Source organism: Mesorhizobium sp. WSM4844 (assembly GCF_055811775.1).
Window position 1 is genome coordinate 1 of sequence record NZ_JBVVQB010000021.1, and the last position, 53600, is coordinate 53600.

General features: G+C 62.0%; 52 protein-coding genes, 1 tRNA gene and 3 pseudogenes. 26 read left to right on the top strand and 30 right to left on the bottom strand.

Annotation, left to right across the window (positions count from 1 at the left end; translation table 11 throughout):
* Positions 1-384: hypothetical protein (locus tag AC0L2A_RS17900; protein WP_473609893.1), on the top strand; the 384-nt coding region annotated here is incomplete at its 5' end.
* 272 nt (positions 385-656) lie between these two features.
* Positions 657-1184: a transglutaminase-like cysteine peptidase gene (locus AC0L2A_RS17905; RefSeq protein ID WP_473609952.1), complete on the top strand. Its 528-nt coding sequence runs from the start codon at positions 657-659 to the stop codon at positions 1182-1184.
* Positions 1185-1388: 204 nt separating this feature from the next.
* Here AC0L2A_RS17905 and AC0L2A_RS17910 read toward each other — a convergent pair whose 3' ends face one another.
* Positions 1389-1871 carry a hypothetical protein gene (locus AC0L2A_RS17910; RefSeq protein WP_027156248.1) on the bottom strand — a complete coding sequence of 161 codons (483 nt, stop codon included), beginning with the start codon at positions 1869-1871 and terminating at the stop codon, positions 1389-1391.
* 8 nt (positions 1872-1879) lie between these two features.
* Positions 1880-2590: a helix-turn-helix transcriptional regulator gene (locus tag AC0L2A_RS17915; RefSeq protein ID WP_473609894.1), complete on the bottom strand. Its 711-nt coding sequence runs from the start codon at positions 2588-2590 to the stop codon at positions 1880-1882.
* A gap of 661 nt (positions 2591-3251) precedes the next feature.
* Between AC0L2A_RS17915 and AC0L2A_RS17920 the strand changes: the two genes are divergently transcribed.
* The gene (locus AC0L2A_RS17920; protein ID WP_473609896.1) at positions 3252-5336 is read left to right on the top strand and encodes a hypothetical protein; all 2085 of its coding nucleotides are present in this window, start codon (positions 3252-3254) and stop codon (positions 5334-5336) included.
* A 147-nt stretch (positions 5337-5483) separates the two neighbouring features.
* Positions 5484-7487: a type I secretion protein gene (locus AC0L2A_RS17925; protein ID WP_236388776.1), complete on the top strand. Its 2004-nt coding sequence runs from the start codon at positions 5484-5486 to the stop codon at positions 7485-7487.
* A gap of 585 nt (positions 7488-8072) precedes the next feature.
* Here AC0L2A_RS17925 and AC0L2A_RS17930 read toward each other — a convergent pair.
* Positions 8073-8663, bottom strand: a complete 591-nt coding sequence (locus tag AC0L2A_RS17930; RefSeq protein WP_473515833.1) for a hypothetical protein — start codon at positions 8661-8663, stop codon at positions 8073-8075.
* On the opposite strand from AC0L2A_RS17930, the gene AC0L2A_RS17935 reads away from it, so the two are divergent.
* Genes AC0L2A_RS17935 through AC0L2A_RS17945 form a run of 3 tightly spaced genes read left to right on the top strand, consistent with a single transcriptional unit; the run spans position 8653 to position 13598 of the window.
* Positions 8653-10536, top strand: coding sequence for a type I secretion system permease/ATPase (locus AC0L2A_RS17935; protein WP_473515827.1), 1884 nt, complete (start codon positions 8653-8655; stop codon positions 10534-10536). The genes AC0L2A_RS17930 and AC0L2A_RS17935 overlap by 11 nt on opposite strands.
* 14 nt (positions 10537-10550) lie before the next feature.
* The gene (locus AC0L2A_RS17940; protein ID WP_236388766.1) at positions 10551-11888 is read left to right on the top strand and encodes an HlyD family type I secretion periplasmic adaptor subunit; all 1338 of its coding nucleotides are present in this window, start codon (positions 10551-10553) and stop codon (positions 11886-11888) included.
* Positions 11889-11909: 21 nt separating this feature from the next.
* The gene (locus AC0L2A_RS17945; RefSeq protein WP_473609897.1) at positions 11910-13598 is read left to right on the top strand and encodes a GNAT family N-acetyltransferase; all 1689 of its coding nucleotides are present in this window, start codon (positions 11910-11912) and stop codon (positions 13596-13598) included.
* 36 nt (positions 13599-13634) lie between these two features.
* On the opposite strand, the gene AC0L2A_RS17950 is transcribed toward AC0L2A_RS17945, so the two are convergent.
* Positions 13635-14315 carry a DUF2161 domain-containing phosphodiesterase gene (locus AC0L2A_RS17950; protein WP_023802536.1) on the bottom strand — a complete coding sequence of 227 codons (681 nt, stop codon included), beginning with the start codon at positions 14313-14315 and terminating at the stop codon, positions 13635-13637.
* A 134-nt stretch (positions 14316-14449) separates the two neighbouring features.
* The gene (locus AC0L2A_RS17955) at positions 14450-14746 is read right to left on the bottom strand and encodes a DUF982 domain-containing protein (protein WP_236377189.1); all 297 of its coding nucleotides are present in this window, start codon (positions 14744-14746) and stop codon (positions 14450-14452) included.
* A 301-nt stretch (positions 14747-15047) separates the two neighbouring features.
* Here AC0L2A_RS17955 and map point away from each other — a divergent pair, with 301 nt between their 5' ends.
* On the top strand, positions 15048-15875 hold the full coding sequence (gene map / locus AC0L2A_RS17960; RefSeq protein WP_473609898.1) for a type I methionyl aminopeptidase: 828 nt from the start codon (positions 15048-15050) through the stop codon (positions 15873-15875).
* A gap of 49 nt (positions 15876-15924) precedes the next feature.
* The gene (gene radC / locus AC0L2A_RS17965) at positions 15925-16689 is read left to right on the top strand and encodes a RadC family protein (protein WP_023802539.1); all 765 of its coding nucleotides are present in this window, start codon (positions 15925-15927) and stop codon (positions 16687-16689) included.
* A 45-nt stretch (positions 16690-16734) separates the two neighbouring features.
* Here radC and AC0L2A_RS17970 read toward each other — a convergent pair whose 3' ends face one another.
* Positions 16735-18183, bottom strand: a complete 1449-nt coding sequence (locus AC0L2A_RS17970) for an MFS transporter (protein WP_473609953.1) — start codon at positions 18181-18183, stop codon at positions 16735-16737.
* 147 nt (positions 18184-18330) lie between these two features.
* Between AC0L2A_RS17970 and AC0L2A_RS17975 the strand changes: the two genes are divergently transcribed.
* The 7 genes from AC0L2A_RS17975 (at position 18331) to AC0L2A_RS18005 (ending at position 24884) form a co-directional block, all read left to right on the top strand.
* Positions 18331-19239 (top strand): LysR family transcriptional regulator, encoded by a 909-nt coding sequence (locus AC0L2A_RS17975; protein WP_473609900.1) that lies wholly within the window; start codon positions 18331-18333, stop codon positions 19237-19239.
* Between the two features lie 444 nt (positions 19240-19683).
* On the top strand, positions 19684-20499 hold the full coding sequence (gene coxB / locus AC0L2A_RS17980) for a cytochrome c oxidase subunit II (RefSeq protein WP_473512692.1): 816 nt from the start codon (positions 19684-19686) through the stop codon (positions 20497-20499).
* A gap of 89 nt (positions 20500-20588) precedes the next feature.
* Complete coding sequence (gene ctaD, locus AC0L2A_RS17985) at positions 20589-22358, top strand: cytochrome c oxidase subunit I (RefSeq protein WP_023802544.1); 1770 nt, start codon at positions 20589-20591, stop codon at positions 22356-22358.
* Positions 22355-23059 (top strand): cytochrome c oxidase subunit 3, encoded by a 705-nt coding sequence (locus tag AC0L2A_RS17990; protein ID WP_473609901.1) that lies wholly within the window; start codon positions 22355-22357, stop codon positions 23057-23059. Before ctaD ends, AC0L2A_RS17990 begins: the two co-directional genes overlap by 4 nt.
* Before the next feature lie 13 nt (positions 23060-23072).
* Complete coding sequence (locus tag AC0L2A_RS17995; RefSeq protein WP_128169954.1) at positions 23073-23795, top strand: heme-copper oxidase subunit III family protein; 723 nt, start codon at positions 23073-23075, stop codon at positions 23793-23795.
* A gap of 31 nt (positions 23796-23826) precedes the next feature.
* Entirely contained in the window at positions 23827-24231 is a 405-nt protein-coding gene (locus AC0L2A_RS18000; RefSeq protein WP_473515760.1) for a cytochrome C oxidase subunit IV family protein, read from the top strand.
* Between the two features lie 179 nt (positions 24232-24410).
* Positions 24411-24884, top strand: coding sequence for an aminoacyl-tRNA deacylase (locus AC0L2A_RS18005; protein ID WP_023802548.1), 474 nt, complete (start codon positions 24411-24413; stop codon positions 24882-24884).
* Positions 24885-24942: 58 nt separating this feature from the next.
* Here AC0L2A_RS18005 and AC0L2A_RS18010 read toward each other — a convergent pair whose 3' ends face one another.
* The 3 genes from AC0L2A_RS18010 to AC0L2A_RS18020 all read right to left on the bottom strand — a co-directional run bounded on the left by AC0L2A_RS18010 (position 24943) and on the right by AC0L2A_RS18020 (position 27623).
* Positions 24943-25761 carry a DUF2189 domain-containing protein gene (locus AC0L2A_RS18010; RefSeq protein ID WP_473490353.1) on the bottom strand — a complete coding sequence of 273 codons (819 nt, stop codon included), beginning with the start codon at positions 25759-25761 and terminating at the stop codon, positions 24943-24945.
* A 398-nt stretch (positions 25762-26159) separates the two neighbouring features.
* Positions 26160-27107 (bottom strand): heme o synthase, encoded by a 948-nt coding sequence (locus tag AC0L2A_RS18015; RefSeq protein WP_473609902.1) that lies wholly within the window; start codon positions 27105-27107, stop codon positions 26160-26162.
* Between the two features lie 135 nt (positions 27108-27242).
* Complete coding sequence (locus AC0L2A_RS18020) at positions 27243-27623, bottom strand: c-type cytochrome (RefSeq protein ID WP_023802551.1); 381 nt, start codon at positions 27621-27623, stop codon at positions 27243-27245.
* Between the two features lie 286 nt (positions 27624-27909).
* Here AC0L2A_RS18020 and AC0L2A_RS18025 point away from each other — a divergent pair, with 286 nt between their 5' ends.
* Positions 27910-28791 (top strand): alpha/beta fold hydrolase, encoded by an 882-nt coding sequence (locus tag AC0L2A_RS18025; RefSeq protein ID WP_473609904.1) that lies wholly within the window; start codon positions 27910-27912, stop codon positions 28789-28791.
* A gap of 64 nt (positions 28792-28855) precedes the next feature.
* The gene (locus AC0L2A_RS18030) at positions 28856-29182 is read left to right on the top strand and encodes an antibiotic biosynthesis monooxygenase family protein (RefSeq protein ID WP_473609905.1); all 327 of its coding nucleotides are present in this window, start codon (positions 28856-28858) and stop codon (positions 29180-29182) included.
* 62 nt (positions 29183-29244) lie between these two features.
* On the opposite strand, the gene tig is transcribed toward AC0L2A_RS18030, so the two are convergent.
* Entirely contained in the window at positions 29245-30717 is a 1473-nt protein-coding gene (gene tig / locus AC0L2A_RS18035) for a trigger factor (RefSeq protein WP_473609955.1), read from the bottom strand.
* Here tig and AC0L2A_RS18040 point away from each other — a divergent pair.
* The gene (locus AC0L2A_RS18040) at positions 30695-31129 is read left to right on the top strand and encodes a hypothetical protein (RefSeq protein ID WP_473609906.1); all 435 of its coding nucleotides are present in this window, start codon (positions 30695-30697) and stop codon (positions 31127-31129) included. The genes tig and AC0L2A_RS18040 overlap by 23 nt on opposite strands.
* A 216-nt stretch (positions 31130-31345) precedes the next feature.
* Here AC0L2A_RS18040 and AC0L2A_RS18045 read toward each other — a convergent pair whose 3' ends face one another.
* Positions 31346-32146 carry a hypothetical protein gene (locus tag AC0L2A_RS18045; protein WP_473609908.1) on the bottom strand — a complete coding sequence of 267 codons (801 nt, stop codon included), beginning with the start codon at positions 32144-32146 and terminating at the stop codon, positions 31346-31348.
* A 340-nt stretch (positions 32147-32486) separates the two neighbouring features.
* Here AC0L2A_RS18045 and AC0L2A_RS18050 point away from each other — a divergent pair.
* Positions 32487-32569, top strand: a tRNA-Leu gene (locus tag AC0L2A_RS18050).
* Positions 32570-32659: 90 nt separating this feature from the next.
* Here AC0L2A_RS18050 and AC0L2A_RS18055 read toward each other — a convergent pair.
* Together AC0L2A_RS18055 and AC0L2A_RS18060 are read right to left on the bottom strand one after the other, a co-directional pair.
* Positions 32660-33241 (bottom strand): GDYXXLXY domain-containing protein, encoded by a 582-nt coding sequence (locus AC0L2A_RS18055; RefSeq protein ID WP_091596950.1) that lies wholly within the window; start codon positions 33239-33241, stop codon positions 32660-32662.
* Positions 33238-34353, bottom strand: coding sequence for a DUF2157 domain-containing protein (locus AC0L2A_RS18060; RefSeq protein WP_473609909.1), 1116 nt, complete (start codon positions 34351-34353; stop codon positions 33238-33240). Before AC0L2A_RS18060 ends, AC0L2A_RS18055 begins: the two co-directional genes overlap by 4 nt.
* 236 nt (positions 34354-34589) lie before the next feature.
* On the opposite strand from AC0L2A_RS18060, the gene AC0L2A_RS18065 reads away from it, so the two are divergent.
* Both AC0L2A_RS18065 and AC0L2A_RS18070 read left to right on the top strand, forming a co-directional pair.
* The gene (locus AC0L2A_RS18065; RefSeq protein WP_091596947.1) at positions 34590-34730 is read left to right on the top strand and encodes a DUF1127 domain-containing protein; all 141 of its coding nucleotides are present in this window, start codon (positions 34590-34592) and stop codon (positions 34728-34730) included.
* A gap of 54 nt (positions 34731-34784) precedes the next feature.
* On the top strand, positions 34785-34925 hold the full coding sequence (locus AC0L2A_RS18070; protein ID WP_023802557.1) for a DUF1127 domain-containing protein: 141 nt from the start codon (positions 34785-34787) through the stop codon (positions 34923-34925).
* A gap of 369 nt (positions 34926-35294) precedes the next feature.
* Here AC0L2A_RS18070 and AC0L2A_RS18075 read toward each other — a convergent pair whose 3' ends face one another.
* Complete coding sequence (locus AC0L2A_RS18075; protein ID WP_236473774.1) at positions 35295-35894, bottom strand: hypothetical protein; 600 nt, start codon at positions 35892-35894, stop codon at positions 35295-35297.
* Between the two features lie 102 nt (positions 35895-35996).
* Here AC0L2A_RS18075 and trmFO point away from each other — a divergent pair, with 102 nt between their 5' ends.
* The 3 genes and pseudogenes from trmFO (at position 35997) to AC0L2A_RS18090 (ending at position 38067) form a co-directional block, all read left to right on the top strand.
* Positions 35997-37406 carry a methylenetetrahydrofolate--tRNA-(uracil(54)-C(5))-methyltransferase (FADH(2)-oxidizing) TrmFO gene (gene trmFO / locus AC0L2A_RS18080; protein WP_473609911.1) on the top strand — a complete coding sequence of 470 codons (1410 nt, stop codon included), beginning with the start codon at positions 35997-35999 and terminating at the stop codon, positions 37404-37406.
* A gap of 71 nt (positions 37407-37477) precedes the next feature.
* Positions 37478-37636 carry a type II toxin-antitoxin system ParD family antitoxin gene (locus tag AC0L2A_RS18085; protein WP_473609912.1) on the top strand — a complete coding sequence of 53 codons (159 nt, stop codon included), beginning with the start codon at positions 37478-37480 and terminating at the stop codon, positions 37634-37636.
* Between the two features lie 93 nt (positions 37637-37729).
* Positions 37730-38067: pseudogene (locus AC0L2A_RS18090) on the top strand (type II toxin-antitoxin system RelE/ParE family toxin).
* A 61-nt stretch (positions 38068-38128) separates the two neighbouring features.
* Here the strand turns inward: AC0L2A_RS18090 and AC0L2A_RS18095 are convergent.
* The 4 genes from AC0L2A_RS18095 to yajC all read right to left on the bottom strand — a co-directional run bounded on the left by AC0L2A_RS18095 (position 38129) and on the right by yajC (position 42604).
* Positions 38129-38980 carry a phytoene/squalene synthase family protein gene (locus AC0L2A_RS18095; protein ID WP_473609913.1) on the bottom strand — a complete coding sequence of 284 codons (852 nt, stop codon included), beginning with the start codon at positions 38978-38980 and terminating at the stop codon, positions 38129-38131.
* Between the two features lies 1 nt (position 38981).
* Entirely contained in the window at positions 38982-39371 is a 390-nt protein-coding gene (locus AC0L2A_RS18100; protein WP_287058086.1) for an Mth938-like domain-containing protein, read from the bottom strand.
* Positions 39372-39386: 15 nt separating this feature from the next.
* A complete protein-coding gene (secDF, locus tag AC0L2A_RS18105; protein WP_473609915.1) occupies positions 39387-41939 on the bottom strand; it encodes a protein translocase subunit SecDF in 2553 nt (850 codons plus the stop codon).
* Positions 41940-42265: 326 nt separating this feature from the next.
* Positions 42266-42604, bottom strand: coding sequence for a preprotein translocase subunit YajC (gene yajC, locus AC0L2A_RS18110; RefSeq protein WP_023802565.1), 339 nt, complete (start codon positions 42602-42604; stop codon positions 42266-42268).
* 277 nt (positions 42605-42881) lie between these two features.
* Between yajC and AC0L2A_RS18115 the strand changes: the two genes are divergently transcribed.
* Entirely contained in the window at positions 42882-43757 is an 876-nt protein-coding gene (locus AC0L2A_RS18115; RefSeq protein WP_287207575.1) for an ATP-binding protein, read from the top strand.
* A gap of 194 nt (positions 43758-43951) precedes the next feature.
* On the opposite strand, the gene AC0L2A_RS18120 is transcribed toward AC0L2A_RS18115, so the two are convergent.
* The 12 genes and pseudogenes from AC0L2A_RS18120 to AC0L2A_RS18175 all read right to left on the bottom strand — a co-directional run.
* The gene (locus AC0L2A_RS18120; protein ID WP_473609916.1) at positions 43952-45457 is read right to left on the bottom strand and encodes a peptidoglycan DD-metalloendopeptidase family protein; all 1506 of its coding nucleotides are present in this window, start codon (positions 45455-45457) and stop codon (positions 43952-43954) included.
* A gap of 199 nt (positions 45458-45656) precedes the next feature.
* Positions 45657-46322 carry a protein-L-isoaspartate(D-aspartate) O-methyltransferase gene (locus AC0L2A_RS18125; protein WP_027156219.1) on the bottom strand — a complete coding sequence of 222 codons (666 nt, stop codon included), beginning with the start codon at positions 46320-46322 and terminating at the stop codon, positions 45657-45659.
* Positions 46319-47077 carry a 5'/3'-nucleotidase SurE gene (surE, locus tag AC0L2A_RS18130; RefSeq protein WP_473609917.1) on the bottom strand — a complete coding sequence of 253 codons (759 nt, stop codon included), beginning with the start codon at positions 47075-47077 and terminating at the stop codon, positions 46319-46321. The genes AC0L2A_RS18125 and surE overlap by 4 nt, the downstream gene beginning before the upstream one ends.
* A pseudogene (serS, locus tag AC0L2A_RS18135) lies at positions 47077-47688 on the bottom strand (serine--tRNA ligase); the annotation flags it as partial. The pseudogene serS and the gene surE, both read right to left, overlap by 1 nt.
* Before the next feature lie 126 nt (positions 47689-47814).
* A pseudogene (locus AC0L2A_RS18140) lies at positions 47815-48498 on the bottom strand (serine--tRNA ligase); the annotation flags it as partial.
* Positions 48499-48705: 207 nt separating this feature from the next.
* Positions 48706-49515, bottom strand: coding sequence for a twin-arginine translocase subunit TatC (tatC, locus tag AC0L2A_RS18145; RefSeq protein WP_473609956.1), 810 nt, complete (start codon positions 49513-49515; stop codon positions 48706-48708).
* A gap of 44 nt (positions 49516-49559) precedes the next feature.
* The gene (gene tatB, locus AC0L2A_RS18150) at positions 49560-50240 is read right to left on the bottom strand and encodes a Sec-independent protein translocase protein TatB (RefSeq protein ID WP_128169972.1); all 681 of its coding nucleotides are present in this window, start codon (positions 50238-50240) and stop codon (positions 49560-49562) included.
* 29 nt (positions 50241-50269) lie between these two features.
* Positions 50270-50491, bottom strand: coding sequence for a twin-arginine translocase TatA/TatE family subunit (locus AC0L2A_RS18155; RefSeq protein ID WP_023802572.1), 222 nt, complete (start codon positions 50489-50491; stop codon positions 50270-50272).
* Positions 50492-50668: 177 nt separating this feature from the next.
* Positions 50669-51448: an SMC-Scp complex subunit ScpB gene (gene scpB / locus AC0L2A_RS18160; RefSeq protein ID WP_091596919.1), complete on the bottom strand. Its 780-nt coding sequence runs from the start codon at positions 51446-51448 to the stop codon at positions 50669-50671.
* Positions 51445-52245, bottom strand: coding sequence for a segregation and condensation protein A (locus AC0L2A_RS18165; protein ID WP_023802574.1), 801 nt, complete (start codon positions 52243-52245; stop codon positions 51445-51447). The genes scpB and AC0L2A_RS18165 overlap by 4 nt, the downstream gene beginning before the upstream one ends.
* Before the next feature lie 126 nt (positions 52246-52371).
* Positions 52372-53391, bottom strand: a complete 1020-nt coding sequence (nagZ, locus tag AC0L2A_RS18170; protein WP_473512668.1) for a beta-N-acetylhexosaminidase — start codon at positions 53389-53391, stop codon at positions 52372-52374.
* A gap of 10 nt (positions 53392-53401) precedes the next feature.
* Positions 53402-53600 (bottom strand): hypothetical protein (locus tag AC0L2A_RS18175; RefSeq protein ID WP_473609919.1); only part of this gene is annotated, 199 nt, incomplete at its 5' end.

Here is a 53600-nt window from a genome sequence, read left to right on the forward strand (position 1 = left end):
GCCACCACCGCCGCCGCCACCGCCATTGCCGCCGTCGCCATCGCCATCGCCGTCGCCGTCGCCGTCACCATCGCCGTCGCCGTCACCATCGCCGTCGCCGTCACCATCGCCGTCGCCGCCATTGCCGCCGCCGCCGCTGCCGCCGCCATTGCCGCCGTCACCATCGCCGCCATCGTTCAAGGCGGCGGTGATGAGGGCCGTGGTAACCGGCGGGCACATGTCGATTTGCGCGGCGGAAAGAATGCTGGTGCGGTTGGCTGCAATACAGCAAAGCGCGAAATTGGCTTCAGTGAGAGGTTGGCACTGTGCAGCCGCAAGCCGAGGACGTTGACTCTGCTGTGCGGTTGCCGGTGTGATCATTGCCACCGTGAAGGCAGCGGATGAAAGGAGCAGTATTCTTAGAATCGTGCTTGAGACGTCAGGGTACAGGTGCATTTTCTTCCTCCTTGAGGGAAAAAAAGGCGCTCCCGTCCCCTTGGTTGCGCGAAAGGGTCAATATTACCGACCATCGGTAACACTTTGTTAAGTATGGCAAACAATTTGTTCCTGCGCAATCGCGATTCTCAGGGTTGATTTACCAATCCCCATAAGGATTATGCCGACCCACCAAAAGGGGACACTCAGTGATTCGTTCAGCGGCGCTTCTCGCGGCGGCCATTTTGTTGGCCGGCTGCAGCAATCAAACAACCGGAACAGCAACGAAGATGGCCACGCAAGGCTACGCCTTTGCACCGGCCGCCTTCTACAAATTCTGCGCCAGCGATCCGGCGCTCTGCAGCACCCGCGGCAAGGTCAAAGCGGTCGAACTCACGCCGAGCCTGGAAGCGGAACTTGCGAGCGTGAACAAGTCGGTCAATCGCCGCATCAAGGAGAGAGGCGACAGAGACTCCGCAGGCCGAGCCGACGTCTGGGGCTTGCCGACCGGCGAAGGCGATTGCGAGGATTTCGCCATCCTCAAGAAAGCCGAGTTGTTGAAACGCGGGTGGCCCGCATCCGCCATGTTGCTGACCGTTGCGACGCTTGGCGGCGCAGGTCATACGGTCCTGACGGTGCGGACGAACCAGGGCGATCTGGTGCTGGACAACAGGACGGGCGCGATCAGGAATTGGTCACGGACCTCGTACCGTTATTTCGCTCGGCAGTCCCAGTCCGAAAACGGCAAGTGGACGCGGATAAGAACCTGACACCGTGCCTTGATCGCCCCGCGCCGATTTCACTCGCCGATTTCCCGGGGCGCAAACCAGATCTATCTTCGATCTGGCGTCCTCAGCCCGGGGGTTGGGTGCTACCGTCACCGGCTCTGCGCGATAATGCGTGCAGGCAGAGGTCACGGCGGCCTGATCGTGGCCCACGTCAACCTCGATGCACGGCATCACAGGGCAAGCAATTCAATGCGGGAAGGAATTGCTTTCGACGACCCGCCAAATATCCTTGTTGATTGCGCTGATCGCCTGGATGGAGGCGCTGATCCGCTTCATCTCGGAATCGTCGAGCTCCTCGATCTTCCCATATTTGATTGCATCCTTGCTGTCGAAGATGCGCATGAGTTGCGTGCTCGCATGCGTTCCCGTTTCGTCGAACGAATAGATGCAGTGGCTGTATTTGTTGCGCAGCTTTCCCTGCCGGGTAAGCTGGCTGGCGATCTCCAGGACCTGGCGTCGGCATTCAACCGGTGTTCCCGCCATCTTCGCCAACCGCTCGACCAGCTCGATCCGTGCACGCGTGGTGTTCAGCGTCAGGAAAATGACGATCGCAGTCTCCTTGTCTACTTTCGCCAGACCGGCAATCAGGTAAATCAGCAAGCTTTCTGTGTTGGTCCATGTGTAGTTCAATTGACCAACAAGCAGTAAAATCTCCTGAAAGCGTGGCATCGACCTGCTCACGTGAGAGTTGAGATCACCGGGCGATCCGCACCGGGAACCATTCCAGCGGCCGCAACCCGTCGGGCATGAAAAAGGGCTGCGGCTTCCGTCCTGTTGTGGGCGCCCAGCTTGTTGATGATGTTGTGCATGTGAATTTTGACGGTGTGTTCGGAAAGGCGAAGCGCGGCGGCTATGGTTTTGTTCTGCAGTCCCTGCGACGCCATCTCCAGGATCTGACTCTCCCGACATGTCAGCTGGCCTGACTCCTCGAGTGCGGCCTGCCGTTTGATGGCGGGCTTCGCCTCCTTCGCGTCGCTATGGGGCATGCCGTTGTTCAGGTACGGCTGAAACATGGCCAAGGGAAAATACTCGCCTCCGCGCAGCATGAGCCTGATCACGGAAAGCCACACATCCAGCTTCAGGTTCATGGGAAGCACGCCGCGCACCACTCGCGACGCAAAGACCTCATCGGGGGAAAGCGGCCTCCTGCCGTCGTCCTGCATCACAGCGGTCATGGCTGCCGGGTGGAAGCGGGCCAGCTGGGCGGAACAGGAATCGATCTCGCTCAGAAACACCGCATCGATCAGAATAAGGGAAACCGAAGGATCGAACGCAGCCCAGGTGGCGGACAGGTCGCGAACGCGCTCAGCCCCGATCCACGGGAATTCCCTTTCGACGGCATGCACCAGGCTATCGGAGATCGTGTCGTCAGGGGCGATGAACAGCAAGGTTCGTCGGGCCCAGGATTCTCTATCGGCTGTATCAGCTCGACCGCGTCCGCTCGCCTCCACCCCATCCACCCCATTCATGACCCACCCGTTTACTTGCACTCGCTAAAGGCCGGGAACCCCTACCCGGACGACACACGTTAACGACTTCCTAACTCAAAAATAGGCGAAAAAATATAGTCCTGACGAGCTAGGCAATTGCTGGGACAACCCGTGCTGGCAGCGGCGCGGCGCGCAACTGTCCGCGATTCACGATTGCTGCCGACCTGGTCTTCCCCCCAGGATTTAACCCTTCATGGCGAGCAGCTCGTCCCAAACGGGCTAGCTCCAACTATCAGCTTACAATTTACGGCTGACGGTCACAAACTTCCAATGTTCCGAATTGGGAGCTTGGGGAACATCCAGAGAGTCACGAGAGCAGCGAGCGACCGCACCGTTGGGCGGCGCAGGCGGAAACTCGTGCGCAACCTGGCTGCCTCGCTCCCCCGTCAAAGGGAGGTGACGCCGTACAAACAGACGATGACCGGATCTCCGGCCTTAGTCCCCTAGGCGCAGGCGATCCAAAACCAACCACATGAAAACTTAACGGCCGCGATGAGCCCAAGACCACGTCAGAATGAATGTGGTTCGGTTGTCGCGGCCCCTAACCAAGGGAACGACAATGACTACTCGCAACAACAATACTTCCAACACCGGTTGGCAGTTCATCGGCGACGTCGCCGATGCCGATGCCGATGCAAAATCCGACGCTGACGCCAAGAGCGACGCCGACGCCGACGCCAAGAGCGACGCCAGCGCCGACGCCAAATCCGATGCCGACGCAAAATCCGACGCTGACTCCAAGAGCGACGCTGACTCCACCGGTGTCGGCGTCGGCGTAGGCGTAGGTATCGGAGCTGGCATCGGCATTGGCGACGCTGACGCTACGGCCAATTCGACCAGCAACAACAACAACAACAATAGCAATTCGAGCAGCAACAACAACAGCAACAATAGCAACAACAACAACAACAACTCCAACTCCAACACCAACCACACCGACGTTAAAGCCAGTGTTAGCGCCCACGCGTCGTCGGACGGAAAGTCGGACGACGATTTCGCTGACCTCGACCACGTGGCTGTCGGCCTCGGCGGCGTCATGATGTTCAGCCGCGATGGCGACATCAGCTTCGATCCGGGCGACGACGTCAGCTTCTCGGATGTCCTGAACGGCGCGTTTGCCGGGGCTGGCAATGGCCACAGCGCCACCATCATCAACCAGACCGGCGACATGAAGGACAACGACTATCTCGGCAGCGCGACGGTCAAGAATGATGGCTACTTCGGCAACAAGGGCGACGCCAAGGGTGGCTACGCCAAGTCCGAGGAAGGCATTGATGCCGGCGGCGACGGCGGCCATGCTGGCGATTCGGTCGCTTTTGGTGGCTTCGGCGCCAAGGGCGGCGATGCCGATAGCGGCGACGCCAAGGCTGGCGACGCCAAGGGCGGCGGTGTGGCCGTGAGCGTGCCGATTGTCGTCGGCTCCGCTGACGCCAAGTCCGACGGCGGCAACGCCAATGGCGGCGACGCCGTGCCGATCGCGGTTAGCGGCGACGCCAAGGGCGGCGACGCGAACGGCGTGGCAGTCGGTGCAGGCCTCGGCGGTGACGGCAAGGGCGGCTACGGCGACAGCGGCGAAGCCGATGGCGGCGACAGCGGCGACGCCAAGGGCGGCGACGGCGGCGACGGCGTCGGGCTCGGTCTGGGCCTCGGCCTGGGCGTCGGCGTCGGCGGCGACTCCAAGGCCGACGGCGGCAATTCCGACGCCAAGGGCGGCGACGCTGGCGCGCTTGGCTTTGCCGACGCCAAGGCTGGCGACGGCGGCAACGGCGGCAATGGCGGCAACGGCGGCAACTCGACCGCGGTGCCGGTTGCCCTGGCGCTGATGGACGATGCCGAAGCTGGCAGCGACAGCGATGCCTGGTTCTCCAAGGATGACAACGTCGCCGTAGCTATCCCGATCGCCGCGAATGGCGACACCGATGCCGGCAACACCGGCGGCGGCGGCGGCGGTGGCGGCGGCGGCGGCGGCGGCGGCGCGAATGCCGGCAACTTCGCCGATGTCGATGGCGGTGCTGCAACCTCGACTGGCGGCGCGGCAGACTCGACCGGCGGCGCTGGCTCAGGCTCCGGCTCCGGCACTGGTTCTGGCTCTGGCGTCGGCGGCGCCGGCGGCAGTGGGACCAGCGGCGCGGGTGGGGCTGGCACGAGCGGCGACGCAACCGGCGGTGCCGGCAGCGGCGGAGCCGGCAGCGGCTTGGCAAGCAACGTCAACACCGGTGGCGCAGCTGCCAGCGGTGCGGCCACGAACGGCGACGCGACTGGCGGCGATGCTACTGGCGGCGCTTCGACGGCGACCGGTGGAACGGGCGCGGTTGCTCTCAGCGGCGCTTGGGCTGACGGTGCGGACGGTGGCTATGCCTGGAGCGGCGACGCCACGGGCGGCGCTGGCGGCAACGGCGGCGCAGCGACTGCGACCGGCGGCGCGGCTGGCGCTGGCGGCGACGGCGGCAGCTGGGGGTCGAATATCGGCCACGACCAGCACATTGAAGCCATCAGCCAGGCCAACGCCAATGGCACCATCGACATGAACGGCTTCAACCAGCAGATCGTCATGGGCGCCAACCTGCAAGGCCACTCGGTCGACATGACCGTAGTGGGCGGCAACCTCACCAGCTCGCTGGTTGGCGAAGACGACGCCACATAACTGGCATGGCAGGTCTCGCAACGGCGGGACCTGCAAAAAAGGGACTGCGCGGGGGAAAACCCCGCGCAGTCTTTCGAACCAGAGAAGAGAAGCGCGACCCGGCAAGGGCGCGGATGATCTCGAAAACCGGAGGAAACTTCCGTGTATATGGACAAGATCACCGAGGCGATCAGCCACTTTGTGGGACTCTTTGAAATCACGCTGGAGCAAACCCGTCTCAGGAAAGCCTATGACGAATTCAAGGCGGCCCAGGCGGTCGAGGAAGAAACGCCGGAGCTTGCCAGTCAGACGGTCAACGTCGACGCAGGATACACTCTGAAGGATTTCGTTCCCTCCATCGAGTATTCGCCAGTTCCACCAAAACTTGTCCTGTCGACACCCTGGTCGGATTTCCAATTCGTTCCTCCAGACATCCCCGCGATCCCGCAGCCGGACGTCGCCTATCCAGGTTTCCTGCTTCCCCACGAAGCGTACCCGATGGGGAGTGCGCCCTCACGCCTGATCCTGCCCCATATCGAGCCCCCTGGCTCGGTGGCGGTCCTTATCAATCAGGAGGTTCGGCTCTCCGACAACGACTATACAGGCGCTGGCGGACATGGCCTGAAATTCTCTCCCGCAGCAGCGGACCATGCTGCCGAAATGGCAACCTTGCTGGGCGCGGCGGCGGATCTGTCGCCGATCGACGATCTGGAAATGCCGGGTTCGTCCGAGGAGATAGTGGCTGTCATCAAGACAGCCGGCGAACGGCTCAACGGCTATCCGGAGGAAACGGATGGCGAAGCCGATGTTTTCGTCGTCAAGGCCGACGTCATCGAAGGCACTTACGTCAATGGGCAATCCGTGGACGAAGCGCCCAAGCTCGACGATCACCTCCCGGAGAAGCACCGTCGAGCCGACGAGGAGGACGAGGACGAGGAAGAAGAGGCCGAGCAACCCTCCTACACGCCTGGGTCCGGAAGCATCGACATCGATGTTTCGGTCGAACTGGAAGCCGGCGGCAATCTCCTCGTCAACAGCGTGGCGATGGCCAACAACTGGCTGCAGTCGCCGGTTTGCGCAGTGATGGGCGACCATGTCGAGCTCAACGCGATCATTCAGATCAATGTCTCGTGCGACAGCGACCTCGTCAGTTCCTCCATCAACGGTTGGGGCCTGAACGCCACCGATCCGACCCAAGGCTTCAATATCGCGATGTTCAAGCGCATCGATCCGTCGGCGGAAGCTGCGGCGTCGCAGGCCAAGCAGGGTGACTTTCCCAAGCACTGGGTTGTCACCGAGGTCGAAGGCGACCTGCTCATCATGAACTGGATCCAGCAATACACCTTCATGATGGACAATGACGTTTCCGTCCTGTCGTCATCGGGAGTCAAGACGCTGGTGACGGCCGGCGCCAACACGGCGGCTAACGACATTTCGCTGGACGAACTGGGCTTCAACTACGACCTGATCGTCGTCGGCGGAAACATTTATGACGCCAACATCATCCATCAGTTGAACGTGCTCCTGGACAACGACCTGATCGGCGCGGTCGATGGTTTCCAGACAACCGGCCAAGGCGCGGCCTCCACCAGCGACAATCTGCTTTGGAACCAGGCCAACATCGTCAATTACGGCGCCGGCGATCGCTTCGAGGCGATGTCTGAAGCTTATCGCAAGGCGTGTGAAAGCCTGCAGAACGGCAAAGCTGACCTTTCCGACATACTGGGCGACGGCGCATTCGCGGGCATCGGGGCGATTCGCGTGCTCTACATCTCCGGCGACATCCTCAATCTGCAATACATCAAACAGACCACCATTCTTGGCGACAGCGATCAGGTGGCCCTGGCCATGAATGCGCTGGCGCATCCGGAGGCGGACTGGACAATTTCGACGGGAACGAATTCGCTGGTCAATTATGCCTACATCGCCGACGTGGATTCCACCGGCAAGACCTATGTCGGCGGCGGCATCTATTCGGACGAGATCCTCATCCAGGCGGAGCTGATTTCCACCGGCCCCGATCTTGGCGGCCAGAATCCCGACGTGCTGGTGAATGAGGCGGTCGCTTTCCTCGATGACGACATGCTGGCGCCGGAAGCCTCTCAAAACGTGGCGTATCCCTCGCTCGTGCCTGAGACCTATTCCGATCCGATGCAAAGCGTTCTCGCGTGATTTTCGAACCGGGGTGGCAGCAATGACCGAAGATCGCGATCAAACCGGGCGCGCTTTCGCCCAGGAACCAGAATGGGATCGGCCGGATGACGGCGGCGACGCAGTCGGGCGAAGCGCCGCCGAGCCGATCGCACAGACTTGGTTTCGTCACAGCAGGGCGGTCGATCGTTCGGTGGAAAAACTGGACGATGTCGTTGCCGAATTGTGGCGCATAGTGGACGCCCGGCCGGCCGAAACGCCGACATCGCTTCGCGACGCGACGCCAGCCAAGGTCACCGAACAAGCCAAGGTTACCGAACAAGCGCGCCCTTCAACCGCGCCTTTACCTGGTGATAGAAGCGCTCCGCAACGCGAGGTGCAGCCACCCTCCCCGCAAGCAAAAGCGCCTTCGGCTCCGCCGCCGGCCACGCCCGCTGCTCCAGTCGCAGACAGCATAAGAGGCCTCGACCCCATCCGGCCACCGAGCCCTCGGATCTCCGAGCCGGCTCAGCGTGCCGTAGCACCAAAGGAAGAGCCGGCGCGCAAGCCCGAGCCGGAAATGCTGGAACGCAAGACGCCGAACGCACCGAAGGACGCACTTGGCAATCAGGACCAGCCGAGCGCGCGAGTAGGCGAGCCGCCCACGCAGGAGATCCGGCCACCGAGCCCTCGGATTTCCGAACCGGCCCAGCGCGCCGTATCACCAAAGGAAGAGCCGGCGCGCAGGCCCGAGCCGGAAATATTGGAACGCAAGACGCCGAACGCACCGAAGGACGCGCCCGGCAAGCAGGACCAGCCGAGCGCGCGAGGAGGCGAGCCGCCCACGCAGGAGATGCGGCCACCGAGCCCTCGGATTTCCGAGCCGGCCCAGCGCGACGTATCACCAAAGGAAGAGCCGGCGCGCAAGCCCGAGCCGGAAATGCTGGAACGGAAGATGCCGAACGCGCCGAAGGACGCGCCCGGCAAGCAGGACCAGCCGAGCGCGCGAGTAGGGCCGCCCACGCAGGAGATCCGGCCACCGGGGCCTCGGATCTCCGAGCCGGCCCAGCGCGCCTTACCGCCAAAGGAAGAACCGGCGCGCAAGCCGGAGCCGGAAATATTGGAACGCAAGACGCCCAACGCACCGAAGGACGCGCCCGGCAAGCAGCACGAGCCGAGCGCGCGAGTAGAGCCGCCCACGCAGGAGATGAAGAACAAGCCGGTTCTGCCCGGCGTGACAATCGAGGGCGACCGCGGTCCCTTGCTTGCCCGGGAAGTGCCTGGCGGCGGCGGCCCGACCGGAACCGGCAAGGGGGGCGGCGGTGGCGGCGGCAATGGCGGCGGCGGCGGCGCATTCCACAAGCGTCTCGGCCCGGTCGATCTCTCGGCAAGCCTCACGGCCGGCCTTCGCGCGGTCAAGAAGAACCTCATCGCAGTGATGATCTTCACGATCGCGACCAACGTGCTGGTGCTGGCGATACCTGTCTACCTCTTCCAGATTTCGGATCGCGTGCTGACGAGCCGCTCGGTCGACACCCTGGTGATGCTGACGATCGTGATCGTCGGCGCAGTCATCCTGCAGTCGGTTTTTGACGCCATCCGGCGCTTTATCCTCATGCGCACAGCGGTCGAGGTCGCCGCCCAACTGGGCGGACCAATCCTCAGCGCAGCCGCCAGGGCTTCACTGCACAGCAATGGGCGCGAATATCAGACGCTGGGGGATCTTCAGCAGCTGCGCACGTTTCTGGTGTCCGCCACGTTGCTGTCTCTTCTCGATGCGCCGATGGCCCCGTTGTTCATGCTGGCCATATTCCTGATCCACCCCGACCTCGGGTTCATCGTCGTGGCGACGGCGCTGCTGCTGCTGGCCATCACGCTCGCCAACCAGCGCGCAACCGCCAAGCCGTTCGGCGAGGCCAACACAAGCCAAACCAAAGCCAACCTCCACGTCGATTCGATGTCGCGCAACTCGCAGATCATCAACGCGCTCGCGATGATCCCGGAAGCCGTGTGGATCTGGGGCAAGGATACCGGCAACTCGCTCAGATGGCAGGTCATAGCTCAGGACCGAAACATAGCCTTTGCTTCTCTTTCCAAGGGCGTCCGGCTGCTGACCCAGGTCATAATGCTCGGCTGGGGCGCCTATCTGGCCATCGAAGGCTCGGTCACGGGCGGCATGGTCATCGCCGCGTCAATCATTGCCGGTCGCGCACTTGGCCCGATCGAGGGTGCGATTGAAGGGTGGAACCAGGTTGTGCAGTCACGCGCCGCCTTTGGCCGCATCAGTGCGCTGCTGAAGGAATCCCCGCTGAACTTCGAACGCCTGAAGCTGCCGCGTCCGGAAGGGCGCCTCGATGTCGAGCGGCTGCTGTTCGTGCCGCAAGGAACCAAACGTGTCGTGCTCAATGGCATCGGCTTTGGGCTGGAGGCCGGAGACTCGCTGGCGATCATCGGCAATTCGGGCGCCGGTAAAACGACCTTGGGCAAAATGCTCGTCGGCTCGATCCTTCCAACTTCGGGAAGCGTGCGGCTCGACCTGATGGACCTGCGGAACTGGGATCAGCGGCAATTTGGTGAAAGCATCGGCTACCTTCCCCAGGACGTGCAGCTTTTCCCGGGGTCGATCAAGGCGAACATCGCCAGAATGCGCGAAGACGTCGACGATGGCGCAATTTACGAAGCCGCCAAGCTGGCCGACGTGCACGAACTGATCGCCTCGCTCCCGCATGGCTACGAGACCTTTGTCGCCGCCGATGGCGCGCCGCTTTCTGGCGGGCAGAAGCAGCGGATCGCTTTGGCGCGCGCCTTTTTCGGCAGCCCGAAACTGGTGGTCCTCGACGAGCCGAATTCGAACCTCGACACCGCTGGCGAGTTGGCTTTGTCGCGCGCTCTACAGCAAGCCAAAGAGCAAAAGATCACGATGGTGACGATCACGCAGCGGCCTGCTTTGCTGCAGACCGTGGATAAGATCCTGGTGCTCGTCAACGGCACCGTGGCTCTTTTCGGGTTGCGTCAGGACGTGCTCCAGGCTTTGGCGGCGCGCGGCATGAGCCTCGATGGCGGCCATTTTGCCAATATTCAGGTCAAATGAGAGAGAGAGCGGCCGTGAAGGAAATAGCCAAGATCGAAGACGCCCAATGGTATGGCGCCGTTCCGCGTTCCATTTGGAAGCAGACGACCGCCGGATTGCTGCTGATGGCCGTCACCTTCGGCGGATTTGGCACCTGGGCATTCACGGCACCGCTCGCAGCCGCGATCGTCGCGCAAGGAAGCTTCGTGGCCACTGGGCAGAACAAGATCATCCAGCACCTCGAAGGGGGTATCATCAAGCAGCTTCTGGTTAGCGAAGGCGACCATGTCGTAACCAATCAGCCTTTGGTGCTGCTCGACGAAACGGCCGCGCGGGCAAAGGAACGGCAGTTGTTCTTCCGCCAGGCGCGCCTTGAAGCGATTGTGGCGCGCTTGACCGCCGAGGTGCACGGGGCGGAGACGATTACGTTCCCGGCCACAATAACCGAAAATCGCGACGACCCGGAAATTGCTTCGATCGTGCATAGCCAGCGTCTCAACTTCGAGGGCTCGCGCACCAAAATGAGCAGCGAGATCCGATTGCTCGACCAGAACATCGGCGCCCTGAAATTCCGGGCGGGCGGTTATGAGCAGTTGCTGAAAGCGGTCACGATACAGCTCGGTCTGCTACGCGAGGAGTATACCGGCAAGAAGACCCTGCTCGACCAAGGATTGATCCGCGCGACCGAGATCAAGGCGATTCAGCGCGCCATAGCAGATGCCGAAGGGCAGATGGGGCGGCTCTCAGCCGAGATATCCGAGACCGGCGCCCAGGTCATCAAGCACGAACAGGAGATGCGGCAGACAGAAAACGCCTACCGCCAGGCGGCGCTCGACGAGCTCGAGGGCGTTGAAACCGAACTGGACAGCATCCGCGAACAGTCCCGCGAGGCGCAAAACGTGCTGCGCCGAGCGACGATCAATGCGCCGGTTTCGGGCACTGTCGTGCGGCTGTTCTACCACACGTCCGGCGGCGTCATCGAGAGCGGCAAGAGCATCATGGAGATCTTGCCGGCGAATGTGCCGCTTATCATAGAAGCGCAGGTGCCTCGCACCGAGATCGACAATGTCAAGGTCGGACAAAAGGCGACGGTACGGCTGGTCGCGCTCAACGCGCGCACGACGCCGGTTCTGAACGGCGAAGTCTACTACGTCTCGGCCGACTCGCTCCCCGACGCCTCCGGCCCGACCGCAAAGGAGGTTTATCTGGCGCGCGTCAACCTCCCAGTCAGCGAACTGGCTCGAGTGCCTGGATTTGTTCCGACGCCAGGCATGCCCGCTGAAATTCTCATCCAGACGGCGGAGCGGACCTTTTTCAGCTACCTGTCCAAGCCGATCAAGGACAGCATGGCTAGGGCATTTAATGAGCGCTGACCGTAGAGGCGGGGGGTAAGTATGCAGATCGACGTCTTGACACGCCCGGAAGAACTGAACGGGCTTCGCGACAACTGGGACGACCTCTACGCCAGGGATCCCGACGCGCATTTCTTCGTCTCGTGGGACTTTCTTTCCCACTATCTTCGACGCTTCGACGGTGAATGGTTCATTTTGGCGGCACGCAAGGGGCCGCCGGGCTCTCGCTATGTCGCGCTTCTGCCGCTCCGGCTGCGCACCAGCATGAGGAAAAAAACCGGCGAAATCTACCATGAAGTGTATATGGGGGGAAACCTTGCAGCCGATTATACCGGCATCCTCTGCGCGCCGGAATACGCCTACCGGGCAATCGCGGTTTTCGCGAAGCATCTGAAGACGATGCATTGGGCCAGCCTGCATCTGGAAAACCTGCGGATGTCGGAACGCAGGATAGGCTGGCTGATGGAGCAGCTTTCCGACAATCGGCTGACGATGCGCAGGATGAGGCGCGTCAACCAGGTTGACAATGTTGACAACTGCATATGCCCGGCGATCGACCTCCCGTCCTCATGGGAAGATTATCTTCTGCACAATCTCAGCGCTAACACCCGCCAAAAGATGCGGAGATTTCTCCGGAAGCTGGAGAACTCTGACGAGTTTCGCATAACGCATGCCGACGCCTCTACCATCGAGCGCGATATCGACATCCTGCTCGAGTTCTGGCGCATCAAGTGGACGCCGCGAAAGGGGAATCTCGTTCCCGGCCTGGTCAAGAGCAACCGACGGCTGTTCAGGCAAGCTTTCGAACAGGGCACGCTGTTTGTGCCTGTGCTTTGGCACGGCGACCGGCCCTTGAGCGCTCTCGCGATCTTCCTCGATCCGGTCAAGAAGAGCATGCTGTTCCACATGGTCGGGCGCGACGAGACGGCCGACATGCTGCCGTCGGGACTGGTCCTGCACGGTTATTGCATCCGCCGCGCGATCGAGAACGGTTTCCGGACATATGATTTCCTGCGCGGCAACGAACCTTACAAATATTCCTTCGGTACCCACGACACCGTCCTCAACTGCACATTGATACGAACCAAAACCGGCCGGAACCTTGGCGACCGGCTGGACAGGCGATCCTTGGTCGGCGCGTTGCAGCAGGCGGCCGGCCTCCACAAGAAGGGTTGGATCATCCAGGCCGAAAACATCTATCGCCAGATCCTGAACACCGAGCCGACGCATGATCAGGCTCTGTACGGACTCGGTCACGTTCTGGGCACCAAGGGCGATCACCGTCAGGCTGCCGAATGCTTCGGCGCGCTTGCAGCCATGTCGCCGCAATCTGTAAACGCCTGGCTTTGCCTGGGCATTGCGCAGCAGTCGCTAAACGACCACTCCGCAGCCATCGAGTCGTTTAGGCGAGCAACGGACCTCAACCCAGACCTCATTCTGGCGCGTTATGCCTTGGGCCGCAGCCTTCTCGCCCTGCAGCGGACGGATGAGGCGGCCCAGGCTTTCACGCTGGTCCTTGAGAATGGATCGCCCGCCCCCGCGGAAACCGCCCTGCGCGCCAAGGCCCGGCGACAATTGCAGCAGCTGAGGACAGCCAAGCCGCTCTACATTCTAAAGAAACCTGAGCGCGAGAAGCCCGTCATCCAGCCGTCGCTGCCGCTGGGGCTGACCACTCTGCTCACGGTTGCGCGGCCGGCAACCGTAAGCCGCTCCACCTCTTCTGTCACTTGACGGGGGCTTCGTTGTCTGCCTGCCGCTGCAAGTCGCTCAAACGACTCGTGCCGCCTCGTCGGAAGCCGATTGAGGCCAGCGCTGTAGCGCAGCACGGCCAACGTCGGTAAGCGCATAAACGCCGCGCTCGGCCCTGGCGAACCAGCCATAGACATTGTGAAGCAGGATATTGGCGGCGCGTGGCGAAATGGTTTTCAGATCGCGCGGGCGTTTTGGGCCGTCGACCATGGCAGCGGCGCAGGCCAGCGCGTCCTGCCGGTAAGCGGTCATGACCGGCGTACGGGAGCCGCCGCCGACTACAGGGTCGCCGCGCCGGCGCCGATGCTCGTCCACCAGGCGCGATCTTCGCCTCGGGTCTCGCCGGGGCGGCAAGGCGGCCGGACTGAGCAGCAATTCGACGTTGCCGGCGGAGCCAACCCCGAGAAGGCCGAAGCCGAGCCGCCGGCACAGCGCACGGAACCGGCGATCGTGCTCGCGGCCCTTGCCTCGACTTGACATCCTCGCCGCGAGCCAGACCTCATCGCATGACGCAGCACGGTCAACACCTTGAAGAATGAGCTCGAGGTTGAACTGCAGCTTCAATTCGCAGATGACGAGCACGGGCGGCTCGCCGTCACGCAGTCCCACGACATCGCAGCCGCCAACCTCGCCTTTGACAGTGAAGTCCAGACTCTCAAGAAACCGCTTCACCGGGATGTAGAGAGACGTTTCCTGCATGCCGCAGGCATAGCCGATTCGTGGCTGGTTGGCACAGCATCACCGACAGGCGTTGCCACCGAGGGCAGATTTGCCACTCGTCAACACACGGAGCCATGCATCAAGCAATTTGCTGGGACTTGCCCATTCAGCCGTTAAGCCCTCAGCCCCCTCGCCTCGCCTCCGCGCTTGCGCGGGACCATCATATCCCTGGCCAGCAGGCGGCTCACCCGGCAGAATGCCATGAACGCCCGGCAAGCCTCCTCGGTCTCGACCAGGTCGACGGTGGCGCCGAAGCAGGCGTTGAACGCGGCCTGATAGACTGGACCCTGGCGGCGAACCGGCCAGCCTTGCAGGAAATCCAGCGCCTGTTCGACGCTGTATATTTCCTCGACCGGCAGGCCAGGCGCGGTCGTGATGCGCACCGGCACCTCGAATTGCAATCTGTCCATTCCTGTCTCTCCAGAACGCGCAGCAACGCCGCTCGCCGCAAAAAGTTGCTTTGACCAGCTTTCCGCTCAGGCTCCGCTTCTTGCCCAGAAACTACTTGCTCACAAAATATGTCGTCAGTGCGGACGAACGGCCCGGCATGGGGCCGGACACGCACAAGATGAAGCCGCAAAGCATGAATATCGCCGGCTTGAGCCCAATCGCCGGCAGTTCGTCCTTGAACCTGGCGCCGTCCAGTGCCAAATCTGGGGGACTTTTCTCGCGGGCTCAACAGAAGCTCTTTTACCCGGCAAGACGGACACAATGGTCACCTATCTCGACGCCGCCACGGCACCGCTCAGAAACACCGGCCAGATCCGCCTCTATGGCGAAGAAGGCTTTGCCGGCATGCGCAAGGCCTGCGATCTCACCGCGCGCTGCCTCGACGAACTGGTGTCGATCGTCGCGCCGGGCGTCACCACCGAAACCATCGACCGCTTCGTCTTCGAGTTCGGCATGGATCACGGCGCATTGCCGGCGACGCTCAACTATCGCGGCTACACCAAGTCGTCCTGCACCTCGATCAACCACGTCGTCTGCCATGGCATCCCCGACAGCAAGCCGTTGAAGGACGGCGACATCGTCAACATCGATGTCACTTACATCCTCGATGGCTGGCATGGCGATTCCTCGCGCATGTATCCGGTGGGCACGATCAAGCGCGCCGCCGAGCGCCTGCTCGAGGTCACGCATGAATGCCTGATGCGCGGCATCGCCGCGATCAGGCCCGGCGCCCGCACCGGCGCCATCGGCGCCGCCATCCAGACCTATGCCGAAGCCGAGCGCTGCTCGGTGGTGCGCGATTTCTGCGGCCACGGCGTCGGCCAGCTCTTTCACGATGCGCCGAACATCCTGCACTATGGCGGCGCCAGCGAGGGCGTCGAGATGCGGCCGGGCATGATCTTCACCGTCGAACCGATGATCAATCTCGGCCGGCCGCACGTAAAAGTGCTGTCGGATGGCTGGACGGCGGTGACACGCGACCGCTCGCTGTCGGCGCAGTACGAGCACACGATCGGCGTCACCGAGACCGGATGCGAGATTTTCACGCTGTCGCCAAAAAACCTCGACCGCCCCGGCCTGCCAGCATAGTGTTTGCGCGAGGGCCGGATCTTCCCGGTCAAGAAAATGCGGGCGGCCTATGGGAAAGACCAGCGACGATGACGAACGGATCTTCTTTCCCGAAACACCGATAAAACCGCTCGCGAAAGCCAATTCGGTCGATAAGTCGCCCGAAAAGCCGCACTATCTCGGCCATCGCGACCGCTTGCGCCAACGGTTTGCGGCCGGTTCCGACGCCCTCCCCGACTACGAATTGCTGGAGCTCTTGCTGTTTCGCCTGATCCCCCGCGCCGACACCAAGCCCGTCGCCAAGGCATTGCTGGCACGCTTCGGCACGCTGGCCGAGGTGCTTGGCGCCCCCGTCGCACGGCTTGAGGAGGTCAGCGGTATCGGTCCGGCAGTGGCACTCGATCTGAAGATCGTTGCCGCGGCCGCCCAACGCGCGGCGCGTAGCGAGATCAAGGGCCGCGAGGTCCTGTCGTCCTGGACGCAGGTTCTCGGATACTGCCGGTCGGTCATGGCCTTCGAGGAGCGCGAGCAGTTCCGTATCCTGTTTCTCGACAAGAAGAACGCGCTGATCGCCGACGAGGTGCAGCAGGTCGGCACCGTCGACCACACGCCGGTCTATCCGCGCGAAGTGGTCAAGCGGGCGCTCGAACTCTCCGCCACGGCGATCATTCTGGCGCATAATCATCCGTCAGGCGACCCGACGCCGTCGCGCGCCGACATCGAGATGACCAAGCTGGTCATCGAGACGGCCAAACCGCTCGGCATCGCCGTCCACGATCACATCATCATCGGCAAGAAGGGTCATGCCAGCATGAAGGGCCTGCTGCTGATCTGACGCCCTGTTTGGACAAGCATCGGCCCCAAAGCGTCCGGTCTCGTGTCATGACACGCCAGGCAGCGACGGGCGTGCCGCGAGAACGCGGTCTCCGACCGCAACGACGAGCGCGACGATGATCAGTATTGCCGCGACTGCAAACGTGATCCGCATACCGGTCGCGATGGCGTCGGGCCGCGCCGTTGCGATGTCGATGGCCTCTGAGGCGAATGCGAACACAGCGCCCATGACGGATGCGCCGGTGATGAGCCCAAGATTGCGCGACAAATTGAGCAAGCCGGAAATGACGCCCCGCTGGTCCGGGCGGATATCCGACATGACAGCGGTGTTGTTTGCCGTTTGAAACAGCGCATAGCCAGATGTGATGACGGCGATCGGGGCGATGTAGCCAGGGATGCCCGATATTGCCGGCATCACGGATAGAATGAAGCAACCGGCGGCTATCGCGATAAGCCCAATGACGGTCATGCGCCCCGCGCCAAAACGGTCGGCTATGCGACCAGCCGGCACACCGGTCAGCGCCGCGACAAGCGGACCGACCGACATGACGATGCCAACAACAGCGGCGTCGAGCCCGAGCGCACGAGACAGATAGAACGGCCCGACCACCAGTGTCGCCATCATCACCGTCGCAACGAGCGCGCTCGTGGCGAGGCTCGCGCTCAACGTCGTATTGCCGAAAGCGGCCAATCGGATCAAAGGCGACGCCACTCTCGCCTCGACAAGCACAAACAACCCGGCCGCGAAGACTGCAGCCACGAATAGAGCCAGGTTGAGCTGACCAAAACTGCCACGCCCGATCGTCATCGCGAGCGCATAGGCGCCAAGCGTCAGGGCAAGCAGCAGCGTGCCGACAACGTCGAAGCCGGCCCGATCCGTCTTCGGCTCCCGGCGATCAGCCGGCAGATAGCGGTAGGCGAGACAAAATGCCAGCAAGCCCAGTGGCACGTTGACGAGGAAGATCGCCCGCCAACCGGCTCCGGCAATCAGCAGACCGCCGAGCGAGGGACCGAGAGCGGTGCCGATCGCCGACATTGTTCCGAGCAGCCCCATGGCGCTGCCGGTCCTTGCCTTCGGCACCGTCTCACCGACAAAAGCCATGGTCAGGGTCATCATGATGGCCGCCGCCAAGCCCTGGGCCGCCCGAGCTGCAATCAGCAGCCAGAGCGTCGGCGCGACGCCACACAGGACCGAGGCCACCGTGAACAGGAACAGCCCGGCCAGCAACAGCCGCCGGCGACCGGTGATGTCACCTAGTCGCCCGACGCTGACGATCAGGGTGGTGATGGCGAGGAGGTAAGCCAGCACGATCCACTGGACCTCCTGGAACGAGGCGTCGAACGCCTGCGTCAACGTCGGCAAGGCGACATTGGCGATGCTGATGCCGAGCGAGGACAGCAACATCGATAGCGAAAGGCCGGCGAGCACCCACCGAACCGCAGGTGCCCGTTCTGGATTTTCGGCGACTGCCCGTCCTGCATCGATTGGCTTCAACATGAACTCCGTTTTCTGGCGCGACTCCCGAAACGGAGCTGGCAGACAGGTAGTCCTTTGCTTGAGATGGCGGAAGGCGCATCATTTGCACGTAATCATTGCGTTTGACGACATGTCAGATCGTTCCGGCCATGCTACGATCATCATATGTCGCATCCCGACCTCAATCTGCTTGTCACGCTTGACGTGTTGTTGACGGAAGGCAGCGTGGCGCGCGCCGCCAGAAGGCTGCGGCTGAGCCCGTCGGCGATGAGCCGGGCGCTGGCGCGATTGCGTGAGACGACGGGCGATCCGCTGCTGGTCAGGGCCGGACGCGGCCTCGTTCCGACACCTCGGGCCCTCGAACTCCGCGAGCGCGTCGGTCAGCTTGTGCAGAACGCCGAAGCCGTTTTGCGTCCTGTTGAGATGCTCGACCTGAAACGGCTTGAGCGGACCTTCACGCTTAGAAACAGGGATGGCTTTGTCGAGAATTTCGGGCCGGATCTCATTGCGCGCGTCGGCGAACAAGCACCGGGCGTGCGGCTGCGTTTTGTGCTGAAGCCGGACAAGGACAGCACGCCTCTGCGCGACGGTAGCGTAGACCTGGAAACCGGCGTTGTCGGAAAGGCCACGGGACCGGAGATGCGCGCGCAAGCGCTGTTCCGTGATCGTTTCGTCGGCGTCGTGCGGATGGGACATCCATTGTGCGAGGTCACGATGACCCCTGCCCGCTACGCAGCCGGCCGGCACATCCTCATCTCCCGTCGCGGACTCGACAGGGGACCGATGGACGATGCCCTTGCGCCGTTAGGGTTGAAACGGGAGATCGTGACGGTCGTCAGCGGCTTTTCGGAAGCTCTGGCTCTGGCGCGTGCCTCAGACCTGATCGCCAGCGTTCCCGAACGCTATACGGGAAACCTGCGCGATGGAATGTTCTGGTTCCCTCTGCCGGTTCCCCTGCCGGAAATCGCGGTCTCACTTTTGTGGCACCCGCGGCTGGATGCCGATCCGGCGCACCGGTGGCTGCGCGGCTGCGTTCGAGACGTTTGCGCCGGAAAAACTCACTGGATCTCTTAAAGCGCAACGGTCAAGGGAGCGTTGCTGATTCGATCACTGCAACTCTATGTTGCAGGTGCCGGCGATTCCGACCGACCGCCTCGCTGAACCCGGTTAGGTCGAAAACGGCCTCGCCTCGCCCCGACAGCAGCCGAATCGCCAGGACAGCAGGAGCCGGTCTGGCGGAAACCAATCGCCTGATCTCGTCGGCACAATCCCGAACCAGCCTCCTCCCCCGCTAGCCGGCGGCCTTTCACGATCCGGCAGGACGCCGTGTTGTTCGGCGCCCCAGCAGGTTTTTTCTTCGCCGCAGCCTTCTTCTTCTTGGGTTCTTCCACATCATCGCCATTGCGTTTTCGTCTGACGGGAAGACCGCACTAGAATTTCGACCGGAAATCGAGCTATGATGCATTTGGCATTTCCTGGGACGGCTTCGCGCCCTTGGAATGCCGGGAGGAACGGGATATGGCCATAGCGCTTGTACTCGTTTTGGTAGTTGTGGGCTCAGTGTTGTTCCACTTCCTGAGCCCATGGTGGTGGACGCCGATTGCCTCTAATTGGGACTATATCGACAACACCATCATCATCACCTTCTGGATCACCGGCGTCGTCTTTGCCGCCGTCGTCCTGTTCATGGCTTATTGCGTCTTCCGCTTCCGTCACCGGGAGGGCAACCAGGCTGCATACGAACCCGAGAACAAGCGGCTCGAATGGTGGCTGACGATCGTCACCGCAATCGGCGTCACCGCCATGCTGGTTCCCGGCCTGTTCGTCTGGAACCAGTTCGTCAGCGTCCCAAGCGACGCAACCGAGGTCGAAGTCGTCGGCCAGCAATGGCAGTGGAGTTTCCGCTTGCCCGGCAAGGACGGCAAGCTCGGCACGTCCGACACCCGCAACGTCAGCCCTGAAAATCCCCTCGGCGTAGACTCCAGTGACGCCAACGGCCAGGACGATGTCGTCGTCGAAGCCGCCGATCTGCATCTGCCGGTCGGCAAGCCGGTCAAGATGCTGCTCCGCTCGATCGATGTGCTGCACGATTTCTACGTGCCGGAATTCCGCGCCAAGATGGACATGATCCCGGGCTCGGTCACCTATTTCTGGTTCACCCCGACCAAGACCGGAACTTTTCAGGTCCTGTGTGCTGAGCTTTGTGGCCAGGGGCACCCGTTGATGAATGGCGTGGTGATGGTCGACACGCCGGAAGACTATCTGGCGTGGCTCGGCGAACAGCAGACTTTTGCGCAATTGTCGGCCCCCCAGCAGGTGGGCTCGGCAGAGTAGACGCCGGCAAAGACGGCGATTTGGGTTGAAATTGCGGCACGGCTCGAAACTGTCGAGCCTGGCCGAAAAGGACACGGAGGTGTTCCTATATGGTCGATGTCACACCTGCAGATGGGGTACCGCCGGCCGAAGTCGCGGAGATGGAACTCTACCATCCGCACAGCTGGTGGACGAAGTACGTCTTTTCGCAGGACGCCAAGGTCATCGCCATCCAGTATTCGGCGACGGCGACGGCAATCGGCATGGTGGCGCTGGTGCTGTCCTGGATGATGCGGCTGCAGCTCGGCTTCCCCGGCACCTTCGACTTCATCACCCCGGAAGCCTACTACCAGTTCATCACCATGCACGGCATGATCATGGTGATCTACCTGCTCACGGCACTGTTCCTGGGCGGATTCGGCAACTACCTGATCCCGCTGATGGTCGGCGCGCGCGACATGGTCTTTCCCTATGTCAACATGCTGAGCTACTGGATCTACCTGCTCGCCGTGCTGGTTTTGGTGTCGAGCTTCTTTGCGCCCGGCGGACCGACCGGCGCCGGCTGGACGCTTTATCCGCCGCAGGCGATCATGACCGGCACACCAGGCGGCCAGGACTGGGGCATCATCCTGATGCTCGTCTCGCTGATCCTGTTCATCATCGGCTTCACCATGGGCGGCTTGAACTACGTCGTGACGGTGCTGCAGGCCCGCACACGCGGCATGACGCTGATGCGCCTGCCGCTGACCGTCTGGGGTATCTTCACCGCGACAGTCATGGCGCTGCTCGCCTTCCCGGCGCTGTTTGTCGCCTGCGTGATGATGCTGTTCGACCGTGCGCTCGGCACCAGCTTCTTCATGCCGGCCATCGTCGAGATGGGCGAACAACTGCAGCACGGCGGCGGCAGCCCGATCCTGTTCCAGCATCTGTTCTGGTTCTTCGGCCACCCCGAGGTCTACATAGTGGCGCTGCCGGCCTTCGGCATCGTGTCCGACCTGATCAGCACCCATGCGCGCAAGAACATCTTCGGCTACCGGATGATGGTCTGGGCCATCGTCGGCATCGGCGCGCTGAGCTTCGTGGTCTGGGCGCACCACATGTATGTCAGCGGCATGCATCCCTATTTCGGCTTCTTCTTCGCCACCACGACATTGATCATTGCCGTCCCGACCGCGATCAAGGTCTACAATTGGGTGCTGACATTGTGGCGCGGCGATATCCACCTCACCGTGCCAATGCTTTTTGCGCTGGCCTTCATCGTCACCTTCGTCAATGGCGGGCTGACCGGACTGTTTCTCGGCAACGTCGTCGTCGATGTTCCGCTATCGGACACGATGTTCGTCGTTGCCCATTTCCATATGGTCATGGGCGTTGCCCCGATCCTCGTGATCTTGGGGGCGATCTATCACTGGTACCCGAAGGTCACTGGCCGGATGCTGAACGAGGCCATGGGCCAGTTCCATTTCTGGGTCACCTTCCTCGGGGCCTATCTGATTTTCTTTCCCATGCACTACATCGGCCTGATGGGCGTGCCGCGCCGCTACAACGAACTGACCGCCACGACGGTGATGACCGAGTCGGCCCACGATCTGAACGCGTTCATCAGCATCATGGCGTTCCTCGTCGGCTTTGCCCAAATCGTGTTCCTGTTCAATCTGATCTGGAGCATCCGCCATGGCCGCGAGGCCGGCGGCAATCCATGGCGCGCCACGACGCTCGAATGGCAGACGTCGGAAACACCGCCCGCCCATGGCAATTTCGGCAAGGAACTGCCGATCGTCTATCGCTGGGCCTATGACTACAGCGTCCCGGGCGCCAAGGAGGACTTTATCCCGCAAAACATGCCGGGCTCTTTCGGATCCTCCAGGGAGCCGGCATGAGCGTCATTCTGGTCTTCCTCCTCGTCATCGTCGGCTTTGTCGGATGGTGGCTTTCCCATCAGCGGCTGATGGCCAAGCCATGGCTCGAGCAAGGTTTGATCGGGGATATTATAGGCCCGGAAGGATCGGCGCTGCCGACCGCCAAGATCGGGCTCGGCGTCTTCCTCGCCGTCGTCGGCTGCCTGTTTGCGCTTTTCACCAGCGCCTACTTCATGCGCATGGCGCTGTCGGACTGGCAGGCGCTGCCGCTGCCGCGCGTGCTCTGGTTCAACACCGGCGTGCTGGTCCTGAGCAGCATCGCGCTGCACTGCGCCTCGGTCGCTGCGCGCCGGGGCGATATCGACGCGGTCAGGCTCGGCCTCGTCACGGCTGGGCTCACCGCGCTTGCCTTCCTGGTCGGACAGCTTGCGGCCTGGCGGGAACTGACCGCCGACGGCTACCTGCTGACCGCCAATCCGGCCAACAGTTTTTTCTACCTGATAACCGGGATGCATGGGCTGCACATATTGGGCGGGCTGGTGGGCCTGGGCAGAACAACTGCCGGCGCCTGGAACGGAGCACGGCCGGAGCGGCTTCGCCTCAGTGTCGAACTGTGCGCCATGTACTGGCATTTCCTGCTTTTCGTCTGGCTCGCCATTTTTGCACTTCTGGCCGGCTGGGCCGCTACTTTTATCGAGATTTGCCGACAGCTGCTGACCTAGGAGGGCCGGACGGATGGCAGACACGACAGTGACGCATACCGGCCAAGCACAGGCGCGGCCGGCTGGCTTGCAAGGCGTCGCCGCCGACTGGTCCTCGGATCAGCGCGCGTTCAAGAACGTGTCCTGGGGCAAGGCCATGATGTGGATCTTCCTGCTCAGCGACACCTTCGTCTTCGGCTGCTTCCTGCTCTCCTACATGACCGCGCGCATGTCCACCCGAGTGCCGTGGCCCAATCCGAGCGAGGTCTTTGCCCTTCATATCGGCGGCTCGAATATTCCACTGATCCTTATCGCCATCATGACCTTCGTGCTGATTTCGAGCAGCGGAACGATGGCCATGGCGGTGAATTTCGGCTACCGCCACGACCGCCGCAAGACGGCGATCCTGATGCTTTTGACCGCAGCGCTCGGCGCAACCTTCGTCGGCATGCAGGCCTTCGAATGGACCAAGCTGATCTCCGAGGGGGTACGGCCCTGGGGCAATCCGTGGGGTGCGGCGCAGTTCGGGTCATCCTTCTTCATGATCACCGGCTTTCACGGCACCCATGTGACATTCGGGGTGATCTTCCTGATCATCGTGGCGCGAAAGGTCTGGCGCGGAGATTACGAAACCGGCCGGCCCGGGTTCTTCACCAGCCGCAGGGGCAGCTACGAGCACGTCGAGATCATGGGACTCTACTGGCATTTCGTCGACCTGGTCTGGGTGTTCATTTTCGCATTCTTCTATCTTTGGTGAGAGGCAGACATGGCTTTGGTGAGAGGCAGATATGGCTGAAGCAACCGCAAACGGTCTGGGGCAACATACGCTGCACGGAACGCAAGCGCATGATCCGGCAGCAGCAGGCATTGCCCCTGCGGAGGTCCATCAGGAGCACCCGATCAGGCTCTATCTGGTGGTCTGGGCATGGCTGTTCATCCTCAGCGCCTGCTCCTATCTGGTCGACTATGTCGGCCTCCACGGCTATCTCAGATGGTCGCTGATCCTGATCTTCATGATGCTCAAGGCCGGGCTGATCGTCGCGGTCTTCATGCACATGGCCTGGGAGCGGCTGGCGCTGACCTATGCGATCATATTGCCGCCGATCCTGGTGCTGGTGTTCGTGGCAATGATGGTCTTCGAATCGGAGTACACGCTTCTCACCCGGATGCTGTTTTTTGGGGCCGAGCCCTGACGCGCAATCCGGGTTCGGGCAGCATTTCCCGTCGAGGGCCGGAGGGGCTGTTCACGGCCCGCTCTGCGTTGCCTTGAAACGGTCGACAGCTGGCCCATTTTTGTCACCACCGGAAAACGACAGAAGGAGAACGATTTTCGTCGGTTCTCCGTCGTGAACTCCAGGAAGGGAGGCTCAAGATGACGATCGCAAACAGATTGAAGGACTTTATCGACGAGAAAGGAATTTCCTACGATACCGTCGAGCACCACCGCACGTCGACAAGCAGGCAGTCCGCCTTAGCGGCACATGTGCCCGGCAGCATAATGGCCAAATCGGTGGTGGTTCACCACGACGGTGGCTATGCGCTGGCCGTGGTCCCGAGCACGCACAGGATCGAGCTCGGCACATTGCAGGACGTCATGCACCAGCGCATTGGGCTCGCCTCCGAGGACGAGGTGGTTTCGCTGTTCGAGGATTGCGACACCGGCGCCATCCCGCCGATCGGCGCGGCCTACGATGTGCCGGTGATTGTCGATGAAAGCCTCGGCAATGCCGGCGATATCTATTTCGAGGGTGGCGACCACAGGACGCTCGTGCATGTCAGCGGCAAGGATTTCCGCAACCTGACCAGCGACGCACAGCAAGCCCGCTTTAGCTACCCGGCTTACTAAAACGCTCTTGCCAACCTGCCGCAGCGGCCTCTCGCCGGTGCGGCAGGGCAGGATTTTTTCAGTCCGCCGGTCTGGTGGAGGCCGGCGATTCCACGACTTTCCGATAGACGTGCCAGGTGGCGTGACCGAGGATCGGCAGCACCACCGCCAGCCCGGCGAACACCGGCAGCGAGCCTATGATCAGGGCGACGGCGACAATCAGGCCCCAGACAGCCATCACGATCGGGTTCGCCAGGACCACCCGCACCGAGGTATGGATGGCTTCGTAGGCGCCGACGTCGCGGTCGAGCAACAACGGGAACGCGACGACCGTGGTGCACAACACGACCGCGGCGAAGACGAAGCCGATCGCGTGGCCAACGATAATCAGCGTCCAGCCGCGCCCGGTGGCGAATATTTCACTGATGAAGCTGGACAGTGATTCCGGCGGGGCTGGACCGAACACCTGCTGATAAAATATCTGCGCGGTCAACAGCCAGGCGACGAAGATCGCAAGCAGCATGATCCCGACCGCCGCGATGGCCGGCAGCGCTGGAGAATTCCTGACCTCGAAAGCGTGGCTCCATGAGGCGTCGAGCCCGGCCTCCCGCCTCCGGCTGATCTCATACAGGCCGAGCGCCGCGAACGGGCCGATCAGCGCAAAACCAGACACCAGCGGAAACAACAGCGGCAACGTGTTGTTGCCCGACGTCCAGACAGCGAGCACGACGCCGACAAGCGGATAAATCAGGCAAAGGAAAACGATGTGCGACGGTTTGACCATGAAATCGTCGACGCCACGCTTGAGCGCGTCGAAAAGGTCGGAAACGCCTATCTTTCGAATTCTGGTGTGCTCCAGCGTCTCGCTGGCGCCTGCAATCACATGAAAACTTGCCATGACCATTCCTCCAGACCAGGTCCGGTAAAGGTCGCGATTTCACGGTGCTGTCGTTCAGCGTGACTGGCCACGCAAAACCGCGACCTGCACCATGATCAACATACGCTCTTGCATGGCATTTGTCGCCGCCCTTTGTCTGCGGGCACGGCTCCGGTGATCCCGCTGGCTCTAACGGCCTTTCTTCGCTAGTCTCAAAGCTGGGTTGAAGGGTGAAGGTCATGGATGGAAAGACCGTTCTTATACTCGGCCTTGGCATAGTTATTCTGCTGGTGCTGGGATTCTGCGCAGTGCCAACGTGAGGTTTGAGCAGGTTCGGACGCACCTCGTTCAGCAATCGCCGACCCGACAACAATCCGAGAACATCGGGATTCAATGCAGCCATGACGCAGGTCATGCCGTCAATTTCCGGCTGACATGACGACACGCATTGCAACGGTATCGGCAAGCAGCACGGCAAAGATCGCGAAAAGATAGAGAATCGAATAGGCAAACAGCGCCTTTGCGCGTTTCATCTCCCACCCTTCAGCCAATCTTTTGTCGACCAGAAGCTTCCAGGCATGCCAGATGAAACCCGCGCCCAATGCGGCCGAAACAATCCCGTACCATCCGCTCGCGAATCCGACAGCCCAAGGGAGCACGCCGATTGGCGCCAGGATCAGCGAATAGACGAAGATTTGCTTTCTGGTCGAAACCTGGCCGGCCACGTTCGGCATCATCGGAATGCCGGCCGCGGCATAGTCGCCGATCTTGAACAGCGCGAGCGCCCAGAAATGCGGCGGCGTCCAGAGGAAAATGATCAGAAACAGGACGAGACTTTCAACCCCGACGGCGCCAGTGGCGGCCGCCCACCCGATGACCGGAGGAAGCGCACCCGCGGCGCCACCTATGACGATGTTCTGCGGCGTCGAGCGTTTCAGCCACATCGTGTAGATGACGACGTAGAAGAAGATGGTGAAGGCCAGCAGCGATGCGGCGAGCCACCCCACCAGCACGCCGAGCGTCATGATCGAAAGCACGGAAAGCACCATGCCGAAGCCGAGCGCTTCGCCTGGCGTGACCCGGCCTGACGGGACCGGCCGCTTTGAGGTGCGCGACATCAACGCGTCAATATCGGCATCGTACCACATGTTGAGTGCCCCGGCCGCTCCCGCTCCAACCGCAATTGCACCGATTGCAATCACGGCGATGACCGGGTTCATCGCCCCGGGCGCCACCATCAGGCCGACGAAAGCGGTAAAGACAGCAAGCGCCATGACGCGTGGTTTCAAAAGCGCGAAGAAATCACTGACCGTCGCTTCAGAGATCTGGATACCGGTATCCTTGAGGCCGCTTTCCCGAGCCGACATTTCAGGCGACTACCGATTGGCACACGCAATCTGGCCGGCCCATCGGCCGACGGAAGAACCGGGTTACTTCCTGGCGGAAGAACCGGGTTACTTCCTGGCGGAAGAACCGGGTTACTTCCTGGCGGAAGAACCGGGTCATTTGGAGAATTGCTTCAGATAGGCGATGACGTTGGCGAGATCCTCGTCCTTCTTGAGGCCGGGAAACGCCATCTTCCCACCTTTGATCATGGCCTTGGGATCGCGAAGATAATTCGTCAGCGTGGCGTCGTCCCATTTGACGCCGGATTTACCCGCCTCGGTCATGGCTTTAGAATACTTGAAGCCCGGATGCGTGCCGGCCGTCCGGCCGATGACGCCGCTCAGCGACGGACCGACCTTGTTCTGGTCCTTGTCAACGACGTGACAAACCTTGCATTTGGCGAAGACCTTCTCACCGGCGGCCGCATCCTGTGCCTGGGATTGGCTCGTGACAAAGGTCGCAACGGACACGACTGCGAAAAACGCGATTGCACGCATGGCATTTCCTCCCCGATCGCCAAATCTGCCTTGGACGATCTGCGCCTGCCGACACGGCATGCGCCCCTTGCACGACAGAGCGGAATATCCGCGTCTCCCGCATGGAATTGCGGCATCTACATACCACAAAATCTGGCCGGCAGATAGAAGAAGTCGACCAGCAAGATTGGCGCCGAAGCGACGAGGCAGGCCGATCGGCGTCGAGCGTAACCGGAACGCATACCGGGTAATGGCGTTAGACCAGCTACGGTTAAACGTCTGGAAGATCAAAAGATCAGAGAAGTGTATGAACGACAGGAGCGACCTGGAGGTGCGCCACGGCACCCGCACGATCGACGGCGACACCGTCTTTTACAGACAAGCAGGTCCTGAAACCGCGCCGGTGTTGCTGCTTCCGCATGGCTATCCCTGCTCATCCTTCCAATATCGCCGGCTGATGCCGGCGCTCGCCGATCGGTGGCGGACGGTCGCGCCGGATTTCCCCGGCTTTGGCTACAGTGGCGATCCGGCACGGTTCGGTTATGATTTTGATGCCTATGCAACGTTCCTGGAGCGGTTCACCGACGCGCTGGAGCTCGACAGCTACGCGTTATGGCTGCACGACTACGGCTCGCAGATCGGCCTGCGCCACGCCATAGCGCACCCATCCCGGATCAGGGCCCTGATCATCCAGAATGGCGACATCTACGCCGATGCTCTTGGCCCGAAATACGAAACGATCCGGCGCTTCTGGCGTGATCCTTCGCCAGCCAACCGTACACCGCTCGAACAGGCGGTGAGCGAAGACGGCTTTCGCGCCGAGTTCGTAGGCGAAGTCGATGACGACGTCGCTCGACGTGTCCCGCCCGATCTGTGGAAGTTGCATTGGCCGCTGATGGATACGCCTGTGCGCCGTGCGCTTTCAGTCGGACTGATGGAGAAGCTCAAGGCTAATCTCGACTGGTTCCCTCGTTACCAGGCATACCTGCGCGTGCACCGGCCACCGGCAATGATCCTTTGGGGACCGAAGGACGAATACATGCCCGAGCCGGCAGCGCGCGCCTATCTGCGCGATCTCCCCGAGGCCGAGCTGCATTTGCTGGACGACGCAGGGCACTGGCTGCTGGAGACACACTTCGAGGTCGCCCTGCCACTTGTGCGACGGTTTCTGGGCAAGGTCCTGCATTAATCGCCCGCACAACGCCGCAGCGGATTCCGCCATTGCTGACCACCCATCGAGAGGAGCGCACTCCATGATCGACAACGCCACAATCGCCCGGATCTGGCGGGGAACGACACGCCGTGACTTGGCGGACGCCTACGAGCCATATCTACGCCGCGAAGGCATTCCGCCGCTTCAGGAGAAGGCACTTGGCGTGCAGTTGTTTCGCGAGGATCGCGAAGAAGAAACAGAGTTCGTGACGATCTCGTACTGGCCTGATGTCGAAGCAATGGCGAGCTTCACCGGCGGTGACCCGCACAAGATCCATCACCTGCCGCGTGACGAAGAGTTTCTCGTTGAGCTGCCCAAGCGAGTAACCGTGATGCGTATCCTCGTCAGCCAACTGCCTCACGAGTAATGCGGCGCGGCGAAAAAAAGGCCGCCTCGAGGGCGGCCTTTCACATCCAGCAGAATGCCGTGTTATTCGGCGTCCTTGGCAGCTTTCTTCTTCGGCGCGGGCTTCTTCTTGGGCTCTTCCGCATCGTCGGCCTTGTTGGCGTCGGCCTTCTTTGCTGCGGCTTTCTTCGCCGGCTTCGACTTGGCCGTCTCGCTGTCCTCGTCGTCGGCCATCAGCTCTTCCTTGCTGACCTTGACGTCGGTGACCGAAATCTGGCTGAGCAGATGGTCGACCACCTTCTCCTCGAACAGCGGCGCGCGCAACGTGTTCAGCGCTTCAGGATTGCTGCGGTAGAATTCGAAGGCTTCCTGCTGCTGGTTGGCCGGATAGCGGCGCACCTGCTCGAGCAGGCCGCGCTGCAATTCCTCGTCCGACACGGTGACGCCGGCCTTCTCGCCGATTTCGGCGAGAACCAGGCCGAGACGCACACGGCGCTCGGCAAGCCGCATATATTCGGCGCGCGCCTCTTCTTCCGTCGTCTCCTCGTCAGCGAAGGTGCGGCCGGCGGCTTCCAGATCGCGGTTGACCTGGTTCCAGATGTTGTTGAACTCGGCCTCGACAAGCTTCGACGGCGCCTCGAACGAGTAGGCGGCATCGAGCTGGTCGAGCAGCTGGCGCTTGATCTTCTGGCGCGTCATCGAGCCGAACTGGTTCTCGATCTGGCCGCGCACCACCTCACGCAGACGCTCCAGCGACTCCAGGCCGAGATTCTTGGCCATTTCGTCGTTGATCTCCAACGCACCGGGCTGGGACACTTCCTTGACGGTGACGTCGAAGGTGGCTTCCTTGCCGGCAAGATGCGCCGCCTGGTAGTTTTCCGGGAACGTGACCGTGACCTGCCTCTCGTCGCCGGCATTGCTGCCGATGAGCTGATCCTCAAAGCCGGGAATGAATTCCTTGGAGCCGAGCACCAGCGGCTGGTCGGTGCCGGCGCCGCCGCTGAAGGCTTCGCCATCGATCTTGCCGACATAGTCGATCGTCACGCGGTCGCCCTCGGCGGCCTTGCCGGTCTTCGGTTCGTAGGTGCGCGCCGATTCGGCGACACGCTTGACCTGCTCGTCGATTTCCGAATCCGGCACGTCGAACACCTGACGCGTCACCTTGATGTCGGAGAAATCCTTGATCTCGATCGGCGGAATGATCTCGTAGTTCAGGCGGAATTCGAAGTCGGCGCCGCCGGCCAGGATCTTCTCGGCCTCTTTCTCGTCCTCGGTCATGATCACTTCGGGCTGCATGGCAGCCTTTTCGCCACGGCCGGTAATGATCGAACGGGTCGAATCGTTGAGGATCTCGTTGACCACTTCGGCCATGAACGACTTGCCATAGACCTTGCGCAGGTGCTGCACCGGCACCTTGCCGGGGCGAAAGCCGTTGATGCGGACCTTGCTCCTGGCATCTGAAAGCCGCGCCATCAGCTTGGCTTCCATGTCACCGGCCGGCACGGTGATCTTGATCTCGCGCTTGAGACCGGAGTTGAGCGTTTCGGTGACCTGCATCATAGAACCTTCGTTTCCGCAGCCAAACGGCTCTTGCCGTTTACAGCCTGCCGGTATGATCTTGCCGGGAATGGCTTTTGGTGCGGGACTTGGCGATCTGTCCACTCAACGCGGCTCAAAATCGTCCAGAAACACGCTCCAAAATGTGAATAAGTCTTTGTTTTTCCGACTTCTTATCACATTCTGCAGAAGTGGATCGTCGCATCCCGTCACATTCGACACGCCTTTTGTCACAGGCGCGGCCGATTTTCAACCATCTTCGCGTCTACAGCGCCGCGCGTCATCTTGGACGCGCACAGGAAGCTGGAGCACCTTGATTTTGGCGCATGATCCCCAAAAATACGATTTTTCGTTTTTCGGGATCATGCGCCTGCGAACGGCCGCTATTTTGACCGCGACATTGACAGAATGATGGCTGCCTGCGGGCAACGCGGATGCGGCGGAATTGCTGGACGCGCTGGATTTAGGCTCCACTCCGACTTGGCTCCCGCTGGTGTAGCTACCCCGAAGTCGTCAGCCGCTTGGCGCAGCGGTCCTGACGCAGAGAAGCCCGCCACCTTCCGAGTGGCGGGCCGGCCGCGAAAGCCTGTACGGCCGATGCGACACTCCCGTTTGCGCAACAGTCTTCTCAGCGGCGTGCGATCAGCAAGCAAAGCTCGCGCAGGTCGCGATCGTATGTGCCGCCGCTCCCGAGCACGTCGACGCAGCGCTTCTTCATCCGTATCAACTGGGTGCTGGACATCTGCGCGACAACGCTCACGCCAGGAGTCCCGGGTGTTCCAGGAGTCGCGGGTGTGCCAGCAAGGGTCCCGCCGCCGACGCCTACACCGACGCCGACCCCGGTCGTCCCACCAACATTGGCACTCACACCCGCTGCAACGAGGCCGGTGCCGCCTACATTTGCGCCTGCGCCAGCAGTGATACCGCCGGTGCCGCCGGCATTGGCGCCCAGCCCGGCCGTGACGCCACGAGTGCCGCCGAGATTGGCACCCAGGCCAGCCGTGACCCCACGAGTGCCGCCGACATTGGCGCCCAGGCCAGCCGTGACGCCACGAGTGCCGCCGACATTGGCGCCGGCACCAGCGCTAATGCCCCTGCTGCCGCCGATCGATGCACCGGCGCCGGCATTCACCCCGCTTCGGCCGCCGATCGAAGCGCCGACACCCGCGATAATGCGTTTCTTGCCGCCTATCGATGCGCCGGCTCCCGTATTTACCCCGCTGCTACCGCCGATCGAAGCGCCGACTCCCGCATTGACGCCGCCACTGCCGCCGATCGAGGCGCCGAGACCGGCGTTTACACCGCCTCGGCCGCCAACCGATGCGCCGGCGCCGACGCTAATGCCGCCTGCGCTGGAGGGAAAAGAAAGAGATAAAACAAGTGCACCACAGGCCAAAGCTGCGGCGAAACTGTTAACGACGTTTGCCATGACACTCTCCTTTGGTAATTACCCCACAGCAGCAGTTTCAATTTTGCTACTTTAGCAATAACGAACCCAGAGAGTGTTTGAATCGCTCACACGAAACAATGTTTGCGGTCGTGACTTACGGGTAGAAAAATATTCCGAATCAATTTGAAAGAATTTGAATACATCCTTGGGCAGGAAGACCCGGCCGCCGACAGTTCGTTTGCGCCGCCGTCGCCTACTGTGGACAGAAAGTCCGCGCCGTGGCCCCGAACGCCAACGCGAGGCCCAAAACCCTCGAAAATCTAAGTGTTGAACTTGTGACATGGGTTGTGACATAGACATGTCACGGTGAACGAAGCCAGCGGGTATGGCGGAATTGGTAGACGCACCAGATTTAGGTTCTGGCGTGAGAGCGTGGGGGTTCGAGTCCCTCTACCCGCACCACTGCTCCCCTCGAACAGTGGATCAAGGTTCCAGTACCGGAAGGCGTTGGGGGTCGCGGTGGCGCTTTCCCAATTCTAATCCGGGCCAATACTAATAGAGCGGTTCCTCGAACAGCGTCTTGTCGCCGTCCATCAGCGCCTTGATCTGCGCGGCGCCATCGGTTGCGATTGCGACGCGGACGCCGAACGGCCGCACCCGCATGTCGTTCTGGATCGCCATCCCCTCGCCTTCCGGCAGATAGAGGCGCTCGATGCCGTAATTCGGCGCGATCGTCGTAGCTGCGCTGAGATCCCACCCTTCTGACACATGCCCGACGATATCGACTTCATCGGATGCTGCCGGTGCCGGCGCTTGCCCGAACCAGGCCGTGGTCGCGCCCCAATAGCCGTCGGAGCCCCGTCTCAGCCTGACCACGATCGGCGTATCGTCGCTCGTCAGCTTGCCGGTCGGAATGTTGGCGATCAGCTTCACCGGCAGGCGCGAAATATCATAGCTGAGTATAATGTAGTCGCCGCGCAGCAGATCGCGCGGGTCGATCGGTTCGACCCTCAGCAGCACCTGCTCGCCGTCGCGCAGGATCGCCGCCCGGCCGGCGATGATCCACATCAGGAAGCCGATCTGGACGAGTGCCAGCACCAGCGCTGAAATGATCAGTTTTTTGCCGGTCATCATGCCGCTGCTCCTTCTACGCTCGGGAGCCTCATGCGCTTCTCCACGCGGAGGATGACAAGGGCAAGCAGGCCAAGAAGCATAGCGGCTGCAAGGAAGAAGCCTGCCGTGTCGAGCATCGACTGCAGCATCACCACATAGATGATGGCGAGTTCGAAGGCGAAGCCGGCATAGGCAACCCAGCGCAAGCCCCTGCTCTCGCGGCCGCCCAGCACGATTGCCGCGACAATGCCGGCAAGCGCAATGGCCGAGGCAATGCCGAAGCCGCTGTTATTGCTTTCACCAGCCAGTTCGAACTGGATCATCGCCAGGCCGGTGAGAAACCCAATCAGCGCATGCAAGGGCAGACGGCCGCCAAGCTGCAATATCCGGTCGACGGGCTCGGCAGCGAAGATGGCAGCCGCGAAAAGCAGCGCCGACACGACAATGAGCGGGATGGCGACCTGCAGCGTTTCGTATTCCGTAAACAACAGCACGAGATAAAAGATGACCGACAGGACGATCAGATGCCGCGCCGCCTGGCTGCGGGTCCAGAACGAAATGGCGAACAACACGATCGCCATGGCGACGAACAGGTGCGGAAATTCCGAGCGCCTGAAATAGTCGAAGCCTCTCAGGAACAGCCACGCGTCGGCAATGCCGACAGAAGCGACGGTCAGCGGGTTCGAGCGCAGCGCAACTGCCGCCAGGGCGGTGCCCGCGCCCCAGGTGATCAAGGCCGACGCTTCATCACCGGACAAATGGTACATCTGGCCGATCAGCGCGATCGATCCGCCAAATGCCGCTGCGGCGACGATCCAGAATGCCTCGCCGATTGCAGCATGGTCGCGTGTCTTCAGCACGGCGCCGCCGACATAGCCGGCGAAGATGATGGCGAAGAGCCCAGCCACCCGCGCCAGCCGCGGGATCGCTTCCCAGTTGGCGGCGACGAAGATCAGCACGGCCGCACCAAAAAGCAGCGCCGCCATCATCGCCAAGATCGAACCGAAGCTCAGTGAATTGCGCCCATTGGCGTCGACGTCGCGCGTCAGCGCGTCGGCCGTCGAGGCGTCGATCAGGCCGGCCTGCAGCCATCGTGCGATATCGGCCCTGACCCGCGACGAATAGCTCGCCATGCCTTTCTCCTCCAGCTTGGTCGTTTCTTCAGCCGACCCGGACAAGCCGTTGACGCTACGGCATTTTCCGATTCGGGCCAATCTATGTCGAAGACGAGAATTGCCGGTGATTGTGCATTGCACAATTTGCATTGCTGCCATGCACCAATAGCGCTTTTAAATCGATATGACCCGACCTATCTTCTGGTCGTACACAAAGACGGAATGATCCGGAAGAAAGACGAAACGAGAATACCATGAACCTGATCCGCAACTACCGCAACTGGCGCCGCTACCGGGACACTGTTTCCGAGCTGAGCCGCCTGAGCACCCGTGAACTGACCGACCTCGGCATCAGCCGCAGCGACATCCACTACGTCGCCCGCAAGGCGGTCTAATCCTCTTCGGACCGCAAATGGTCCGAACCAGTTTGACTTGAAAAGAGAACGATAATGAACCTGATCCGCAACTATCGTAACTGGCGCGTTTATCGCTCGACGGTTACCGAGCTGGGTCGCCTTTCGAACCGCCAGCTGCATGATCTCGGCATCGTCCGCGAAGAGATCAAGAGCATCGCCCGCAAGGCGATCTAGTCAGAATTTCGCCAGGGTCGACCTCCTCCCCGACCCTGACGGATACGGTCAGCCTTCACCTCCTCCCGAGGGTTGACCACAAAAACGGCGCCCGCCGCACCTCCTCCCGCGGCGGGCGCTGTTTCCCCCAGGGCGAAGCGATTTCGTCCAAAAGGGTTTCGCCCCCTTCCATCAGGCGAAAGGAATTTCGTCAAAGCCGACCTCCTCCCCGGCGATGGCGAATACGGTCGATCTTCACCTCCTCCCGAGGATCGACCAGCAAAACGACACCCGCCGGATCCTCCCCCGGCGGGTGTTGTTGTTTTTCAGGCTCGACGCACACTCTGAGAATCGTTCTGGGAATTCGTCCTGGCGGGGAAGTCCCTGTCGTCAGTCGAGCGCACCGCTTTCCAGCACACCTCGCTTCTTCCACTGGCTCAGCGGAAAAATGTCCGGTGCGCCACCCATCGGCGCATACCAGGAATCCACCACCCACTCGGTGCCCCTGCGGTCGCTGATCACCGCCGTCCAATGGGGATAGCGCCCGTCGACAAACAAGCCTCGCGAGGCCTTGTCCTCGACCTTGTGGAACCTGAGCAATTTTCGCTCGGCAAGATAGGCCAGCAGCGCATGGGTATTGGTCGATTCGTCGACACAATCCATCTGGCCCCTGATGCGCGATGCGCCGAATTCCGACTGCGGCAGATCGCGAATACCGGTGGCCCGGAAAATGCGCTGCTCGAAATAGCGAACAGCCTTCGAAATGGCGGCTCGCTCGGCTTGGGGCGAACCGGCGCCGGCACGCAGGATAGAGCGGAAACGCGCGCCGTCACCGGGGCCAAGCGCCAGCATCGTGCGATAGTTGCAACTGTAGCCGTGGCAGATGGGGATCCGCTTGGAAGCCGTCGCAGCCAGTTCGCCGGCGGCGGCTGATCCGCCCACGGCGATCACGACTGTCAGAAATGTCGCTCTGGCAAAGATCCCAAGCATCCCGTCCATTCTCCGACAGTAGACGATTGCCGCGCTTGGCGGCAACAACGCGGCCGGCTCGCGTAATTGCAATCGCAGCTACAAAGGATTATTTCGGCGCTCATGAACAAGAATCCCATTCACGTCGTCGGCGGTGGCCTGGCCGGTTCTGAAGCCGCTTGGCAGGCGGCCGAAGCCGGCGTTCCCGTCGTGCTGCATGAAATGCGCCCCATCCGCGGCACCGATGCGCACAAGACGGATGGATTGGCCGAACTCGTCTGTTCCAATTCCTTCCGCTCCGACGATGCGCAGACCAACGCCGTCGGCCTGCTGCACGCCGAAATGCGGCTGGCCGGTTCGCTGATCATGAGCGCCGGCGACGCGCACCAGGTGCCGGCCGGCGGTGCGCTGGCTGTCGACCGCGACGGGTTTTCCGGAGCGGTGACAAAAAAGCTCGAAGCGCACCCGCTCATCACCATCCAGCGCGAGGAAGTTCCAGGCCTGCCGCCGGCGGATTGGGACCAGGCGATCATCGCCACCGGCCCGCTGACCGCACCTGGGCTCGCCCAATCGATCGCGGAGGTGACCGGGGCCGATGCGCTCGCCTTCTTCGACGCCATCGCGCCGATCGTCCATTTCGACACGATCGACATGGACATCTGCTGGTTCCAGTCGCGCTACGACAAGGTCGGACCTGGCGGCACCGGCAAGGATTACATCAACTGTCCGATGGACAAGGAGCAATATCTTGCCTTCGTGCAGGCGCTTGTCGACGGCCAAAAGACCGAATTCAAGCAATGGGAAGGCACGCCCTATTTCGACGGCTGCCTGCCGATCGAGATCATGGCCGAGCGCGGCGTCGAGACGCTGCGCCATGGGCCGATGAAGCCGATGGGGCTGACCAATGCGCACAATCCGTCGGTAAAGGCCTATGCCGTCGTGCAGCTTCGCCAGGACAATGCGCTGGGCACGCTCTACAACATGGTCGGTTTCCAGACCAAGCTGAAGCACGCCGAGCAGGTGCGCGTGTTCCGCACCATCCCGGGCCTCGAAAACGCCGAGTTTGCCCGCCTCGGCGGCCTGCACCGCAACACCTATATCAATTCGCCGACGTTGCTTGACCGATCGCTGCAGTTGAAATCACGGCCCGGCCTGCGCTTCGCCGGCCAGATCACCGGCTGCGAGGGCTATGTCGAAAGTGCCGCCATCGGCCTGCTTGCCGGGCGCTTTGCCGCCGCCGAGCGGTTGGGCCACGCGCCGGCGCTGCCGCCGATGACCACAGCCTTTGGCGCGCTGCTCAACCATATTACCGGCGGTCACATCGTTTCCGACGACGAGCCAGGAAAGCGCTCATTCCAGCCGATGAACATCAATTTCGGCTTGTTCCCTCCGGTGGAAGCGACGAAAGCCGAGGGAAAACGCCTGCGCGGCAAGGACAAGATCGTCGCCAAGCGGCGTGCTGTTACATCGCGTGCGTTGGATGATTGCCGGCAATGGCTAGGGCTGCCTTCGCGGGCGGAAGCAGCGGAGTAGCCTTTTCCGGTCTTGTCGATCAGTTGATCGGAGGTAGGATATTATCCTACCTCGCCACAGGGAGCAATTCCATGGAGCCCGCCGAGAAACTGTCCGTCACCGTCACGCCCGCCATGGCGCGCATGATCCGCGAAAAAGTCGAGGATGGTACCTTTGGTTCGGCGAGCGAGGTGATCCGCGCAGCACTTCGTGCCTTCCAGCGCGAGGAGGAAGAGCATGCCGAGCGGTAAAGGCATCGATCGAGGATACAAGGCCCGCTGTTTCGCTCGAAGAAGCAATCGACAGGGTAAAGAGCCGGATTTCACAACGCGAGCGAGACAATGATGATACAGCGTCTCGCCGTCGCTCTTAGCGAAGAAGCTATTGCCGATCTCGAAGCGATGGCTGCCTACATCCTTGAGAGCAGCGGCAGCGAAAGCATCGCAAATGGTTTTGTCGATCGGATTAGATTAAACAACGCTGCCAGAGCATCGGCAATGCGCCTCGTGGTGGCCGGTCGGGCGATGACATTGCGCCGGGCTTGCGGACAGTGCCGTTCGAGCACTCTGCCATCATCGCTTACGTTGTCGATGACGAACTCGTCCGCATCGTCAACATCTTCTATGGCGGTCGCGACTATGAGGCGCTGATGCGCGATGGCGGATCGAGCGACCCATCGTGACAGAAGTCTACGGCTGCCGTGATAGTTCCAGCTTTCCGGATTCCTTCATCCTTGGCAGCCTTCAGGCGTCCGGCCAGCCTCGCGTCGCGCGGCGCAACAACAGAAAATGCCGGCGCCAGGCCGAGAGCCGCGCCACCCCGTTCAGAGGTGACTGACGAGAACTTTCCATCTTGCCGAGATAGGCGCGCGACAAGGCCAGCGGCAAAAATGCTGGTCTGAGCGAATCCGGCAACGACGCTGCGCCCTGCTCGAATGCTGCAAGATGTTCTTGCGCCAGCGCGATCATCGCGGCGACGGCGCGTTTTGCTCCAGGCCCGTCATCGCCCGCAACGAACTCCTCGGAAGATGATCCTGCCGCGGCCAGAATGTCGGCCGGGACAAAGCATTGCCCACGCTTGCGATGCAATGGCAGCAGCAGCAAAAGGCCGGTCATCGCTTGTGCGCAACCTGCCCTGCCCGCAAGTTCGGCGAAACGCGGCGCTTCGACGGGATCGAGCACCATTGCTGCAAGCTGGATGAGCGCCGCTGCTGTCTCGCCGCAATAGCCTTCCAGATCGGTGCGTGACGGCATGGGGTCGTCATAGAGATCGAAAATACGGGCTTCGAGCATGTTCTCGAAGGCGGGCTTCGGCAGGTGATGGGCGGAAATCGTCGCCTTCAACGCGTCGGCGACGGGATGGCCTGTGCCTACCCCGGCGTCCTCGGCGGCGATGACATCGCGCCACCATTGCAGTCGCACCTCGCCGGGCAGTGCCTCGCGGATACGGTCGCGAATGCCTGATATCTCGGCATTGAAGGCATAGAGCGAAAATAGCGCGTCACGCTTGTCCTCGGGCGCATAGAGCGCGCAAACATAGCGATCATGATCGGCGGCGCGCACCGTTTCCATGACGATTTTGGCGTTTTCGCTCACGTCACTCGACGGCAATCAGCGCGGCGGCCACCGCACGGTTTTCCGCCAGGAGAACATTGTAGGTCCGCACGGCAGCACCAGTCGACATCGGATCGGCCGCAATGCCCGCCGCCTTCAGCGCAGCACGCAGCGCCGCCGGCAACGGCCTGAGATCCTTGCCGGCGCCGACCAGCAGGATCTCGACCTGGTCAGCCTCGTTGAGCAACTTGGCGAAATCCGCCGCCGTCAGCGCCAGGGGATCAGCCGGCTCCCAGCCATAGATGCCCGACGGCAGGCACAGGAGCGAGCCGCGATGCGACATGTCGGCGAACCGAAACCCGCCATTGCCGTAGGCCTCGATCGGCGCACGGCCGGGGAAATGCGCCTCACGGATGACAATGCCTTTGGTCATCGCGCTGGCCGCCCGTCAGGTTGCTATGGCTTTGCCGCCGCTCACCGGCTTCTCCACATCGGCCGTCGCGGTTTCCGGCCGCAGCTTGAACAGGATGAGCAATGGCGCGGCGATGAAGATCGACGAATAGGTTCCGAAGACGACGCCGAACAGCATCGCCAGCGTGAACGAGCGGATCACCTCGCCGCCGAACAGCACCAGCGCCAGCAGCGCGAGCATCGTCGTCACCGAGGTCAGCGTCGTTCGCGACAGCGTCTCGTTGATGGCGTTGTTCAACAATTGCGGCAGCGGCATCCTCTTGTATTTTCGCAAGTCTTCGCGAACACGGTCATAGACGACGATCGTGTCATTGAGCGAGTAGCCGATGATGGTGAGTATCGCCGCAAGCGACGATTGGTTGAATTCGAGACCGGTGATGACAAAGAAGCCGATGGTCATGACCACATCGTGGACCGTGGCGATGATGGCGCCGACCGCGAACTGCCATTCGAAGCGGAACCAGACATAGACCAGGATTCCGAGCAGCGCGATCAGCATGGCGATGGTGCCTTGCTTGGCAAGCTCGCCGGAGACCGTCGGTCCCACCACTTCGACGCGGCGGAAATCGTAATGGTCCTGCAACTCGCCACGCACCTTGTCGATGACGGTCTGTTCGGCGTTCTCGCCGCCCTCCTGCGTGCCGACGCGAATCAAGACGTCGTTCGGGTCGCCGAACTGCTGCACCTGCACTTCGCCGATATTGAGTTCCGAAAGCCTGCCGCGGATGTCGGCAATATCGGCGGTGCCATCCTTGGCCTGGACCTCGATCAGCGACCCGCCCTTGAAGTCGATGCCGTAATTGATGTCGACGGTCATGAACAGCACGACCGCCAGGATCGACAGCACGCTGGACAGCGCGAATGTCCAGCGGCGGATGCCCATGAACGGAATTCGCGTGCCCGGCGGGACGAAGGTCACCGGCGCGCGCGGCAATTCCTTCGGGCGGGCGCGGCGAAGCCAGATCGACACCAGCAGGCGGGTGAAGGTGAAGGCGGTGAAGACGGTGGTCAGAATGCCGATGGCGAAAGTTACGGCAAAGCCCTTCACCGGGCCGGTCCCGAGCCAGAACAGCACCACGGTCGCGATCAGCGAGGTGACGTTCGAATCGACGATGGTCGCCAGCGCTTTGGAAAAACCCGTGTCGATCGCCTGGATTACCGAGCGACCGTTTCGTCGCTCCTCGCGGATGCGCTCGTAGATGAGAACGTTTGAATCGACTGCCATGCCGATGGTCAGCACGATGCCGGCGATGCCGGGCAATGTCAGTGTCGCGCCAAGCAATGACAACAACCCGATGATCATCGCGACATGCACCGCCAGCGCGATGTTGGCAATGAAGCCGAGAAAGCCATAGGCCACGAACATGAACACGACGACGAGGATGGAGCCGATCACGCCGGCAACCTTGCCGGCGTGAATGGAATCTTCGCCGAGCCCAGGACCTACCGTGCGCTCTTCGATCACCGTCAGCGTCGCCGGCAGCGCGCCGGCACGCAACAGCACGGCGAGATCGTTGGCGCTCTCGGCGGTGAAATTGCCTGAGATCTGGCCGCTGCCGCCAAGGATCGGTTCGCGGATCTGCGGCGCCGAAATCACCTGATTGTCGAGGATGATGGCAAACAGCTTGCCGACATTCTGCGAGGTGGCCTGGCCGAAACGCGCCGCCCCCTTGGAATCGAAGGTGAACGAAACCACCGGCTCATTGGTCTGGGAATTGTACGTCGCCTGCGCATCGACGAGACTTTCGCCAGAAACGATGACGCGGTTCTCGATCAGATAGGGAACCGGCGGATCATCCTGCGAATACAACACCGAGGATCCGGCCGGCGGACGACCGTTGAGCGCGTCCTGCACCGGCATCGACTGGTCGACCATCTGGAAGGTCAGCTTGGCGGTCTGGCCTAGAATGTCCTTCAGCCGTTGCGGATCCTGCAGGCCCGGCACCTGGACCAGAATGCGGTCGTCGCCTTGGCGTTGCACGATCGGCTCGGTGGTGCCGAGTTCGTTGACGCGGCGCTCGACGACTTCGAGCGACTGCGCCAGCGCCGTCGACGTGCGATACTTGATGCCGGCATCGGTGAAGGCGAATTTGAGCAGGCCGGGCTCGGTATCATCCAGCGACATTTCCTGGACGGAGCCGCCGCTGAACAGGCCGGCGGCCACCGGGTCGGTCAATGTCTTCAGCGCCGTCTTGGCGGCTTCGACCTGACCGGGATCTGTGATGCGGACCTGCACGGCCCGGCCTGATCCGGCAAGGCCGGTATAACCGATCTTGGCATCGCGCAGCCGCGTCCTGATTTCGTCGCGCGTCGTCTCCAGCCGATCCTTGATCAGATCGTTCGGATCCATCCTGAGCAGGATATGCGAGCCGCCCTGCAGATCGAGGCCGAGCGTCATCTGGCGCTTCGGAACCCAGTCGGGAAGCTTGGCGAGCGTGCTTGCCGAAAAAAGATTGGGCGCAGCCAGGATCACTGTGGCGGCCACGGCCAGCCAGATCAGGATCATCTTGAAGCGCGAGAAATAGAGCATATGGCGTCGTCCGTCACGGCATTCGGGCGGATCGTTCCGCCTGGAATTGGGTTATTTCTAGGCGCTCTGGTTCGCCACTGGCTCGCCGTGGTCCGCACAAAGGTTGATGTCGAGCACAAGGCAGTTCACTTTGATGCTGCCATCGGGCTTTCTTCAACTATTGTCAATCTTGCCGTCATGGGAGCAGCGCGCAATGGCATCACGAGATCGTTGGCGCCCCGTGATACCGGCGGCCAGCCAGATCAGGTTCGTCCTGAAGCGCGAAAATTCAGCAAATGGCGTTTGTCGGTCTGGGTGTTTCCGCAGATCGTTCGCCGACAATCGGTTTATTTCTTGGCGTTCTGGTTCGCCACTGGCTCGCCCTTGACGCGCACATCGGCGATCGTCGAGCGCAGCGCCGTTACCTTGGTGCCACCGCCGAGATCGATCTCGAGCTCGTTGTCATCGATGACCTTGGTCACCTTGCCGACGAAACCGCCGCCAGTGACGACCGTATCGCCGCGGCGCACCGCCGCCAGCATCTCGCCGCGCTTCTTCAACTGCGTGCGCTGCGGCCGGATGATCAGAAAATACATGATCACGAAAATCAGGACAAACGGCAAAATGCTGATGAACATATCCGGGGAGGTGCCGACGCCTTGGGCATATGCCGGTGTCACGAACATCGAAGTACTCCTGAATTTTGAAAAACAGCCGCCAAACGGGTAATTTGGCGGCCCCGTGAAATTTGGCCGGAATATAGTCGGTAAAGTTGCCAATGCAACTGCGGCCGAGCATTTCAGCTGCTTTTCCGGCTGGTTGAGCCGTGTTAGAGCATGGTCCCGAATTATGGAGCGCGGTTCTCGAAAAAGATCGTGCCCTAACAAAAGGTTGGAGCCGGTTCCGGAACCGCCGGAATCAATAGGTTCCGTTGCTTCGTGAATGCAAAAACAAAAGACAAGAATGACCGACAGCACCATCGAAGCCCTGAACAGGAAGCTCGACCGCCTGATCGAGGCGGTCGCCCGCCTCGCCCCGCCTCCGGTGCCGGAAACCGATCTCGGCGGGGCCGACTGCTTTGTCTGGCAGGCTGATCCTGGCTATCTGGAGCCGGTGCGCAAGGTCAACCGCGTCGACATCGGTTTGATCCGCGGCGTCGACCGCGTCCGCGACATACTGGTCGACAACACCGAGCGTTTCGCCTCCGGTTACGCAGCCAACAACGTGCTGTTGTGGGGCGCCCGCGGCATGGGAAAATCCTCGCTGGTCAAGGCCGTGCATGCGGCGGTCAACGCATCGGCAAAGCTGGACCTGCCACTCAAGCTCATCGAGATCCACCGCGAGGACATCGACACGCTGCCGAAGCTGATGGCGCTGCTGAAGGCAGCGCCTTACCGTTTTATCCTGTTTTGCGACGACCTCTCATTCGACCACGACGACACGTCCTACAAGTCGCTGAAGGCGGCGCTCGAAGGCGGAGTCGAGGGCCGCCCGGCCAATGTGATCTTCTACGCCACGTCGAACCGGCGCCACCTTTTGCCGCGCGACATGATCGACAACGAGCGCTCGACCGCCATCAACCCGTCGGAAGCGGTCGAGGAAAAAGTCTCGCTCTCCGACCGTTTCGGCCTCTGGCTCGGCTTCCACAAATGCTCGCAGGACGAGTATCTCGACATGATCGATGGATATGTCCGCCATCACGGACTTGCCATCGATCCCGAGACGCTGCGCGCCGAGGCGCTGGAATGGGCGACGACGCGCGGCAGCCGTTCGGGCCGCGTGGCCTGGCAGTACACCCAGGATCTGGCAGGCCGGCTCGGCAAGTCGCTCCAGGATTAGACCATGATCCCGAACCGAAGGTCAGCGTAGCAAAAAGTGGAGCCCGGTTTTCGGACAAGATCATGGTCCGGAAACGCCCCTGAAAAAGCCCGCCCCTTGCGGAGCGGGCTGAGCCGGCGGGCCGGACTGGAGGTCAGGCGGCCCGCAATCGCTTTTCTTGTTCTATTCAAGATAGGTCGAAGGATCGACTTTCTTTATTCAAGATAGGTCGAAGGATCGACCGGCGCCGAATTCTTGCGCACTTCGAAATGCAGTTTCGGCGAGTCGGTGGTGCCGCTCATGCCGGACTGCGCGATTTCCTGGCCGCGCTTGACCTTCTGGCCGCGCTGGACCTCTATCGAACGGGCGTGACCATAGACTGTGACCAAACCGTTCTCGTGGCGCACCAGCACCGTATTGCCGAATTCCTTGAGGCCATCGCCGGCATAGATGACGACGCCATTCTCGGCCGCCTTGACTGGCGTTCCTTCCGGCACGGCGATGTCGACACCATCCTTGCCGCCGCCGAAACTGGAGATCACGCGGCCGCGCACCGGCCAGCGCATCTTGCCGATACCGGTGGCGTTCGGCGCGACCGCGTCGTCGTCCTCGGCCTGCTGGATGACCTTTTCCTTCTTCGGCGGCGTGTAGGCGGCGAGCGTTTCCGACGGCGTCGTCTTCGCCGCAGGCGGGGTGGTGGCAGTCGTTACCGGATCGACCTTTGCCGGCTTGGCGTTGGCAACTGTCGCGGTTCCGCCGGCCGGCACCTTCAATGTCTGGCCGATCTTGAGCAGACCGTCCTGCATGCCGTTCGCCTGCTTCAACGCAACCACGCCGACGCCGGTCTTCCTGGCGATGGCCGACAGCGTATCACCCTGTTGCACGGTGTAGGCGCCACCGGCACCAGCCGCCTTGGGTGCGGCGTCCTTCGGCTGGCTTGCTGCGGCCGATGCATCCACCTGCGCGGTGGACTTGCCCTCCTTGAGCTTGGGCTGTTGCGGCAGCACGGCGACCATCTCCGGCGCCTTGGCCGGCACATCGTGTTTGGTGTCGTTCGCAGGCTTGGCGCCGGCAAGCTTAGGCGCCGGTTTCTTGCTCGAATAGGCATAGGCCGGGATGACGATCTTTTGGCCGGTCTTCAGCCCGTTGGTCGCGCTTAGCCCATTGACCTTCATCAGGGCGTCGGCGGGCACGCCGTAGCGCCGCGACAGGCCGGAAATGGTCTCGCCGTCCTTGACGATGATCTCGGCTGCACGCGGTTCGCCGCCCGCCGTCGCCATGCGCGGAGCGTCGGGCTGTGACTCTTTGAACGGCTTTGCCACGATTCCGGTCGCAGTCCGGTCGACCCGGGGAGCGGCTGGCGCCGAAGCGGTGCGAGCCGGACTGGCGGCGGGCGCCGACGCGGTAGCCGGCTGCGCCTGGTCGACCGGCGGCAATTGCTGCGTTGTGACCGGTTCGAGGCTTGAACGGCTTACCGACTGGGTGTGGCTGCCGTCGAGCGGCGCGGCCGAAACCGCGGCGGCATCGCCGGGATAGGGCTGGGCGGCGTCCTGCTTGTCGATGATGGCGCGCTGGTTGTTTGTCGACGACGTGAAGACATCGTCGACGCTGTTGAACCGCGAGACCTGGGAACTGCATCCCGCCGTCGTGCCCACAACCATCAGGACGGCGATACCCCGCGCCAGGTTGCGTCCGTTTGCCTTCAAAATACTGAATTGCATCGCATTTACCCGCAGATACCCGGTACAGACTGACCGTGATTAAAGCGCGTTAATGTTACCGGCCGGTTAAACCTCTAGAATCAGACGCAAATTTTCTTAAAATATTTAAAGCTGCATTGGACGGGCCTGATTGAGCTGAGGCAAGCCGGAGACGGACCAGACAGGTGAGTTGCGGGCATCACCTGAATATCGACAGGTCCTAGATGACGGCGGCCACGCTGCGCAGGATCGGCTGCAGGCGTACGAGACCGATGTCCTCGCGTTCGAAGCGGCTGCCGACCTTGGTCAGCTTGGCCAGCACCTGCTCGCCCTCCTCGGGTCCGATCGGGGCGATGACGATGCCGCCGCTCGACAATTGATCGAGCAGGAAGCGCGGCAGGCTGTCGAAGGCCGCCCACGCGACGATACGGTCGAACGGCGCTTCATTGGCCAGTCCGTTGGAGCCGTCCGCCTGGCGCACGATGACATTGCCGATGCCGAGCGCCTCGAAGCGCTGTTTGGCCTGCTCGACCAGCGTCTTGTAGCGATCGATTGTGACGACGCGCGCGGCGAGCCGCGACATCACCGCCGCCGTGTAGCCCGACCCGGTGCCGATCTCGAGCACCCGGTTGCCCGGCTCGATGGCAAGTGCTGCGATCACCGCAGCCTGCAGGTCGGCGCCCTCGATCGCCTCGCCGCATTCGATCGGTAGCATGCGGTCCGACCAGGCGATCGGATGGAACTGTGCGGAAAGGAAGCCGCGCCGCGGCGTCGCCTCGAAGGCGGCGATCAGCGCCTTCGGCACCACGCCCTTGCCGCGCAGGCGGAGCAGGAAAGCGGCGAAGCCTTCGCGGTCATCGGCCGTCGGACCATGGTTCAGGTTCATGCGAGCGCCTTGGTCAGTTGATCGCGAATTTCATGCGCCGTGAGATCGAGCTGCAGCGGCGTCACCGACACCAGCCGGTTGCGCATGGCATGGAGATCAGTGCCTTGCTTGCCCTCGACCGGCTCGCGGCCGAAGCGCAGCCAATAATAGGGAAGCCCGCGGCCGTCGCGGCGCTCGTCGACCCACAGGCTGTGGACGAGCTTGCCTTGCGAGGTGACCACCGTGCCGGCGATCTCTTCGGGAAGGCAATTCGGAAAATTGACGTTGAGCAGCACGCCATCCGGCAGCGGCATGGCGACCAGTTTTTTGAGCAGCGCCGGCGCCAGCGCCTCGGCGGTCTCGTAAGGAACGACGCGATCCTCGCCGAGATAGGAATAAGCCTGGCTGAGCGCGATCGAGCGCACGCCGAGCAGCGCGCCTTCCATGGCGCCAGCAACGGTGCCCGAATAGGTGACGTCGTCGGCGATGTTGGCGCCGGAATTGACCCCGGACAGGATCAGGTCCGGTGCTGCGGGCAGGATTTTTTTCACGCCCATGATGACGCAGTCGGTCGGCGTGCCGCGCACGGCAAAGTGCTTTTCGCCGATCCTTCTCAGGCGCAGCGGCTCCGAGATCGACAGCGAATGCGCATAGCCCGACTGGTCCTGCTCCGGCGCCACCACCCAGACATCGTCCGACAGCGTGCGGGCGATGCGTTCAAGCGATGCAAGGCCCTCGGCATGGATGCCGTCATCATTGGTCAGGAGAATGCGCATTATTTCGATTCGATCTTTTCCAGACCGCCCATGTAAGGCCGAAGCGCTTCAGGAATGGTTACGCTGCCATCCTCATTCTGGTAGTTTTCGATGACAGCAATAAGGGCGCGGCCGACCGCGGTGCCGGAACCATTCAGCGTGTGGACGAAGCGGTTGCCCTTGCCGTCCTTGTCCTTGTAGCGGGCATCCATGCGCCGCGCCTGGAAATCGCCACAAACCGAGCAGGACGAAATCTCGCGATAAGCGTTCTGGCCCGGCAGCCAGACCTCGATGTCATAGGTCTTGCGGGCGCCAAAGCCCATGTCGCCGGTGCACAGCGTCACTGTGCGGAACGGCAGGGCCAGCCGCTTCAGCACTTCCTCGGCGCATTCGGTCATCCGCTCGTGCTCGGCAAGCGAGGTGTCCTGGTCGGTGATCGACACCAGTTCGACCTTGTAGAACTGGTGCTGGCGCAGCATGCCGCGCGTGTCGCGCCCGGCCGAGCCCGCTTCCGAACGGAAGCACGGCGTCAGCGCGGTATAGCGCAGCGGCAATTTTTCATGCGGCGTGATCTCTTCGCGCACGAGGTTGGTCAGTGGCACTTCGGCGGTCGGGATGAGCCAACGCCTATCGTAGGGATCAGACATATCGAGCGCAGCTGCGAACTTTTTCGCTAGATCATGCAGCGGAGAGTCAAACTTCGTTTCGGCAACCAAATCACGAAAGTGGTCAAGTTTTAGCTGGTGCGAAAATAGCTGAGTCGCCGCAAATAGATCCGATTCAAACTTCGGCAACTGCCCGGTCCCGAACATTGCTTCGTTCTTTACCATCAGCGGCGGCTGGATCTCCTCGTAGCCATGCTCGGTCGTATGCAGGTCCAGCATGAACTGGCCGAGCGCGCGCTCCATCCGTGCCAGTCCGCCCTTGAGCACCGTGAACCGCGAACCGGACAGTTTCGCCGCCCGTTCGAAATCCATCATCCCGAGCGCTTCGCCGACCTCGAAGTGCTCCTTCACCCAGTTCGGGCGCGTCGGCACCTCGCCGACGATGCGCTTGACGGTATTGTCGTGCTCGTCCTTGCCGACCGGCACATCGTCGAGCGGCACGTTGGGCAGCACCGCCAATGCGTCGTTCAGCGCCTTGTCGAGCTCGCGTTCGCGCGCCTCGCCGTTCTGGATGAAGGCCTTGATCTCGCCAACCTCGGCTTTCAGTCTTTCGGCAAGGGCGGCGTCGCCCGAGCGCATGGCGTTGCCGATTTCTCTCGAGGCGGCGTTGCGGCGCTCCTGCCGGGTCTGCAGCTCGGTCAGATGTTCGCGCCGCGCCTCGTCCCTGGCGATCAGATCATCGACCGTGGACTGCGCCTCCGCAGCTGGCCACGAGCGCTTCTGAAGCGCCTCGACAAGGGCCATCGGATTGTCGCGAATCCATTTGATGTCAAGCATAATTTCCTCGGCGGGCTTGTCGCAGCGCAGCGGTCCTGGGACAACAATATGCCCAAAAACAAAGACCAAAAACTGCATCGTGTTTTAGGTCAGAGGGCGTAAACCGCATCTTCGATTGATGCAAGATGTGAAGGCCGAGTTCCTTCGCGCCCTCCGAGTGGGCGCTGTCCCGCAGATTTAGATGATAGGGCTACCTGCCAGATCCATTTATGTCGACGACGCGTCCGCCGGCTTTTCGGCTGCCGCTTCCGCAGCCTCCTGCTTCTCGCGCGCCAGACGTTCCCGTTCCTTGCTGCGCTCGATCAGCCGGGCCGACCAGATCGAGACCTCGTAGAGAAGGATGGTGGGAACGGCCAGACCGATCTGGCTTATCGGGTCGGGCGGCGTCAGAATAGCCGCGACGACGAAGGCGATGACGATCGCCCATTTGCGCTTTTCGACCAGCGCCTCGGACGACAGCATGCCCACCCGCGTCATCAGGCTGGTTACCACCGGCAGCTGGAACACCAGCCCGAAGGAGAAGATCAGCGTCATGATCAGGCTGAGATATTCCGACACCTTCGGCAGCAGCGAAATCTGCACCTGGTCGTCGGTGCCGGCCTGCTGCATGGCGAGGAAGAACCACATCACCATCGGCGTGAAGAAGAAATAGACCAGCGACGCGCCCATCAGGAACAGGATCGGCGAAGCGATCAGGAACGGCAGGAAGGCGTTGCGTTCATTCTTGTAGAGACCGGGCGCGATGAATTTGTAGATCTGGGTGGCGATCAGCGGAAAGGCGATCACCATGCCGCCGAACATCGCCAGCTTGACCTGGGTGAAGAAGAATTCCTGCGGCGCCGTGTAGATCAGCTCGACCTTGTGCGGGTCGAGCCCTGCCCATTGCGTCGCCCATTTGAACGGGATGACCAGCAGGTTGAACAACTGCTTGGCGAAGAAGAAGCAGAACAGGAAGGCGACGAAGAACCCGCCGATCGACCACATCAGCCGCCGGCGCAACTCGATCAGATGCTCCATCAGCGGAGCCGCCGACTTGTCGATCTCGTCCTTTTCCGAAATGCTCACTTGGCGGCTCCCGCCGTCTTTTTGGCGGCTGCGGCCGGCTTCTTCACCGTTGCCGGTGCGGGCTTCGGCTCGGCCTTTTTAGCCGCGGTCTTTGTCACAGCAGGTTTTGCCGCTGGCTTCGCTGCGGCCTTGGAGGCCGGCATCGCTTTCGCTGGCGCGGCCTCCGTCTTCGCCGCCGAGGCCTTTGGCGATGCGGCCGGCGCCGCCGTCGCGACAGGCGGTGTCACCGAACCATCGGTCATCGCCGGAAAGGTCGGCGCCGCCGGCGCCGCTTCCGGGGCATCGACGCCCGGCAGCACCGTCGCGCCATTGTTCAGTTCGGTATCCTGCGGCGTCGAAGCAGCCGGCGCGACCGGGTCTGCGGCCGGCTTCGGCTTCATCACCGCGTCGACGCCTGAACGGACGTCGGCCGCCGCCTGCTCGAACGGGTTGAGCTGTTTCCTGATCTCGGCGGCCGGGTTGAGACTTCTGAGTGAATCGACCGACTTCTTGACGTCGTCAAGCTCGGCCTCCTTCAGCGCATCGTTGAACTGTTTCTGGAAGTCGGCTGCCATGCCGCGCATCTTCGCCGTCGTGCGGCCAAAAGTGCGCAGCATCTTGGGCAAATCCTTGGGCCCGACGACCACGATCATGACGATCGCGATCACCAGCATCTCGGTCCAGCCGATGTCGAACATGGCGATACGTTCCGACTAAAGTTTTGGGCTCAGCTCTTGCTGGCCTTTTCCTTCGCTGCCGAAACGGTTTCGTCGGCACGGTGCTCGACGGTGCGCTTGTCCTCGGCAACCTCGTCGTCGGCGATGCCCTTCTTGAAGCTCTTGATACCCTTGGCCATGTCACCCATCAGCTCGGGAATCTTGCCGCGACCGAACACCAGCAGCACGATCACCAGCACGATCAGCCAATGCCAAATCGAAAATGAACCCATAACAATCTCTCTCGAAAGTTTTCTCTGACGATGATCTATGCGCTTTCGCGCCGGGATTCAAACACAACCGCGACAGAGTTTATAAATGAGTGGCCGAAGTCACGCAGTTTCGGCGCCTCAGCCCGCTACCAATCGGCGCAGTCGTAAATACCATCGCTTTCGGCACGTCGCTTGCGGTCAATCTTCCTCGACACGCGGCGTCAACAGGCCGAGTTCCTCAAGGTCGATGTCGGTCAGCGGATCCTCGTCATCGGTCAGCACGTCCGGGTCGGCCGGCGGCATCGGAATGGAAAAATTCGACGGCATGCGGCCCGAAAGCAGCCCGGCACCCTTCAATTCCTCCATGCCTGGGAGATCGCGGATCTCCTCCAACGCGAAATGGTCGAGGAAGATGTCGGTGGTGCCGTAGGTGACGGGACGGCCGGGCGTGCGGCGCCGGCCGCGCATCTTCACCCATTCGGTCTCCATCAGCGTGTCCAGCGTGCCCTTCGAGGTCTCGACGCCTCTGATATCCTCGATCTCGGCGCGCGTCACCGGCTGGTGGTAGGCGATGATCGCCAGCACTTCGAGCGCCGCACGGGACAGCTTCTTCTGCTGCACCGTGTCGCGGCTCATCAGGAAAGCGAGATCGCCGGCGGTGCGGAACGCCCAGGCATCGCCAACGCGCACCAGATTGACGCCGCGCCGGGCATAAATCTGCTGCAGTTCAGCCATCGCCGCGGCAATATTGATGCCGTCGGGCAGGCGCCCGGCAAGCTGCTTTTCGCTGACCGGTTCGGCGCTGGCGAAAACGATCGCCTCGGCCATGCGCACGGCCTCTGCCATATGCAGCCGCTCGCCGGGATTCTGGGACAAGTTCTGGGCCTGACTTTCTGCTGGCACCTCGGCGAGCACGCCGTCTTCGGTCTCGTCGTCGACCTTGAACGGAATGACCGAAGCGTTGGTGCGCTCGCTCATGATGCCACCTCAACTGCCCTGATGCCTTGCGCACGACCGCGCAGATAGAGCGGCGCGAACACGTCGTCCTGCCGCATTTCCATTTTGCCTTCGCGCACCAGTTCCAGCGTCGCCGCAAACGAACTGGCAATCGCGGTACGCCGCTCGTCCGGGTCGGTCAGATATTCGACCAGGAAACGGTCCAGCGCCGTCCAGTCGGCAAGCGTGCCGATCAGCCTGTTCAGGATGTCGCGCGCATCCTTAAGCGACCACACACCGCGCCTGGCGATCGTCACATTGGTGATCGCCTGCTTCTGGCGTTGCGCCGCATAGGCGGTCAGCAGATCGTAGAGCGAGGCCGAATAGGCGTTGCGTTTCTCGACGATGACCATTTCCGGCATGCCGCGGGCGAACACGTCGCGCCCGAGCCGGTTGCGATTGACCAGGCGTGCCGCCGCGTCGCGCATCGCTTCCAGCCGCTTCAACCGGAATTGCAGCACCGCCGCCAGTTCCTCGCCGCTTTCACCGTCGTCGCCGGGTTGCTTGGGGATCAAGAGCTTCGACTTGAGAAACGCCAGCCACGCCGCCATCACCAGATAGTCGGCGGCAAGCTCCAGCCTGAGCGCCCTCACCTTTTCGACGAAGGCCAGATATTGCTCGGCCAGCGCCAGGATCGAGATGCGCGACAGATCGACCTTCTGGTTGCGGGCAAGATGCAGCAGAAGATCGAGCGGGCCCTCGAAACCGTCGACATCGACGACCAGCGCGGGATCGCCGGTCAGCCGCGAATCGTCGTTCTCGGCCCAAAGACGGTCCATCGGTGCGGCCTTGCCGGCCTTGCTGTCCAACGTTTCCGCCACGTCCTGTCGCTTCCTTTGCTTCTAACTTCGTGTTTGACCGTGATCTGTTCCGAAAAACCGGCTCCCACCGTTCGGGATCATGGTCTAGGCCACCGCATCGAAATAGGTGGCGAATTCGGCGCGTATCTCGGTTTCATCAGCCCGATCGCGGTTCTTGATATAGGTCAGCGCCCGTTGCGCGCGTTGCAGCGACGTGCCTTCAAGCCCCGTTGTGCGCGACGCAATGCCGACCATCTCCTCGAAAACGCCGTTGCAGTGAAGGACCAGATCGCAGCCCGCCGCAAGGATCGCCGCCGCCTTTGTCGGGAAATCCCCAGAAAGTGCCTTCATCGAGGTGTCGTCGCTCATCAGCAGCCCGTCGAAACCGATTTCGCCGCGGATGATCTCGTCGATGACCTTGCCGGAGGTGGTGGCCGGGTTCTTCGGGTCGATCGCGCTGTAGACGACATGCGCCGTCATCGCCATCGGCAAATGATTGAGCTCCCTGAACGGGGCGAAATCATGCCGCTGCAAGTCGCTCATCGAGGCATCGACGGTCGGCAGTTCGAAATGCGTGTCGGCAAAGGCCCGTCCATGCCCGGGAATATGCTTCATCACCGGCAGCACGCCTCCCGACATCAGGCCCTCCGCCGCGGCGCGGCCCAGTTCGATGACGGCACGAGGCTCCTTGCCATAGGCGCGCGCGCCGATGACGTCGCTGGCGCCCTCGATCGGCACGTCGAGCACCGGCAGGCAATCAGCCGTGATGCCGTAGCGCAGCAGGTCGAAAGCATGCAGCCGCGCCATCAGCCATGCTGCGCGGTTGCCGGCATCGTGGTCGTTGCGCCACAAGGCGCCGAGCGCGCCACCGGCCGGATAATTCGGTGCCAGCGGCGGCCGCAGGCGCTGCACACGGCCGCCTTCCTGGTCGATGAACACCGGGGCGTCCGGGCGCTCGACACAATCGCGCATCGCGGCGACCAGATCGCGGATCTGCTCGGCCTCGCCGATGTTGCGGGCAAACAGGATGAATCCCCACGGGCATTCGCTGCGATAGAACCTGATTTCGTCGCGTGTGAGCGATTTCCCGGCGCAGCCAAGGATCATAGATTTTGATTCGGTCATGGGCGGGAGTTTAGAGCTTCACGCAGACAAAGGGAATCGCATCGAGCCACATCGCTCGAGCCGGAATCCCTTCCACACAAGGAACTCCTTCCACCATAGAAAACCGGGGGGGGGGGGGGGGGGGGCGGGGGGGTGTGGTGGTGGGGGGGGGGGGGGGGGGGGGGTGTGGGGGGGGGGGCGGGGGGGGGGGGGGGGCCGGGGGGGGGGGG

Excerpts from the sequence above, each read along its gene's own strand:
- surE (WP_473609917.1), bottom strand. The coding sequence starts at position 47,077 with ATGCGCATTCTCCTGACCAATGATGACGGCATCCATGCCGAGGGCCTT.
- AC0L2A_RS17995 (WP_128169954.1), top strand. The coding sequence starts at position 23,073 with ATGGCAGACACGACAGTGACGCATACCGGCCAAGCACAGGCGCGGCCG.
- AC0L2A_RS18060 (WP_473609909.1), bottom strand. The coding sequence starts at position 34,353 with ATGGCGAGCTATTCGTCGCGGGTCAGGGCCGATATCGCACGATGGCTG.
- AC0L2A_RS18025 (WP_473609904.1), top strand. The coding sequence starts at position 27,910 with ATGAACGACAGGAGCGACCTGGAGGTGCGCCACGGCACCCGCACGATC.
- AC0L2A_RS17925 (WP_236388776.1), top strand. The coding sequence starts at position 5,484 with ATGGACAAGATCACCGAGGCGATCAGCCACTTTGTGGGACTCTTTGAA.
- AC0L2A_RS18065 (WP_091596947.1), top strand. The coding sequence starts at position 34,590 with ATGAACCTGATCCGCAACTACCGCAACTGGCGCCGCTACCGGGACACT.
- trmFO (WP_473609911.1), top strand. The coding sequence starts at position 35,997 with ATGAACAAGAATCCCATTCACGTCGTCGGCGGTGGCCTGGCCGGTTCT.
- AC0L2A_RS18045 (WP_473609908.1), bottom strand. The coding sequence starts at position 32,146 with ATGGCAAACGTCGTTAACAGTTTCGCCGCAGCTTTGGCCTGTGGTGCA.
- AC0L2A_RS18015 (WP_473609902.1), bottom strand. The coding sequence starts at position 27,107 with ATGTCGGCTCGGGAAAGCGGCCTCAAGGATACCGGTATCCAGATCTCT.
- AC0L2A_RS18100 (WP_287058086.1), bottom strand. The coding sequence starts at position 39,371 with ATGACCAAAGGCATTGTCATCCGTGAGGCGCATTTCCCCGGCCGTGCG.
- AC0L2A_RS17955 (WP_236377189.1), bottom strand. The coding sequence starts at position 14,746 with ATGGACAGATTGCAATTCGAGGTGCCGGTGCGCATCACGACCGCGCCT.
- tatB (WP_128169972.1), bottom strand. The coding sequence starts at position 50,240 with ATGTTCGACATCGGCTGGACCGAGATGCTGGTGATCGCGATCGTCATG.
- AC0L2A_RS18085 (WP_473609912.1), top strand. The coding sequence starts at position 37,478 with ATGGAGCCCGCCGAGAAACTGTCCGTCACCGTCACGCCCGCCATGGCG.
- AC0L2A_RS18165 (WP_023802574.1), bottom strand. The coding sequence starts at position 52,245 with ATGGACCGTCTTTGGGCCGAGAACGACGATTCGCGGCTGACCGGCGAT.
- scpB (WP_091596919.1), bottom strand. The coding sequence starts at position 51,448 with ATGAGCGAGCGCACCAACGCTTCGGTCATTCCGTTCAAGGTCGACGAC.
- AC0L2A_RS18155 (WP_023802572.1), bottom strand. The coding sequence starts at position 50,491 with ATGGGTTCATTTTCGATTTGGCATTGGCTGATCGTGCTGGTGATCGTG.
- AC0L2A_RS17975 (WP_473609900.1), top strand. The coding sequence starts at position 18,331 with ATGTCGCATCCCGACCTCAATCTGCTTGTCACGCTTGACGTGTTGTTG.
- AC0L2A_RS18055 (WP_091596950.1), bottom strand. The coding sequence starts at position 33,241 with ATGATGACCGGCAAAAAACTGATCATTTCAGCGCTGGTGCTGGCACTC.
- radC (WP_023802539.1), top strand. The coding sequence starts at position 15,925 with ATGGGAAAGACCAGCGACGATGACGAACGGATCTTCTTTCCCGAAACA.
- AC0L2A_RS18115 (WP_287207575.1), top strand. The coding sequence starts at position 42,882 with ATGACCGACAGCACCATCGAAGCCCTGAACAGGAAGCTCGACCGCCTG.
- AC0L2A_RS18125 (WP_027156219.1), bottom strand. The coding sequence starts at position 46,322 with ATGAACCTGAACCATGGTCCGACGGCCGATGACCGCGAAGGCTTCGCC.
- tig (WP_473609955.1), bottom strand. The coding sequence starts at position 30,717 with ATGCAGGTCACCGAAACGCTCAACTCCGGTCTCAAGCGCGAGATCAAG.
- AC0L2A_RS18070 (WP_023802557.1), top strand. The coding sequence starts at position 34,785 with ATGAACCTGATCCGCAACTATCGTAACTGGCGCGTTTATCGCTCGACG.
- ctaD (WP_023802544.1), top strand. The coding sequence starts at position 20,589 with ATGGTCGATGTCACACCTGCAGATGGGGTACCGCCGGCCGAAGTCGCG.
- map (WP_473609898.1), top strand. The coding sequence starts at position 15,048 with ATGGTCACCTATCTCGACGCCGCCACGGCACCGCTCAGAAACACCGGC.
- AC0L2A_RS18020 (WP_023802551.1), bottom strand. The coding sequence starts at position 27,623 with ATGCGTGCAATCGCGTTTTTCGCAGTCGTGTCCGTTGCGACCTTTGTC.
- secDF (WP_473609915.1), bottom strand. The coding sequence starts at position 41,939 with ATGCTCTATTTCTCGCGCTTCAAGATGATCCTGATCTGGCTGGCCGTG.
- AC0L2A_RS18120 (WP_473609916.1), bottom strand. The coding sequence starts at position 45,457 with ATGCAATTCAGTATTTTGAAGGCAAACGGACGCAACCTGGCGCGGGGT.
- AC0L2A_RS17945 (WP_473609897.1), top strand. The coding sequence starts at position 11,910 with ATGCAGATCGACGTCTTGACACGCCCGGAAGAACTGAACGGGCTTCGC.
- AC0L2A_RS17935 (WP_473515827.1), top strand. The coding sequence starts at position 8,653 with ATGAAGAACAAGCCGGTTCTGCCCGGCGTGACAATCGAGGGCGACCGC.
- AC0L2A_RS18075 (WP_236473774.1), bottom strand. The coding sequence starts at position 35,894 with ATGCTTGGGATCTTTGCCAGAGCGACATTTCTGACAGTCGTGATCGCC.
- tatC (WP_473609956.1), bottom strand. The coding sequence starts at position 49,515 with ATGGAGCATCTGATCGAGTTGCGCCGGCGGCTGATGTGGTCGATCGGC.
- AC0L2A_RS17920 (WP_473609896.1), top strand. The coding sequence starts at position 3,252 with ATGACTACTCGCAACAACAATACTTCCAACACCGGTTGGCAGTTCATC.
- AC0L2A_RS17990 (WP_473609901.1), top strand. The coding sequence starts at position 22,355 with ATGAGCGTCATTCTGGTCTTCCTCCTCGTCATCGTCGGCTTTGTCGGA.
- AC0L2A_RS17950 (WP_023802536.1), bottom strand. The coding sequence starts at position 14,315 with ATGCAGGAAACGTCTCTCTACATCCCGGTGAAGCGGTTTCTTGAGAGT.
- AC0L2A_RS18000 (WP_473515760.1), top strand. The coding sequence starts at position 23,827 with ATGGCTGAAGCAACCGCAAACGGTCTGGGGCAACATACGCTGCACGGA.
- AC0L2A_RS18030 (WP_473609905.1), top strand. The coding sequence starts at position 28,856 with ATGATCGACAACGCCACAATCGCCCGGATCTGGCGGGGAACGACACGC.
- AC0L2A_RS18010 (WP_473490353.1), bottom strand. The coding sequence starts at position 25,761 with ATGGCAAGTTTTCATGTGATTGCAGGCGCCAGCGAGACGCTGGAGCAC.
- yajC (WP_023802565.1), bottom strand. The coding sequence starts at position 42,604 with ATGTTCGTGACACCGGCATATGCCCAAGGCGTCGGCACCTCCCCGGAT.
- AC0L2A_RS18005 (WP_023802548.1), top strand. The coding sequence starts at position 24,411 with ATGACGATCGCAAACAGATTGAAGGACTTTATCGACGAGAAAGGAATT.
- coxB (WP_473512692.1), top strand. The coding sequence starts at position 19,684 with ATGGCCATAGCGCTTGTACTCGTTTTGGTAGTTGTGGGCTCAGTGTTG.
- AC0L2A_RS17910 (WP_027156248.1), bottom strand. The coding sequence starts at position 1,871 with ATGCCACGCTTTCAGGAGATTTTACTGCTTGTTGGTCAATTGAACTAC.
- nagZ (WP_473512668.1), bottom strand. The coding sequence starts at position 53,391 with ATGACCGAATCAAAATCTATGATCCTTGGCTGCGCCGGGAAATCGCTC.